This window comes from Luteibacter aegosomatissinici (assembly GCF_023078495.1).
Classification (GTDB): Bacteria; Pseudomonadota; Gammaproteobacteria; order Xanthomonadales; family Rhodanobacteraceae; genus Luteibacter; species Luteibacter aegosomatissinici.
This window is the reverse complement of the sequence record NZ_CP095742.1, coordinates 3,896,548-3,950,812: the sequence shown is the minus strand read 5'-3', so window position 1 is coordinate 3,950,812 and position 54,265 is coordinate 3,896,548. Positions and strand designations below refer to the sequence as shown.

57 protein-coding genes and 1 riboswitch (2 of these 58 running past the window's edge) are annotated in these 54,265 nt (G+C 65.4%); of the genes, 37 read left to right on the top strand and 20 right to left on the bottom strand.

Annotated elements, in window-relative coordinates; genetic code table 11:
- On the top strand, positions 1-66 hold the 3' end of the coding sequence (locus tag L2Y97_RS17815; RefSeq protein WP_247429280.1) for a DMT family transporter. The gene continues 840 nt to the left of window position 1, outside the view; 66 of the gene's 906 nt are visible here — the last part of the coding sequence; its start codon lies beyond the left edge, outside the window; it ends in the stop codon at positions 64-66.
- A 4-nt stretch (positions 67-70) separates the two neighbouring features.
- On the opposite strand, the gene L2Y97_RS17810 is transcribed toward L2Y97_RS17815, so the two are convergent.
- Positions 71-1,204 (bottom strand): aldose epimerase family protein, encoded by a 1,134-nt coding sequence (locus L2Y97_RS17810; protein WP_247429277.1) that lies wholly within the window; start codon positions 1,202-1,204, stop codon positions 71-73.
- A 142-nt stretch (positions 1,205-1,346) separates the two neighbouring features.
- On the opposite strand from L2Y97_RS17810, the gene L2Y97_RS17805 reads away from it, so the two are divergent.
- Complete coding sequence (locus tag L2Y97_RS17805) at positions 1,347-2,039, top strand: FadR/GntR family transcriptional regulator (RefSeq protein ID WP_247429274.1); 693 nt, start codon at positions 1,347-1,349, stop codon at positions 2,037-2,039.
- 48 nt (positions 2,040-2,087) lie between these two features.
- Here the strand turns inward: L2Y97_RS17805 and L2Y97_RS17800 are convergent, their stop codons facing one another.
- Together L2Y97_RS17800 and L2Y97_RS17795 are read right to left on the bottom strand one after the other, a co-directional pair.
- On the bottom strand, positions 2,088-2,294 hold the full coding sequence (locus L2Y97_RS17800; RefSeq protein ID WP_247429271.1) for a YbdD/YjiX family protein: 207 nt from the start codon (positions 2,292-2,294) through the stop codon (positions 2,088-2,090).
- Between the two features lie 11 nt (positions 2,295-2,305).
- Positions 2,306-4,381 carry a carbon starvation CstA family protein gene (locus L2Y97_RS17795; protein WP_247429268.1) on the bottom strand — a complete coding sequence of 692 codons (2,076 nt, stop codon included), beginning with the start codon at positions 4,379-4,381 and terminating at the stop codon, positions 2,306-2,308.
- A gap of 172 nt (positions 4,382-4,553) precedes the next feature.
- Between L2Y97_RS17795 and def the strand changes: the two genes are divergently transcribed.
- Entirely contained in the window at positions 4,554-5,090 is a 537-nt protein-coding gene (gene def / locus L2Y97_RS17790) for a peptide deformylase (RefSeq protein WP_247436875.1), read from the top strand.
- A gap of 127 nt (positions 5,091-5,217) precedes the next feature.
- Here def and L2Y97_RS17785 read toward each other — a convergent pair whose 3' ends face one another.
- From L2Y97_RS17785 to ettA, 3 genes are all read right to left on the bottom strand, one after another.
- The gene (locus L2Y97_RS17785; RefSeq protein ID WP_216159375.1) at positions 5,218-5,601 is read right to left on the bottom strand and encodes a helix-turn-helix domain-containing protein; all 384 of its coding nucleotides are present in this window, start codon (positions 5,599-5,601) and stop codon (positions 5,218-5,220) included.
- Between the two features lie 118 nt (positions 5,602-5,719).
- Positions 5,720-6,538 carry an orotidine-5'-phosphate decarboxylase gene (pyrF, locus tag L2Y97_RS17780; RefSeq protein WP_247429266.1) on the bottom strand — a complete coding sequence of 273 codons (819 nt, stop codon included), beginning with the start codon at positions 6,536-6,538 and terminating at the stop codon, positions 5,720-5,722.
- A 139-nt stretch (positions 6,539-6,677) separates the two neighbouring features.
- On the bottom strand, positions 6,678-8,336 hold the full coding sequence (gene ettA / locus L2Y97_RS17775) for an energy-dependent translational throttle protein EttA (RefSeq protein ID WP_247429263.1): 1,659 nt from the start codon (positions 8,334-8,336) through the stop codon (positions 6,678-6,680).
- A 213-nt stretch (positions 8,337-8,549) separates the two neighbouring features.
- Between ettA and L2Y97_RS17770 the strand changes: the two genes are divergently transcribed.
- On the top strand, positions 8,550-9,377 hold the full coding sequence (locus L2Y97_RS17770; protein WP_247429260.1) for a zinc-dependent metalloprotease: 828 nt from the start codon (positions 8,550-8,552) through the stop codon (positions 9,375-9,377).
- Between the two features lie 20 nt (positions 9,378-9,397).
- On the opposite strand, the gene L2Y97_RS17765 is transcribed toward L2Y97_RS17770, so the two are convergent.
- Positions 9,398-9,994, bottom strand: a complete 597-nt coding sequence (locus tag L2Y97_RS17765; RefSeq protein ID WP_247429257.1) for a zinc metalloprotease — start codon at positions 9,992-9,994, stop codon at positions 9,398-9,400.
- A 213-nt stretch (positions 9,995-10,207) separates the two neighbouring features.
- Here L2Y97_RS17765 and glyA point away from each other — a divergent pair, with 213 nt between their 5' ends.
- The 13 genes from glyA (at position 10,208) to L2Y97_RS17700 (ending at position 21,200) form a co-directional block, all read left to right on the top strand.
- A complete protein-coding gene (gene glyA, locus L2Y97_RS17760; RefSeq protein WP_247429255.1) occupies positions 10,208-11,464 on the top strand; it encodes a serine hydroxymethyltransferase in 1,257 nt (418 codons plus the stop codon).
- A 3-nt stretch (positions 11,465-11,467) separates the two neighbouring features.
- On the top strand, positions 11,468-11,983 hold the full coding sequence (gene nrdR, locus L2Y97_RS17755; RefSeq protein ID WP_247429253.1) for a transcriptional regulator NrdR: 516 nt from the start codon (positions 11,468-11,470) through the stop codon (positions 11,981-11,983).
- A gap of 38 nt (positions 11,984-12,021) precedes the next feature.
- A complete protein-coding gene (gene ribD / locus L2Y97_RS17750; protein WP_425492863.1) occupies positions 12,022-13,086 on the top strand; it encodes a bifunctional diaminohydroxyphosphoribosylaminopyrimidine deaminase/5-amino-6-(5-phosphoribosylamino)uracil reductase RibD in 1,065 nt (354 codons plus the stop codon).
- Positions 13,083-14,048 (top strand): Gfo/Idh/MocA family protein, encoded by a 966-nt coding sequence (locus L2Y97_RS17745; RefSeq protein ID WP_247429249.1) that lies wholly within the window; start codon positions 13,083-13,085, stop codon positions 14,046-14,048. Before ribD ends, L2Y97_RS17745 begins: the two co-directional genes overlap by 4 nt.
- A 54-nt stretch (positions 14,049-14,102) precedes the next feature.
- Positions 14,103-14,253, top strand: a riboswitch (FMN riboswitch).
- 123 nt (positions 14,254-14,376) lie between these two features.
- Positions 14,377-15,018 (top strand): riboflavin synthase, encoded by a 642-nt coding sequence (locus tag L2Y97_RS17740; protein ID WP_247429247.1) that lies wholly within the window; start codon positions 14,377-14,379, stop codon positions 15,016-15,018.
- A 14-nt stretch (positions 15,019-15,032) separates the two neighbouring features.
- On the top strand, positions 15,033-16,124 hold the full coding sequence (gene ribBA, locus L2Y97_RS17735) for a bifunctional 3,4-dihydroxy-2-butanone-4-phosphate synthase/GTP cyclohydrolase II (RefSeq protein ID WP_247429245.1): 1,092 nt from the start codon (positions 15,033-15,035) through the stop codon (positions 16,122-16,124).
- Positions 16,125-16,134: 10 nt separating this feature from the next.
- Complete coding sequence (gene ldcA / locus L2Y97_RS17730) at positions 16,135-17,067, top strand: muramoyltetrapeptide carboxypeptidase (RefSeq protein WP_247429243.1); 933 nt, start codon at positions 16,135-16,137, stop codon at positions 17,065-17,067.
- Positions 17,068-17,113: 46 nt separating this feature from the next.
- Positions 17,114-17,581 (top strand): 6,7-dimethyl-8-ribityllumazine synthase, encoded by a 468-nt coding sequence (gene ribH / locus L2Y97_RS17725; RefSeq protein WP_247328783.1) that lies wholly within the window; start codon positions 17,114-17,116, stop codon positions 17,579-17,581.
- On the top strand, positions 17,578-18,027 hold the full coding sequence (nusB, locus tag L2Y97_RS17720) for a transcription antitermination factor NusB (RefSeq protein WP_247429241.1): 450 nt from the start codon (positions 17,578-17,580) through the stop codon (positions 18,025-18,027). The genes ribH and nusB overlap by 4 nt, the downstream gene beginning before the upstream one ends.
- Positions 18,028-18,064: 37 nt before the next feature.
- Positions 18,065-19,015: a thiamine-phosphate kinase gene (gene thiL / locus L2Y97_RS17715; RefSeq protein WP_247429239.1), complete on the top strand. Its 951-nt coding sequence runs from the start codon at positions 18,065-18,067 to the stop codon at positions 19,013-19,015.
- Positions 19,012-19,515, top strand: a complete 504-nt coding sequence (locus L2Y97_RS17710; protein ID WP_247429237.1) for a phosphatidylglycerophosphatase A family protein — start codon at positions 19,012-19,014, stop codon at positions 19,513-19,515. The genes thiL and L2Y97_RS17710 overlap by 4 nt, the downstream gene beginning before the upstream one ends.
- Positions 19,516-19,524: 9 nt before the next feature.
- The gene (locus tag L2Y97_RS17705) at positions 19,525-20,490 is read left to right on the top strand and encodes a potassium channel beta subunit family protein (RefSeq protein ID WP_247429234.1); all 966 of its coding nucleotides are present in this window, start codon (positions 19,525-19,527) and stop codon (positions 20,488-20,490) included.
- A gap of 137 nt (positions 20,491-20,627) precedes the next feature.
- Positions 20,628-21,200, top strand: a complete 573-nt coding sequence (locus L2Y97_RS17700; RefSeq protein WP_247429231.1) for a hypothetical protein — start codon at positions 20,628-20,630, stop codon at positions 21,198-21,200.
- A 45-nt stretch (positions 21,201-21,245) separates the two neighbouring features.
- Here L2Y97_RS17700 and L2Y97_RS17695 read toward each other — a convergent pair whose 3' ends face one another.
- Complete coding sequence (locus tag L2Y97_RS17695; RefSeq protein ID WP_247429229.1) at positions 21,246-21,980, bottom strand: 16S rRNA (uracil(1498)-N(3))-methyltransferase; 735 nt, start codon at positions 21,978-21,980, stop codon at positions 21,246-21,248.
- 80 nt (positions 21,981-22,060) lie between these two features.
- Between L2Y97_RS17695 and L2Y97_RS17690 the strand changes: the two genes are divergently transcribed.
- Entirely contained in the window at positions 22,061-22,687 is a 627-nt protein-coding gene (locus L2Y97_RS17690; protein ID WP_247429226.1) for a 2-hydroxychromene-2-carboxylate isomerase, read from the top strand.
- Here the strand turns inward: L2Y97_RS17690 and L2Y97_RS17685 are convergent.
- Positions 22,684-24,054: an adenosylmethionine--8-amino-7-oxononanoate transaminase gene (locus L2Y97_RS17685; RefSeq protein ID WP_247429223.1), complete on the bottom strand. Its 1,371-nt coding sequence runs from the start codon at positions 24,052-24,054 to the stop codon at positions 22,684-22,686. The genes L2Y97_RS17690 and L2Y97_RS17685 overlap by 4 nt on opposite strands.
- Before the next feature lie 56 nt (positions 24,055-24,110).
- Here L2Y97_RS17685 and gspN point away from each other — a divergent pair, with 56 nt between their 5' ends.
- Genes gspN through mazG form a run of 5 tightly spaced genes read left to right on the top strand, consistent with a single transcriptional unit; the run spans position 24,111 to position 27,833 of the window.
- Positions 24,111-24,884 carry a type II secretion system protein N gene (gspN, locus tag L2Y97_RS17680; RefSeq protein WP_247429221.1) on the top strand — a complete coding sequence of 258 codons (774 nt, stop codon included), beginning with the start codon at positions 24,111-24,113 and terminating at the stop codon, positions 24,882-24,884.
- Positions 24,881-25,666 carry an inositol monophosphatase family protein gene (locus L2Y97_RS17675; protein WP_247429218.1) on the top strand — a complete coding sequence of 262 codons (786 nt, stop codon included), beginning with the start codon at positions 24,881-24,883 and terminating at the stop codon, positions 25,664-25,666. Before gspN ends, L2Y97_RS17675 begins: the two co-directional genes overlap by 4 nt.
- Positions 25,666-26,223: an ADP compounds hydrolase NudE gene (gene nudE, locus L2Y97_RS17670; protein ID WP_247429216.1), complete on the top strand. Its 558-nt coding sequence runs from the start codon at positions 25,666-25,668 to the stop codon at positions 26,221-26,223. The genes L2Y97_RS17675 and nudE overlap by 1 nt, the downstream gene beginning before the upstream one ends.
- Positions 26,220-27,035 carry a 3'(2'),5'-bisphosphate nucleotidase CysQ gene (cysQ, locus tag L2Y97_RS17665; RefSeq protein ID WP_247429213.1) on the top strand — a complete coding sequence of 272 codons (816 nt, stop codon included), beginning with the start codon at positions 26,220-26,222 and terminating at the stop codon, positions 27,033-27,035. Before nudE ends, cysQ begins: the two co-directional genes overlap by 4 nt.
- Positions 27,036-27,038: 3 nt before the next feature.
- Entirely contained in the window at positions 27,039-27,833 is a 795-nt protein-coding gene (gene mazG / locus L2Y97_RS17660; RefSeq protein ID WP_247429210.1) for a nucleoside triphosphate pyrophosphohydrolase, read from the top strand.
- A gap of 123 nt (positions 27,834-27,956) precedes the next feature.
- On the opposite strand, the gene L2Y97_RS17655 is transcribed toward mazG, so the two are convergent.
- Positions 27,957-28,481: a hypothetical protein gene (locus L2Y97_RS17655; protein WP_247429207.1), complete on the bottom strand. Its 525-nt coding sequence runs from the start codon at positions 28,479-28,481 to the stop codon at positions 27,957-27,959.
- A gap of 170 nt (positions 28,482-28,651) precedes the next feature.
- On the opposite strand from L2Y97_RS17655, the gene L2Y97_RS17650 reads away from it, so the two are divergent.
- Entirely contained in the window at positions 28,652-29,428 is a 777-nt protein-coding gene (locus tag L2Y97_RS17650) for a DUF4097 family beta strand repeat-containing protein (protein WP_247429204.1), read from the top strand.
- A gap of 111 nt (positions 29,429-29,539) precedes the next feature.
- Positions 29,540-30,643 (top strand): SLC13 family permease, encoded by a 1,104-nt coding sequence (locus L2Y97_RS17645; protein ID WP_247429202.1) that lies wholly within the window; start codon positions 29,540-29,542, stop codon positions 30,641-30,643.
- Positions 30,644-30,754: 111 nt separating this feature from the next.
- Here L2Y97_RS17645 and L2Y97_RS17640 read toward each other — a convergent pair whose 3' ends face one another.
- The 5 genes from L2Y97_RS17640 to L2Y97_RS17620 all read right to left on the bottom strand — a co-directional run bounded on the left by L2Y97_RS17640 (position 30,755) and on the right by L2Y97_RS17620 (position 37,100).
- Complete coding sequence (locus L2Y97_RS17640; protein WP_247429199.1) at positions 30,755-32,038, bottom strand: polyhydroxyalkanoate depolymerase; 1,284 nt, start codon at positions 32,036-32,038, stop codon at positions 30,755-30,757.
- 84 nt (positions 32,039-32,122) lie between these two features.
- Positions 32,123-32,887 (bottom strand): class I SAM-dependent methyltransferase, encoded by a 765-nt coding sequence (locus L2Y97_RS17635; RefSeq protein ID WP_247429196.1) that lies wholly within the window; start codon positions 32,885-32,887, stop codon positions 32,123-32,125.
- A 27-nt stretch (positions 32,888-32,914) separates the two neighbouring features.
- A complete protein-coding gene (locus tag L2Y97_RS17630; protein WP_247429193.1) occupies positions 32,915-35,191 on the bottom strand; it encodes a xanthine dehydrogenase family protein molybdopterin-binding subunit in 2,277 nt (758 codons plus the stop codon).
- Positions 35,188-35,739 (bottom strand): (2Fe-2S)-binding protein, encoded by a 552-nt coding sequence (locus tag L2Y97_RS17625; RefSeq protein WP_283248290.1) that lies wholly within the window; start codon positions 35,737-35,739, stop codon positions 35,188-35,190. The genes L2Y97_RS17630 and L2Y97_RS17625 overlap by 4 nt, the downstream gene beginning before the upstream one ends.
- A gap of 47 nt (positions 35,740-35,786) precedes the next feature.
- A complete protein-coding gene (locus tag L2Y97_RS17620) occupies positions 35,787-37,100 on the bottom strand; it encodes an APC family permease (RefSeq protein ID WP_247429190.1) in 1,314 nt (437 codons plus the stop codon).
- A 213-nt stretch (positions 37,101-37,313) separates the two neighbouring features.
- Between L2Y97_RS17620 and L2Y97_RS17615 the strand changes: the two genes are divergently transcribed.
- From L2Y97_RS17615 to murD, 3 genes are read left to right on the top strand one after another with little or no spacing between them, the layout of a single operon-like run.
- Positions 37,314-39,875 carry a bifunctional aspartate kinase/diaminopimelate decarboxylase gene (locus L2Y97_RS17615; RefSeq protein ID WP_247436869.1) on the top strand — a complete coding sequence of 854 codons (2,562 nt, stop codon included), beginning with the start codon at positions 37,314-37,316 and terminating at the stop codon, positions 39,873-39,875.
- 5 nt (positions 39,876-39,880) lie between these two features.
- Positions 39,881-41,221: a UDP-N-acetyl-alpha-D-muramoyl-L-alanyl-L-glutamate epimerase gene (gene murL, locus L2Y97_RS17610; RefSeq protein WP_484497488.1), complete on the top strand. Its 1,341-nt coding sequence runs from the start codon at positions 39,881-39,883 to the stop codon at positions 41,219-41,221.
- A complete protein-coding gene (gene murD, locus L2Y97_RS17605) occupies positions 41,208-42,560 on the top strand; it encodes a UDP-N-acetylmuramoyl-L-alanine--D-glutamate ligase (RefSeq protein ID WP_247429185.1) in 1,353 nt (450 codons plus the stop codon). Before murL ends, murD begins: the two co-directional genes overlap by 14 nt.
- Here the strand turns inward: murD and L2Y97_RS17600 are convergent.
- Together L2Y97_RS17600 and fliK are read right to left on the bottom strand one after the other, a co-directional pair.
- A complete protein-coding gene (locus L2Y97_RS17600) occupies positions 42,557-42,820 on the bottom strand; it encodes a flagellar biosynthesis protein (protein WP_247429182.1) in 264 nt (87 codons plus the stop codon). The two genes, murD and L2Y97_RS17600, sit on opposite strands and share 4 nt — an antisense overlap.
- Positions 42,817-43,980, bottom strand: coding sequence for a flagellar hook-length control protein FliK (gene fliK / locus L2Y97_RS17595; protein WP_247429179.1), 1,164 nt, complete (start codon positions 43,978-43,980; stop codon positions 42,817-42,819). The genes L2Y97_RS17600 and fliK overlap by 4 nt, the downstream gene beginning before the upstream one ends.
- 127 nt (positions 43,981-44,107) lie before the next feature.
- On the opposite strand from fliK, the gene tgt reads away from it, so the two are divergent.
- The 4 genes from tgt (at position 44,108) to secF (ending at position 48,699) form a co-directional block, all read left to right on the top strand.
- A complete protein-coding gene (tgt, locus tag L2Y97_RS17590) occupies positions 44,108-45,244 on the top strand; it encodes a tRNA guanosine(34) transglycosylase Tgt (protein WP_247429176.1) in 1,137 nt (378 codons plus the stop codon).
- A 205-nt stretch (positions 45,245-45,449) separates the two neighbouring features.
- Positions 45,450-45,788: a preprotein translocase subunit YajC gene (yajC, locus tag L2Y97_RS17585; protein WP_247429173.1), complete on the top strand. Its 339-nt coding sequence runs from the start codon at positions 45,450-45,452 to the stop codon at positions 45,786-45,788.
- Positions 45,789-45,848: 60 nt separating this feature from the next.
- Positions 45,849-47,723 carry a protein translocase subunit SecD gene (gene secD, locus L2Y97_RS17580; RefSeq protein WP_247429170.1) on the top strand — a complete coding sequence of 625 codons (1,875 nt, stop codon included), beginning with the start codon at positions 45,849-45,851 and terminating at the stop codon, positions 47,721-47,723.
- 13 nt (positions 47,724-47,736) lie between these two features.
- Complete coding sequence (secF, locus tag L2Y97_RS17575; RefSeq protein WP_247429167.1) at positions 47,737-48,699, top strand: protein translocase subunit SecF; 963 nt, start codon at positions 47,737-47,739, stop codon at positions 48,697-48,699.
- 78 nt (positions 48,700-48,777) lie between these two features.
- Here secF and L2Y97_RS17570 read toward each other — a convergent pair whose 3' ends face one another.
- Positions 48,778-49,017, bottom strand: a complete 240-nt coding sequence (locus tag L2Y97_RS17570) for a hypothetical protein (protein WP_247429164.1) — start codon at positions 49,015-49,017, stop codon at positions 48,778-48,780.
- Positions 49,018-49,224: 207 nt separating this feature from the next.
- Between L2Y97_RS17570 and L2Y97_RS17565 the strand changes: the two genes are divergently transcribed.
- A complete protein-coding gene (locus L2Y97_RS17565; RefSeq protein ID WP_247429162.1) occupies positions 49,225-49,500 on the top strand; it encodes a hypothetical protein in 276 nt (91 codons plus the stop codon).
- A gap of 77 nt (positions 49,501-49,577) precedes the next feature.
- On the opposite strand, the gene L2Y97_RS17560 is transcribed toward L2Y97_RS17565, so the two are convergent.
- On the bottom strand, positions 49,578-49,964 hold the full coding sequence (locus L2Y97_RS17560; protein WP_247429159.1) for a response regulator: 387 nt from the start codon (positions 49,962-49,964) through the stop codon (positions 49,578-49,580).
- A gap of 173 nt (positions 49,965-50,137) precedes the next feature.
- On the opposite strand from L2Y97_RS17560, the gene L2Y97_RS17555 reads away from it, so the two are divergent.
- The 4 genes from L2Y97_RS17555 to L2Y97_RS17540 all read left to right on the top strand — a co-directional run bounded on the left by L2Y97_RS17555 (position 50,138) and on the right by L2Y97_RS17540 (position 53,637).
- Complete coding sequence (locus L2Y97_RS17555) at positions 50,138-51,397, top strand: ATP-binding protein (protein ID WP_247429157.1); 1,260 nt, start codon at positions 50,138-50,140, stop codon at positions 51,395-51,397.
- 81 nt (positions 51,398-51,478) lie between these two features.
- The gene (gene motA / locus L2Y97_RS17550) at positions 51,479-52,333 is read left to right on the top strand and encodes a flagellar motor stator protein MotA (protein WP_247429155.1); all 855 of its coding nucleotides are present in this window, start codon (positions 51,479-51,481) and stop codon (positions 52,331-52,333) included.
- A 6-nt stretch (positions 52,334-52,339) separates the two neighbouring features.
- Positions 52,340-53,236 (top strand): flagellar motor protein MotB, encoded by an 897-nt coding sequence (motB, locus tag L2Y97_RS17545; RefSeq protein WP_247429153.1) that lies wholly within the window; start codon positions 52,340-52,342, stop codon positions 53,234-53,236.
- A gap of 173 nt (positions 53,237-53,409) precedes the next feature.
- Positions 53,410-53,637, top strand: a complete 228-nt coding sequence (locus L2Y97_RS17540) for a hypothetical protein (RefSeq protein WP_247429151.1) — start codon at positions 53,410-53,412, stop codon at positions 53,635-53,637.
- 123 nt (positions 53,638-53,760) lie between these two features.
- Here the strand turns inward: L2Y97_RS17540 and murU are convergent, their stop codons facing one another.
- Positions 53,761-54,265, bottom strand: partial view of an N-acetylmuramate alpha-1-phosphate uridylyltransferase MurU gene (gene murU, locus L2Y97_RS17535; RefSeq protein WP_247429150.1) — the 3' portion only. Its footprint extends 170 nt past the window's final position; 505 of the gene's 675 nt are visible here — the last part of the coding sequence; the start codon falls outside the window, past its right edge — the gene reads right to left on this strand; the stop codon is at positions 53,761-53,763.

The window sequence follows — 54,265 nt, the reverse complement described above, 5'->3', positions numbered from 1 at the left end:
GTCGAGCTCGCCCCCCGGTTCCGCCGCAAGAAGCCCGCTGAAGCGCTGCACCACGAAGCAGGCTAAACCCCTATTTCGTGACCGTGAACTTGTAGGTCATGACGTTCTTGTATGTCTGGCCGGGCTCGAGCCTGGCCGAGCCGAAGTCCGGCTGGTTCGGCGTATCCGGGAAGATCTGCGGTTCCAGCGCGAACGCATCGCCCTCGCGGTAAATGCCGCCGGACTTGCCGGACGTGGTGCCGTCGAGGAAGTTGCCGGAGTAGAACTGCAGGCCCGGCTGCGCCGACCAGAGCGACAGCACGCGGCCGCTTTTGGGATCGGACACACGGGCGACCTCGCGGGGTGCCGGGGCCTCCTTCCGCGAGATCACCCAGTTGTGATCGTAGCCACGTCCAAACACGAGCTGCTGCTCGCTGGCATGGCGCAGGTCACGACCGATGGGCTTGGCCTTGCGGAAGTCGAAATACGTGCCCGCCACGCTGCGCACTTCGCCGGTAGGAATGGCGGTGGCATCGGTTGGCAGATAGGAATCACCGGCGATCATCAGCTTCTGGTCTTCCACGCTACCCGAGCCTTCACCGGCCAGGTTCCAGTAGGTGTGGTTCGTGATGTTGACGATCGTGGGTTTGTCAGTCGTTGCGGTGTACTCGATCGTCAGTTCGTTCTTGTCGTTGATCGAGTACTTCGCGGTGGCCGTGAGCTGGCCGGGGTAACCCTGGTCCCCGTCGGGGCTGACATAGGTCATCGTCACGCTGGGATTGGCGCCTGACTCCACCTTGTCGACGGTCCATACGACCTTATCGAAGCCCAGCTTGCCGCCATGCAGCGAGTTCGGGCCGTCGTTCACCGGGACGGTGTAGTCCTTGCCATCGAGTTTGAACTTGCCCTTCGCGATGCGGTTGGCATAACGGCCCACCGTATCGCCGAAATACTGTGGCTTGGCGAAGGTGCCTTTGAGATCCGGGTAGCCAAGCACGATATCGCCCGGCTTGCCGTTGCGGTCGGGCACGTCCAGCGCATAAAGGGCCGCGCCAAGCGAGATCACTTTCGCCGTCATGCCCTTGCCGTTGGTGAGCGTAACGATGGTGACATCCTTTCCGTCCGGCGTATTGCCGAAGGAGGCCTTCGTCGCATCGCCGGCCGAGGCCGCCGCCGCGCTACCAAGCAGAATCGCCGCTATCGAAACGGCCAGAACCTTGCCCATCTTCCGCTCCCACTGTGATGACCTGTAGACGAGAGCATATTTGTCCGACAATTGACAAGCTGCGCTGCGTCAATGCTGTCGACGGGAATATCGCTAGCATGGCGAGCCTGTGGCGGCGGGGGAAGGGGCGATGGCACCGAAGATGGCAAATTCACGAAGCCTGCACGGGCGGGTCGTCGAAGAGATCGGCAGCGCCATCGTGAGTGGCGAGCTTGGTCCAGGCGATTCGCTGCCAGGCGAGGCACAGTTGGCCCAGCAGATGGACGTCAGCCGCACGATCCTGCGTGAGGCGCTGAAGGTACTCGCCGCGAAGGGCCTGATCGAAACGCGCCAGAAGACCGGCATGCGTGTGCGCGATTCGCGCTTCTGGAATCATCTCGATCCCGATGTACTTACCTGGCGCTGCGACGCCATGCCCACGGACGATTTCGTCGGCAAGCTGGTCGAGATGCGCGAGATCATCGAGCCCGCCGCGTGTATGTCGGCCGCCCGCCGGCGTGATAGCGCGCAGCTGCAGGCCATTGGCGAAGCGCTGGATGCGATGGAGGATGCGGTCGACCTGGACGCCTGGGCCGAGGCCGACCTGCGTTTCCACGAAGCGGTCCTGGCTGCCACGAATAACGAGTTACTGAGTTCGCTGTTTTCGGTGATCGAAACGGCGCTCGCGACATTCTTCGTCATGTCGGCGCGCACCGCCAAGAACTTCAAGTATTCGCTGCCCAACCATCGCGCGGTGTACGAAGCCATCCGCCGCCGACGCCCCAATGAGGCCGCCGCCGCGATGCGCGGGATGATCGAGGATTCGCGCAGCAATATGCGCAAGGGCCGCCGATAAAGAAAGGGCCGGCGTTCGCCGGCCCTCGTTGGTTTGTGCAGGACCGCCTCAGCAACAACGGCCACCGGTGCCACGGTAACGCGCTTCCTGGCGCTCCCTGAAGAACTCACCGTAACTGGGCACCGGGCGTTCGGGGTGGTGTTCGCGCAGGTGCTTTACGTACACATCGTAATCGGGCACGCCGCAGCAGAGGCGGGCGGTCTGAACCGCCCACTTCCACAGCGAACGCGGCGACGAGGGGGTATACGTCTCCATTGCCGTGCTCCTTACTGGGTCACGCTGGAAAGCGCGACATAGGGTTCTTCATGGGCCGTCGCGTGGTTGGCACGCCATGCTCTGGCGATGGCGCGCAGCGAGAAGAACAGCATCGTGAGCACCAGCAGCATGAACAGGGCGGTGAGGGCCATGTCCACGCGGTTGTTGGTGATGATCCGCTGCATCTCGTCCACGGTCTTCGCGGGGGGCAACAGCTTGCCGGCGGCAGCTGCTTCGGCGTACTTGTTCGCGGCAGCCGTGAAGCTGATCTTCGCATCGAACAACTTCTGCCAGCCGGCGGTCAGCGTACAGATGACCAGCCACGCGGCGGGTACCGCTGGCACCAGGACATAGCGTTCGCGCTTGAGCTTCACCACCACGACGGTAGCGAGCATGAGGGCGATGGCGGCCAGCATCTGGTTGGCGATGCCAAACAGTGGCCACAGCGTGTTGATGCCACCCAGCGGATCGACGGCGCCCTGGTACAGGAAGTAACCCCACAGGCCCACGCAGATCACGGTTGCCAGGACATTACTGACCCAGGAGTCGGTGTGCTTGAGCGGCGCATACGCCATGCCCGCGAGTTCCTGGATCATGAAGCGGCCGACACGCGTGCCCGCATCGACCGTGGTCAGGATGAAGAGTGCTTCGAACAGGATGGCGTAGTGGTACCACAGGGCCATCATGCCTTCGCCCGGCATGATGCCGTGCAGGAGCTGGGCCATGCCGACCGCAAGGGTGGGGGCACCACCGGCGCGCCCCAGGATGGTCGATTCACCGATGTTCCTGGCGGTATCGGTCAGCTCGGCCGGGGTAACGATAAAGCCCCAGTTGCTGATGGCGGCTGCCGCATCCTGCACCGTGGTGCCCACCAGGGCGCCCGGCGAATTCATGGCGAAATACACGCCCGGGTGCAGCGAGGAGGCCGCGATCAGCGCCATGATGGCGACGAATGCCTCCATCAGCATGCCGCCGTAGCCGACCATGCGGGCCTCGCCTTCGTTGGCCAGCAGTTTCGGCGTGGTACCCGAGGCGATGATCGAGTGCCAGCCGGAGACGGCGCCGCAGGCGATCGTGATGAACAGGAAGGGGAACAGGTTGCCCTGGAAGACCGGGCCCGACCCATCGATGAAGCGCGTGACGGCAGGCATCTGCAGCGTCGGTGCGGCCAGGAAGATGGCCAGGGCGAGCAGGGCGATGGTGCCGATCTTCAGGAACGTGGACAGGTAATCGCGCGGCGCCAGCAACAGCCACACCGGCAACACGGAGGCAAAGAAGCCGTAGCCGATCAGCCACCAGGCCAGGGCCTTCGCGTCGTAATCGAACAGCGCCGCGAGTGCGGGCGTATCGTTCACCGTCTTGCCGTACCAGATCGACGCGAGCAGCAGGATGAGGCCGATGATGGAGACCTCGAGGATGCGGCCAGGGCGGATGTAGCGCAGGTATACGCCCATGAGCAGGGCGATGGGGATGGTCGCGGCCACGGTGAAGGTGCCCCATGGGCTGTGGGTGAGCGCCTTGACCACCACCAGCGCCAGGACGGCGAGCACGATCATCATCAGCACGAGTACGCCGACCATGGCGATGACGCCGGGCACTTCGCCCAGCTCCTCACGGAGCATGTGGCCAAGCGAGCGGCCATCGCGGCGAAGGGAGAGGCCCAGGATCATGAAATCCTGCACCGCACCGGCGAACACCACGCCCACCAGGATCCACAGCATGCCGGGCAGGTAGCCCATCTGCGCCGCGAGGACCGGGCCAACCAGGGGGCCGGCACCAGCGATGGCGGCGAAGTGGTGGCCGAACACGACCCACTTGTCGGTCGGCACATAGTCGAGGCCGTCGTTACGGAGCACCGAGGGGGTCGCCCGGCTCGGGTCGAGCTGGAGCACCCGGTTGGCGATGAGCCGGCTGTAGAACCGGTAGCCAATAAGGAATACCGCAATGGAGGCGGTCACGAGCCAGATGGCGTTGATGGGTTCGCCGCGGCGCAGGGCGATGACGCCCAGGCACCAGGCACCGACGATGGCGATGGCGGCCCACAGGATCTTTCCTGCGGGACTGGGTTTGGGAATGGCGCTATGCATGGTCTTCTTGGCTCCCCTTGCGGTTGCCACAAGGGTCACCCCCAAGCCGTTGGGGGTCAATGCGTGACGGCACCCGTACGTATTAGCCATTGGTCGAATGGTTTTGCGCCGCTTGAGCCAGCGGCCCGCTCACGCCATGCTGGGGGCCCACCCCACTCCCTGCGGCCCGCCGATGATTCGCGAGATCCTGAAAATGGGCGATGAGCGCCTGTTGCGCATCGCCCCCCCGGTTCCCGACACCATGGTCGGTTCGGAGGAGCTTGAGGAGCTGATCGCCGACATGTTCGACACCATGCACCATGCCGGTGGCGTGGGCCTGGCTGCGCCGCAGATCGGCGTGGATCTGCAATTGGTGATCTTCGGGTTCGACAGCAGCGAGCGCTACCCGGACGCACCCCCCGTGCCGCAGACCATCCTGCTCAATCCGGTGATCACGCCGTTGTCGCAGGATATGGAAGAGGGGTGGGAGGGCTGCCTTTCGGTCCCGGGCTTGCGTGGCGCCGTCAATCGCTACTCATTGATCCGCTACCAGGGCATTGACCCGAAGGGCGGCCCCATCGATCGGACCGCCGAGGGGTTCCATGCGCGGGTGGTGCAGCACGAATGCGATCATCTGATTGGGCGGCTATACCCGTCGCGGATCACGGACTTCACGAAGTTCGGGTTTACCGAGGTGCTGTTCCCGGGGATGGATATCGGGGACGACTGAGGTTTACGTCCGCGATCGCGGTTGGCGCCCGACTTGCGGGAGCTGCTGTTCGCAAAAAACCGATCAGGTCCTGTTGCGGTTGCTGCGAAAGATGTCGCCCACAGGGTGGGCTCCTACGACGCGCTGGTTATTCGGCTTCGGCGAGCGCTTCGACGAGCACCAGGAGGGCCTTGCGGCGTTCCTTGGGCAGGCGGCTCACTAGGCCAACCAGGCGAAGCTGCTCGCGCGAATCGGCGCGATACAGTGCCGGGCTTTCCTTGACGCCGGTCGCGCCGCTCGGCGAACCACGGCCTGTGGCGAGCCATTCGAAGTTCACGCCGAAGCGGACGGCCATATCGATCTGGCGTTCGAGCTCGGGCAAGCCGAGATCGCTGAGCCACTTACGTGCCGTTTCCCGGCTGACATCGAACAGATCGGCCAGCTGGGTAATGCGGCCGCGGCCTTTCTTTACGCCAGCCATGTCCAGCGCGACATGCAGACGTTGAGAAAAACCTCGGTTGGTGAGTGGCATAACAACTCCGGAGGAACGCTTTTACGGCGCAAATGACCCGGTATTGTTGATAGCCCGAGCCGGGAGCGTAAGCCCTTGACAGTTGCCAAGTCGTGCAATTTACGACTGCTTTTCGTTTTTAAGCCTTTCGGCGAAACGAGTTGACCGATTTTCTCATTTCATCGGCCGTCCGATGTGCTACGTCCGCGAAGTCCTTTCCACTGCTAGCGTAGAGGATGGCGCGAGACGAAGAAATCATCAGGCCCGTGCCGTCGTCCGTCTGGCCATGCTGCATGACCGCCCCGACGTCACCGCCCTGGGCGCCGATGCCGGGGACCAGCAATGGCATGTTACCCACAATGGAACGCACGCGACCTAGTTCTTCTGGCCAGGTGGCGCCCGTTACCAGGGCGCAATTGCCGTTTCCGTTCCAATCCCTGGCGATGGTCTCCGCGACGCGCAGGTAAAGCGGCAGGCCGCCGCAATCCAGTGCCTGGAAATCCGCCCCGCCGGGGTTGGAGGTGCGGCAGAGGAGGATCACGCCTTTGTCGGCGCGCTCAAGGAAAGGATCGATTGAATCCTTGCCCAGGTACGGGTTGAGGGTGACCGCATCCGCGTCGTAGCGATCAAACGCCTCGGTACGGTAGTGCTGGGCCGTCGATCCGATGTCGCCACGCTTGGCGTCAAGGATGACCGGGATCCCCGGATGCCTGTCGTGGATATGCTTGATCAGCCGTTCGAGCGCCCCTTCCGCGCGTTGCGCCGCGAAGTGGGCAATCTGCGGCTTGAATGCACAGACCAGGCCCGCGGTGGCATCGACGATGTCACGACAGAAGGCAAAGATGCCTTCCTCGCCCACCAGCCCGGCGGGCAGCCGGCCCGGCTCCGGATCCAGGCCCACGCATACGAGGGAGTCGTTGCGGCGCCAGGCGTCCTTCAGCGAGGTCATGAAGTTCACAGGAGGGCTCCAATAAGCAAATGTAGGAGCGCGCTTGCGCGCGATGCTTTTTTTTGTCCCGCCCAACGGCAGGCCCCATCGCGCGCAAGCGCGCTCCTACAGGATACGGCCGGCCCACCCAGGCGGGGCCGGCACAGGGTCAGACCAGCTTCTTGTACTTAACGCGCTTCGGGCCGGCATCGTCGCCAAGGCGGCGCTTCTTGTCGGCTTCGTACTCGTTGTAGTTACCCGGGAAGAACTCGACGTGCGAATCGCCTTCGAACGCGATGATGTGCGTGGCGATGCGGTCCAGGAACCAGCGGTCATGCGAGATGACCACGGCGCAGCCGGGGAATTCGAGCAGCGCGTCTTCGAGGGCGCGCAGCGTTTCGACGTCAAGATCGTTCGAGGGTTCGTCGAGAAGCAGCACGTTGCCACCCTGGAGCAGGGTCTTGGCCATGTGCAGGCGACCGCGCTCACCACCGGACAACGAACCGACGATCTTCTGCTGGTCGGTGCCCTTGAAGTTGAAGCGGCCGATGTAGGCACGCGACTGGATCTCGAAGTTGCCGATGGTAAGGATGTCCGAACCGCCCGACACTTCCTGCCACACGTTGTTGGCCGGATCGAGCGCATCGCGGGACTGGTCGACGTAGGCCAGCTTGACCGTGTGGCCCAGCTTCACTTCACCCGAATCCGGCGTTTCCTTGCCCATGATCATCTTCATGAGCGTGGACTTGCCGGCACCGTTCGGACCGATGACGCCAACGATGGCGCCGCCCGGGATCTTGAACGACAGGTCTTCGATCAGCACGCGGTCACCGAACGACTTGGTGACGTTCTTGAACTCGATCACTTCCTGGCCCAGGCGCTCGCCCGGCGGAATGAAGATTTCATTCGTTTCGTTGCGGCGCTGGTACTCGACCGAGTTCAGCTCTTCAAAGCGATTGAGGCGTGCCTTGCCCTTCGACTGGCGGCCCTTGGCGGCCGAACGCACCCACTCCAGTTCCTTCTGGATAGCCTTCTGGCGCGACTTTTCCTGGTTGGCTTCCTGCTTCAGGCGCTCGTCCTTCTGCTCCAGCCACTCGGTGTAATTGCCCTTCCAGGGAATGCCGCGGCCGCGATCGAGCTCGAGGATCCACTCCGCGGCGTTGTCGAGGAAGTAGCGATCATGGGTGACCGCCACGACGGTGCCCGGGTAGTCGTGCAGGAACGTTTCCAGCCAGTCGACCGATTCGGCATCGAGATGGTTGGTGGGCTCGTCGAGCAGGAGCATGTCTGGCTTGGAAAGCAGCAGGCGGCACAGCGCCACGCGGCGCTTTTCACCACCGGAGAGGGGGCCGATCTTTGCGTCCCACGGCGGCAGGCGCAGCGCATCGGCGGCCACTTCAAGCTGGCGCTCCAGGGCGTGCGCGTCGTTGGCGGCCAGGATGCCTTCCAGCTTTTCCTGTTCCTTGGCGAGCGCGTCGAAATCGGCACCGTCCTCGGCGTAGGCAGCATAGACCTCTTCCAGGCGCTTCTGGGCGTCCAGCACCTCGGAAACACCTTCTTCCACCGCCTCGCGGACGGTCTTCTCCGGGTCGAGATCCGGCTCCTGGGCCAGGTAGCCGATCTTCGTCCCCGGGTTGGCGCGGGCTTCGCCCTGGAAGTCCTTGTCGACGCCGGCCATGATCTTCAGCACCGTGGACTTACCCGCGCCATTCAGGCCCAGCAGGCCGATCTTGGCGCCCGGGAAGAACGACAGCGAGATGTCCTTGATGATCTGGCGCTTCGGGGGGACGATCTTGCTCACCCCGTTCATGGTGTAGATGTATTGCATGGACGCTCCGTAAGGAAAGCCGGGCCCCGGAAGCCGAAGGGCTGCCGCTGGGCAAACCCCTATTATAGCGGGCATCGGTGACGAAGGCCGTGCCTCCCTCGGGATATGGCGCGAATCGCTGTAGGCGAAGGGCGCCAACGCTGTCAGGGTTCGGTCCAGGGGTGCCCCGGGTGGCTATAGTCGGCGCCCCTTCCGCACGAAAGGATTCGTGACATGGCTATCCGCCACCGCGCCGCAACCACCCTCCTTGCCTTCCTGGCCACCTGCCCCGGGGCGCTTGCCACGCCACCGCCCGATCCCGGATCGCCGTTCATCCATGTGACCGGCGAGGACGAGATCGCCCTGGACGATACGGGCGATGTTTCGCCCTTGCGCGTGTTCATCTTCCTGCACGATGGCCTGGTGCGGCCCGAGCTGAACAGTGATGGGGACGACCCGCTGCTGTTTCATGAGTGGCTGGACGATGACCGGCCGCCGGCGCGCGAAGGCCTGGCGGCCCGTATCCATGAGGGGTATGTCGCGTGGTGGCTCGATGAACTTCGCCAGGTGTTGCCGGGCGAGCCGATTCGCATCACCTACCTTTCGGCGTTGCCCGGCATTACCGATATTCCCCAGGGTCATGCAGGGGTACTCACTGATTTCGTGTTCGCCCTGCGCGTGCACGCCCGCCGCTACGGCTTGCCGCTGAACGGCAACTACCGCAACAAGTTCATCCTGCTGGTGCCCGATAACCTCGGGCCGTTCGCCGCGGGCAAGGCCTATCACGAGGGTGCCGAGGCGGTCGCTTCGGTCGGCGGCCCGTGGAGCGTGGTGGCCCATGAACTGGGCCACCTGCTGGGCGCGCGCCACGAGGATGCCGAGGTGCGCTACACAGGCTGGTGGTGGTGCCATACCAACATGGCGGCCGTGCCTTCTCCCTTCCTTGGGAACTGCTATGCGTATTCCGCGGCGAACCGCCGCCGGATCCAGGAGGCTTACCACCTGGGCCCGGGGCGGCCGCGCGCGGAGCGGCGCGTGGCGGGCGAGCCGGTCGTCGACTGATTCACCCGCGCAGGGCCTGGTTACCAGAACAGGCCTGTCTCCATGTAACGGCGGATTCGTTTCTGGTTGGCCGACGAATACACCTCACATGGCCAGCGCCCAAACTGGGGGTCGGCCATGTTGGTATCGCAGAATGCCCAGCTTTCCTTGTCCTCGTGGGTGGCGCCCAGGGTGTGGCCCAGTTCATGGGCCACGGTAGTCGACGCACGTACGCTGGCCACCGCGAACCGCCCGCCCTGGTTGGAGATGCCGAGCGCACTGCCGCCGTCCGGGGAGCCCTGGGTCACGAGTACAAGGCGGACCGCCCGCGTATCCTCGCCAAAGCGATCGGCCACCGGGCCTGCCAGGCGCTTCCACTCCGCCAGGACCCCGGTAAAGCCGTAGGGCGTGAGCTCAAGCCCCTCCAGCTCGCGATGCACGTGGATCTGGATGTCCTGGCCCGGCAGCACGTCGGTACGCATGTGGCCCAGCCACGCGCTCACATGCTCGGACACGAAATCGCGGGCGTTCATCTGCACGTCCCTGTGCAGCACGAAGTGGATATCCAGGGTCGGCGGCGGTGCGGCCAGGGCAGCCAGGGGCAAAGCGGCGGCTAGCGCCAATAGAACGCGTTTCATGGCAAATCCTTTTGCAATTCATGGGGATGGGCGGGGTGCCCGTGGCCGAGTCTAGGGCAGTCAGGTCCGGGTAGGGGGCTGCGGATGAAATTCGAGGTATTCGCCTACACGTTTTGTCGGTAAACCCTTGAGTCTGCGCGGCCTAGTGGCCTGCCCACCCCCCGGGCGTTACACTTTCAAGTCTCCGTCCCCCATCCCTACAACGAGGTTGAGATGTTCCCGAAGGATGCAACGATCGCCGGCTACGACGACGAACTCGCCCAGGCCATCGCCAACGAGTCGCGCCGCCAGGAAGATCACGTCGAACTGATCGCCTCCGAGAACTACGCCAGCCCGCGCGTGATGGAAGCCCAGGGCTCCACGCTCACCAACAAGTACGCCGAGGGTTACCCCGGCAAGCGTTACTACGGTGGCTGCGAGTACGTGGACGTGGCCGAAAAGCTGGCCATCGAGCGCCTCAAGAAGCTGTTCGGGGCGGATTACGCCAACGTGCAGCCGCACTCGGGTTCGCAGGCCAACCAGGCCGTGTACTTCGCGCTGCTGAATCCGGGCGACACGATCCTGGGCATGAGCCTGGCCCACGGCGGCCACCTTACCCACGGCGCCAAGGTCAACCTCTCGGGCAAGATCTTCAACGCCGTGCAGTACGGCATCGATCCGGACACCGGCCTGGTCAACTACGACGAGATCGAGAAGCTCGCCGTGGAGCACAAGCCGAAGATGATCGTCGCCGGTTTCTCGGCCTACTCGCAGGTCCTCGACTGGGCGAAGTTCCGTGAGATCGCCGACAAGGTCGGTGCGTACCTGTTCGTCGACATGGCCCACATCGCAGGCCTCGTCGCCGCGGGTGTCTACCCGAACCCGGTGCCGCACGCCCACGTCGTGACCTCCACCACGCACAAGACCCTGCGCGGCCCGCGTGGCGGCATCATCGTGGCCAAGGGCCTCGGCGAAGAACTCGAGAAGAAGCTGCAATCGGTGGTGTTCCCGGGTATCCAGGGCGGCCCGCTCATGCACGTGATCGCCGCCAAGGCGGTCGCCTTCAAGGAAGCCCTCGAACCGTCGTTCACCGAGTACCAGAAGCAGGTCGTGGCCAACGCCAAGGCCATGGCGAAGACGCTGATCTCCCGCGGTTACAAGGTGGTTTCTGGCGGTACCGAAAACCACCTGATGCTGATCGACCTGATCGGCCGCGACGCCACCGGCAAGGACGCGGAAGCGGCGCTGGGCAAGGCGCACATCACCGTGAACAAGAACGCCGTGCCGAACGACCCGCGTTCGCCGTTCATCACGTCGGGCCTGCGCGTGGGTACGCCGGCGATCACCACCCGTGGCTACAAGGAAGCGGAAACGATCGACCTGGCCAACTGGATCTGCGACGTACTCGATGCGCCGAACGATGACGCGGTCATCAAGGCCGTGCGCGAAAAGGTCACGGCGCAGTGCAAGCAGTTCCCGGTGTACGGCTGATCCATGCATTGTCCGTTCTGCCAGCATGAAGACACCCGCGTCATCGATTCCCGTCTCACCGAAGACGGTGGCACGGTGCGTCGGCGGCGCGAGTGTCCGCAGTGCGGTGAGCGCTTCAATACCTTTGAAACGGCGGAGCTGAAGCTCCCGGCGATCGTGAAATCCGGCGATCGCCGTGAGCCTTTCGACGAGCACAAGTTGCGTGTCAGTTTCGAGCGCGCGCTGCAGAAGCGCCCGGTGGCGAGCGATGCGGTGGATGCCGCGACGCGCGCCGTCATCAATGACCTGCGCCGCAGCGGCGAACGCGAAGTGCCTTCGCGCCAGGTCGGCGAACTGGTCATGCGCGAGCTCAAGGCCCTGGACCAGGTCGCCTACGTGCGCTTCGCGTCGGTATATCGCCGGTTCGAGGACGTGCATGCGTTCCGCGAGGAGATCGAGAAGCTCGAACGCGATCTCCCTTCGCTGGAAGGCCTGCAGCTGCCGCTGCTTGAAGCTGCCCGGCGCGGACGCAAGAGCTGATGACCCGTCCGTTCTTTCCGGCCATGGACCATGTCCACATGGCCCATGCGCTGCGTCTCGCCGAGCGCGGCATGTACACCACCCAGCCCAACCCGCGCGTCGGCTGCGTCATCGCGCGCGGCGAGACGGTACTGGGTACCGGCTGGCATCCCAAGGCCGGTGAGCCGCACGCGGAAGTGTTCGCCCTGCGCGAGGCCGGTGAAGCCGCGCGCGGTGCGACCGCCTACGTCACCCTCGAGCCCTGTGCCCATCATGGCCGCACGCCGCCGTGCGCGGATGCATTGATCGCCGCGGGCGTCGGTCGCGTCGTCATCGCCCATGAGGATCCGTTCACCCAGGTGGATGGCAAGGGCATCGAGAAGATTCGCGCGGCCGGGATCGGCGTGCAGATCGGCCTGATGCGCGATGCGGCGCATGAACTCAATATTGGTTTTTTCAGCCGTATCCAGCGCGGCCGCCCGTGGGTACGCGTGAAACTGGCGATGAGCCTGGATGGGCGTACGGCGCTCGCCGATGGTTCGTCGAAGTGGATTACCGGCGAGGCCGCGCGCGCCGATGTTCAGCGCTGGCGCGCCCGTGCCTCGGCCATCCTTTCCGGCAGCGGTACCGTGCTTGCCGATGATCCGCGGCTGACCGCGCGCCTGCCGGAAGGCGAAGCGTTCGTGCCACCGTTGCGCGCCGTGCTCGATACGCACCTGCGCACGCCGGCGGGGTTCAACGTGCTCGACGGCAACGCGCCCACGGTGCTGCTGCATGCGGAGGGTGCCAGCGTGCCAGCACACCTGCAGGATGTGCGCCGCGCGGCGATCCGTACGGACGAAGGCAAGGGCCTCGACCTGCGTGCCGCGTTGCACTGGCTGGCGCAGCATGATGTGAACGAGGTGCACGTAGAGGCAGGCCCCGTGCTTTGTGGCGCGTTGCTGGCCGAAGGCCTGGCTGATGAACTGCTGGTCTACATCGCACCTGTGTTGCTCGGCCACACCGCGCGGCCCATGTTGCACCTGCCACCGCTGGACGACATGGCCTCGCGCTGGAAGCTGGATACGATCGACCGCCGCCAGGTGGGCGATGACACCCGCCTGCTGATGCGCCCCGCCGCATGAACACCGTGCGCTGGGGCATCATTGGCTGCGGCGCGGTCACCGAAATGAAAAGCGGGCCGGCCTTTTCGAAGGTGCCTGGTTCGTCGCTTGTCGCGGTCATGCGCCGTGATGGAGCGAAGGCGCGTGATTACGCAGAGCGCCATGGCGTCCCCCGCTGGTACGACGATGCCGGCCAGCTCATCGCCGATGCCGAAGTCGATGCCGTGTACATCGCGACACCGCCATCGACCCATCGTGCGTATGCCCTGCAAGCCATGGCCGCGGGCAAGCCGGTGTACATCGAAAAGCCCATGGCGATGAACCACCGTGAGTGCCTTGATATCGTCGAAGCGGGCAGGGCGGCCAACGTACCGGTGTTCGTCGCCTACTACCGCCGCGCCCTGCCTCGTTTCACCACCATTGCCCAGCTGCTGCGCGATGGTGTGATCGGGACGCCGCGCTTCGTCAACGTCGTGTTGCACCATCCTTTCGAAGCGCAGTACCAGGACCCGGCGAACCTGCCCTGGCGGGTGCGCCCCGAACTGTCCGGGGGCGGCATTTTTGTCGACATAGGCAGCCACACGCTGGATATCCTGGATTTCCTGCTTGGCCCGATGACCGACGTGCGCGGCATGGCGCGCAACCAGCTTGGCGCTTACCCCGCCGAGGATGCCGTGGCCATGGCCTTTGCTTTCGGCAACGGTGTGGTGGGTACCGGCCTTTGGAATTTCGCGGCCGATCGCCGCGAGGATCGCGTGGAAATCACCGGCGACCGTGGCCGGTTGGTGTTCGCCACCTTCGGCGACGGCCCCATCCGCGTGGAAACCGATGGCAAGGTCGACAACCTTTCCATCGAAAACCCGGCACACATCCAGCAGCCGCTGATCGCCACGGTGGTCGGTGCCTTGCTGGGGCGGGGCGAATGCCCCTCGACGGGAGAGACCGCCGCCCGCACCAGCTGGGTCATGGACCAGGTCCTGTAGGAACGGGCTTGCATGGGCCATGGCGGCCCCCATGTTATGCTCCGCACCATATTCAAGCGTCTTCAGGGCGGGGTGAAACTCCCCACCGGCGGTAGGTTTCCTTCGGGAAACGAGCCCGCGAGCGCTCCCGGCACCCGCCGGGAGGTCAGCAGATCCGGTCAGATGCCGGAGCCGACGGTCATAGTCCGGATGAAAGAAGACGGCACCGCGCGCCCGCTCACGGGCGCGTGGCGCCATGCGCCTTGGGGCGTTTTTCGCCAACCTAGCGGGAAACGTTTCATGAAAACCCAGCGTTCCGTCGCGGCAACCCTCGCAGGGGGCCACTGACATGTTCACCGGCATCATCCAGGCCGTTGGCCGCATCGCGCGGATCGAGCCGCGTGGCGGTGACGTGCGCCTCGTGGTCGATACCACCACCCTCGACATGGCCGATGTCGCCCTGGGCGACAGCATTGCCGTGTCCGGCGTATGCCTCACCGTCATCGAGTTCGACAGCCACAGTTTCGCCGCGGATGTCTCGAATGAGACCCTGGCCATGACCTCGCTCGGCAAGCACAAGGCCGGCGACAAGGTGAACCTGGAAAAGGCGCTTCGCCTGGCGGATCGCCTGGGCGGCCACCTGGTCTCCGGCCACGTCGATGGTACCGGCAAGGTGGTGTCGGTCGTACCCGATGGCCGTTCGCTGCGCTGGACGTTCGAAGTGCCACGCGATCTTGCCCGCTACATCGCCCACAAGGGCTCGGTGTGCATCGATGGCACCAGCCTGACCGTGAACGAAGTGGACGGCACGCGCTTCGGGGTGAACCTGATCCCCCACACGGTGGAACACACGACGTTCTCGGCCCGCCGCCCCGGCGATACCGTGAACATCGAGGTCGACGTCGTGGCGCGTTACGTGGAGCGCCTGCTCTCCAGCGGTGGCGCACCTCGTCTCGACGAAGGCTTCCTCAAAGAACACGGCTTCGCCTGACCGGACGCATACGCATGGCATTCCATACCATCCCCGAGATCCTCGAGGACCTGCGCAACGGCCGCATGGTCATCATCCTGGATGACGAAGACCGCGAAAACGAAGGCGATATCGTCATGGCCGCCGAGAAGGTGCGGCCCGAAGACGTGAACTTCATGGTCCGCGAAGCGCGCGGCCTGATGTGCCTGACGCTTACGGAGCAGCGCACGCGGCAGCTCGGCCTGAAGCCGATGGTCACGGACAACAACTCGCCTTACCACACCAACTTCACGGTCTCGATCGAAGCCGCGGAAGGCGTCACCACCGGCATTTCCGCCCACGATCGCGCCCGTACGGTGCAGGCGGCCGTAGCGAAGGATGCCAAGCCGGCGGATATCACCATGCCCGGGCACGTCTTTCCGCTGACCGCCCAGCCGGGTGGCGTGCTCACCCGCGCGGGGCATACCGAGGCGGGCTGTGACCTGGCTGCCATGGCAGGGCTCGATCCGTCCGCGGTGATCATCGAAGTGCTGCACGACGATGGTTCGATGGCACGTCGCCCCGAGCTGGAAGTTTTCGCGGCAAAGCACGGGCTCAAGATCGGTACGATCGCCGACCTGATCCGTTACCGCCTGGAAACGGAGAAAACGGTGGAGCGCGTCTTCGAGGACGACGTCGAGACGGAATTTGGCCCATTCCACCTGGTGGCGTATCGCGATGCCATTCGCAGTGGCCTGCACTTCGCCCTGTCGCGCGGCACCATCGCCGATGGTGACCCGGTGCTGACGCGTGTGCATGTGCGCAACACGCTTTCCGATGTGCTGCACCTCAAGCGCGATGATCTTGGCCAGACCGTGACCGAAGCCCTGCGCCGCATCGCCGATGAGGACCGTGGCGTGATGCTGGTGCTCTCCGGCGCGGATACGCCCGAAGCCTTGCTGGCGCGTTTGCGCGGCGATGCCGTGCCGATGCCTGCGCCGAAGGATGACCAGGAATGGCGCCAGCTTGGCTTGGGCGCGCAGATCCTGGCCGACCTGGGTGTAAAGCGGCTGCGCGTCATCGGTACACCGCGCAGGTTCGTGGGCATTTCAGGCTTCGGCCTTGAAGTGGTGGAGCAGGACAGCTAAACCTGAGCCCATGCCTGATACCTACGATATCCGCCTGATCGCCCCCGCCGGTTACCCCCACAACCCTGAAGCCATGCGCATCGGCATCGAACGCCTCGAGGCGGCGGGCCACCGCGTGCACGCCAAGGATGTGCTGAAGCGCCGGGAGCTGCGCTTCGCCGGAACCGACGCCCAGCGCGCCGCCGACATCAATGCACTGGCCGATCCGGGCCAGCCGCTGCCCGATATCGCTCTGGCGATCCGCGGCGGTTACGGGGCACACCCGATCCTGCCGTTGCTGGATTACGACGCGCTGCGCGCCCGGCTGGGCGGCACGCCGCTGCCGCTGGTGGGCCATAGCGATTTCACGGCCCTGCAGTGTGCCTTGCTGGCCCGCAGTGGCCTGCCGACGCTGGGCGGCCCCATGCTGGGCCCGGACTTTGGAGCCCCCGAGCTGGACGCGCTGACCTGGGATCACTTCTGGGCAACGCTGGCAAGCGGCGAGGGCAGGGCCTCCTGGGATACCCCCGATACCGCTGAGCTGGCCGTGGAAGGCACGATCTGGGGCGGCAACCTGGCCATGCTTTCGGGTCTGGTCGGTTCTGAATACTTCCCGCGGATCGAGGGCGGCATCCTGTTCATCGAGGACATCGCCGAGCCCCCGTACCGAGTGGAGCGCATGCTGTACCACCTTCTCCACGCCGGGGTGCTTGGCAGGCAAAAGGCCCTGCTGATCGGTGACTTCACCAGCTGCCGCGTGGCCGAGTACGACAATGGCTACGACCTCCCGGTGGCCTTCGAACGGATTGGCGCGGCGGCGGGAATTCCGCTGGTTCGCGGCCTGCCGTTCGGCCATGGCCCTGCCAAGTTCACCCTGCCTTTCGGCATCCACGGGCAGCTCGATGTGGCAGGCGGCCGTGCCCGCCTGGCTTTCAGCGGCCACCCGCGCCCCAAAACCCCGTAAAATATCCGGCCGCCCGGCGGCCACCCGCCTACAGGACACCCTACCCATGAAGATCATCGAAGGCGATTTCGCCACCCCCAAGGGCCGTTTCGCCATCGTCGCCGGCCGTTTCAACGCGTTTGTCGTCGAACCGCTGGTGGAAGGCGCCCGTGATGCGCTGGTTCGCCATGGCGTGAAGGACGATGCGATCGACCTGATCCGCGTGCCTGGCGCATGGGAAATCGCCCAGGCCGCTTACAAGGTTGCCGCCTCGGGCAAGTACGCCGCCGTGATCGGCCTCGGCGCGGTCATCCGCGGTTCCACCCCGCATTTCGATTACGTGGCCGGCGAAGCCGCCAAGGGCCTGGGCCAGGCCGCCTACGCTTCGGGCGTGCCGGTGTCGTTCGGCGTGCTCACCACCGATAGCATCGAGCAGGCCATCGAGCGTGCCGGTACCAAGGCGGGCAACAAGGGCGCCGACGCGGCCATGGTCGCGATCGAAATGGTCAACCTCTACACGAAGCTCGGCAAATGAATAACACACCTCCGCACGGCATCGACCTGGCCGCGCGTTCGCGCGCCCGCCGCCGTGCCCTGCAGGCGCTTTACGCCTGGCAGGTGGGCGGTGCCAAGATGGGCAACGTCATCGAACAGTTCCGCCACGAGCAGGATATGCAGGTGGCTGACCTTGAGTACTTCGAAGACCTGCTCCGTGGCGTGGACCAGCACGTGAAGGAACTCGACGAAGGGATTCGTCCGTTCGTGGATCGTGACGTGGCGCAGATCGATCCGATCGAGCTTTCCGCGCTGCGCATGGGCGCTTACGAGCTGAAGTACCGCCCGGATGTGCCGTACCGCGTCGTCATCAACGAGGCCGTGGAAGCCACGAAGCGTTTTGGTGCCGATCACGGCCACAGCTATGTGAACGGCGTTCTCGACAAACTCGCGACGCACTGGCGTACGGCCGAGAAGCGATCCTGATTGCCTTGCGCGAATCTTGCGCGCTGAGGGAGCACGCATGGAATTCGACCTGATTGAACGGATCCGCCGGCACACCGATGTCCACCGCGATGATGTCGCCGTGGGCATCGGCGATGATGCCGCGGTGGTTTCCGTGCCGGCCGGTCGCGAACTGGCGATCGCCGTGGATACCCTGGTCGAGGGTATCCATTTCCCCGTGGGCACCGCACCTGCAGACATCGGTTGGAAGGCCCTCGCGGTCAACCTTTCCGACCTGGCGTCGATGAGCGCCACGCCCGCCTGGGCGTTGCTGGCGCTGACGCTTCCATCGCCCGATGCGGCGTTCATCGATGGGCTGGCGCGTGGCTTTGCCGAACTTGCCACGCCGTACCGGCTGGCATTGATCGGTGGCGACACGACGCGCGGGCCGCTTACCGTGACCGTGACCGTGCATGGCTTCACCACGCCTGGGCAGGCCTTGCTGCGCTCCGGTGCGCGGGTGGGTGATGTGGTGATGGTGACCGGCACGCTGGGTGATGCCGCCGCCGGCCTGCGTTGCCTGGCCGAAGCGGACGCCACGCCATATGCGCCGCTGATCGAACGGCTGAATCGCCCGACCCCTCGCGTCGCGGCCGGCTTGGCGCTGCGTGGTATCGCCACCGCCTGTATCGACGTATCCGACGGGCTCGTCGCCGACCTGGGGCATATATGCAAGCAGAGCCGCGTGGGCGCGGAAATCGATCCCGCGTTGCTGCCGCGCTCGTCCGCCATGATGACGCACTTCCACGATGCGGACGCCATCGACTTCGCGCTTTCCGGCGGCGATGATTACGAGTTGTGTTTCACCGTGCCCGCCGACAAGGCGGGTGAGGTCTCCGCTGACCTGGCGCGCCTGGGCTGCGGTGCGACGCGCATAGGTCGCATCGTGGAAGGCGAGGCCGTACGTGTCGTCGATGCCGCCGGGCAGGCGCACAAGCCCGCGCGCGCGGGCTGGAACCACTTCGCATGAGCACGAAGTACGTGCTGGATGCCGAACACCGCCGCCAATTGCTGGCCACGCCGGCCGGCTGGCTAGCCACGGGCTTCGGTTCCGGGCTCACACCGAAGGCGCAGGGCACCTTCGGGTCGCTTGCCGCGATACTTCCCTGGCTTGTGCTGCATTCGCTGCCGGCGTGGATCTGGCTGCTCATCATCGCCGTGTCGTTCGCCGTTGGTGTGTGGGCGTGCAACGTGGCGGGCCGCATCATTGGCGTCTCCGATCACCGCAGCATCGTGTGGGATGAATTCGTCGGCCAGTGGATCGCGTTACTGCCCGCGCTCGTTATCCCCGCGTGGTGGTGCGTCGTGCTCGGCTTCGCACTGTTTCGTCTGTTCGACGTGTGGAAGCCCTGGCCCATCAGCTGGTTCGACCGGCGGGTGAAGGGCGGCCTCGGTGTCATGCTCGATGACCTGATCGCGGGTATCTTTGCCGCCATTGTCCTGCACGTCATCCAGTTCCTCGTCCTTTAGGAGACCACCATGGAATACCGTCGCCTCGGCGCCACCGGCCTCAAGCTGTCGGCGCTGTCGTATGGTGCGTGGGTCACGTTCGGCCGCCAGGTTGGCCGTTCGGATGCGCGTGAATTGATCGCGCTGGCCTACGACAACGGCATTAACTTCTTCGACAACGCTGAGACGTACAACGCCGGTGACGCCGAACGCCTGATGGGCGACGTGATCGCCGACCTGCGCCTGCCGCGTGATGCGTATTGCGTATCGAGCAAGGTGTATTTCGGTGCGGTCACCGATCCGAAACCCACCCAGCGAGGCCTTTCCCGTAAGCACGTGTTCGATGCCTGTCACCAGGCGCTCGAGCGGCTGCGCGTGGATTATCTTGATCTGTACTTCTGCCACCGGCCCGATCCGGATACTCCGGTGGTCGAAACGGTGTGGGCCATGGATGCGCTGGTGCGCCAGGGCAAGGTGCTCTACTGGGGTACGAGCGAGTGGCCCGCCGAGTTGATCGAAGAAGCCCGCCGCGTCGCGCGCGACCACCATCTCGTCGCACCCTCGATGGAACAGCCGCAGTACAACCTGCTGCACCGTGATCGCGTGGAAAAGGAGTACGCGCCGCTGTATCGTGACCACGGCATGGGTACGACCATCTGGTCGCCGCTGGCATCCGGGCTGCTCACCGGCAAGTACAACGATGGCGTGCCCGATGATTCGCGCCTGGGCCACCCGGATTACGCGTGGCTGCGCGATGCGTTGCTCGAGAACGGCGGCGCACAGTTAAAGACCGTGCGTGCACTCGCACCGATCGCTGATGAACTCGGCATCCCGCTCGCCCGCCTGGCGCTGGCGTGGTGCCTGAAGAACCCGCACGTGTCGACGGTAATCCTTGGCGCGAGCAAGAAGCACCAGCTGGAAGAGAACCTGAAGGCACTCGATGCCGTCCCGTTGTTGACCGATGCAGTGATGGCGAAAATCGCGGCGGTGCTTTAACGCTCAGCGTGCGAGCGCGCTTATTGAGGGGCGCGAATGTCGCGCGTGCGCAGGACGGGTTTGCTTAGTCGCATCACGATACATGTAGGGGCGCGCTTTCGCGCGATGGGCCGTCATTCACACGGAAGGAACAGGATATGCGAAGACTGAAATGGAACGGGCTGCTTTTCTCGCTCGCATGCATGGTTACGCCATGCGCCGTACTTGCCGCGACGATCACGTCCAATGCCACGCTTGCCCAACTCGAAGCCGACGACCAGGCTGACCGGACGCCAGGATCAGGTTCCATCGATTGGGCGGTGGTCGCGCAGCGAGACGCTGGGCGACGGGAGAAAGTAATGGGCTTGCTTCGCGCCGGCGAGATACGCACGGCGTCTGACTACTTCAACGCCGCGCTGATTTTCCAGCACGGTGATGCCGTGGAAGACACGCAGCTGGCGTTCGCGTGGGCGACGACAGCGTCACGCCTGGACCCCACCAATGCAGACGCGCGCGTTCTCACGGCGCAGGCTTGGGACCGCATCCTGGTAAAGGCTGGCAAGCCGCAGTGGTATGGAACCCAGTTCAGCCGGGACAAGGCGACTGGGAAGTGGGCTATCGCACCGACGGATCCGAATGCGGTGACGGAAGCGCAACGCGAGGCGATGGGCCTTCCCACGCTGGCCCAGACACGGGCGCACCTCGACGCAATGAACGCTAAGCAAAAATAAGTACGGCGCTGGCGTCATCAGCGTCGATGATGACCGCTCGGCGACTTAGACGTCCCCGTACAACGCCTGCAACATCGCGATCGCCGCAAGGCCGGCGGTCTCGGTGCGCAGGATGCGCGGTCCCAGCTTCAGGCCGGTGAACGCTGCACCGGCCAGCGCCGCGCGGTCGCGTTCGCCGAAGCCGCCTTCCGGGCCGATCGCGATAACCGCCGCGCCGCTCAGTGCCAGTTCGCCGGGGCGCTTGTCGCCCTCGGGTAGCAATGCCAGGCGCACGGGGCCACCTTCACCCAGGGACCCTAGCCACGCATTGAGTGGCACCGCCGGTTCGATCACAGGAACGACAGCGCGGCCCGACTGCTCACACGCACTGGCCGCCACGGCGCGCCAGTGCAGCAGGCGCTTTTCGGCACGGGCCGCATCCAGCTTCACTTCCGAGCGTTCGGTGATGATCGGTACGATGCGCGCGATGCCCAGTTCGGTGGCCTTCTGCACGATCAGGTCCATCTTCTCGCCGCGCGCCACGCCCTGGGCCAAGGTGAGTGCGAGTGGCGATTCGTTATCGAGCGCGCGTGCCTCGCCCACGAGCGCTACCACCTCGCGCTTACCTACGCTGGCCAGCGTGGCATCGAACTCCACGGCGGCATCGCCCGCGAAGAGCACCACCGGGTCGCCCGCCTGCATGCGCAGGACGCGGGCCACGTGCTCGCCGGCCTGGGAAGGAAGCAGCAGCTCCTGGCCGGTGGCCAGTGGTTGGTCGACATGGATTCGGATGGTGCGCATGCTGGGGCCTGTGTCACGGAACGTGCATTGTACCGGTCGGCGCGGGGGGCTATCGTCAGCGCGTTGCGAAGGAGCTACGCATGCCAATCGCTTGGTACTTCGATTTCGTGTCGCCATTCTGTTGGTTGCAGTGGCCCGCTATTCGCGAGCTGGCGGCCACCCGTGAGGTATCGCTGCGGCCCATGCTGTTCGGGGCCCTGCTGAAGCAGATGAACCACCTGGGGCCGGCGGAAATCCCGTGCAAACGGGAGTTTACGTACCGTTACGCGCTCTGGCGCGCCCGCCAGCAGGGCATGCCGCTGCGATTCCCACCCAGCCACCCGTTCAACCCGCTGCCGGCGCTGCGCCTGTGCGTGGCGGCAGGGAACACGGTGGACGTGGTTGGCGCCATCTACGAGTGGATCTGGGCGCACGGGCGCGCGGCGGATACCGCCGAGGCGCTGGCGCCACTGGCCGCCTCGTTTGGCATCACCGACCTGCGCGAGGCGCTGTCGGCACCGGCGGTGAAGGTCGCGCTGCAGGCCAATTTCGAGCTGGCCATGCAGGACAAACTGTTCGGCGTGCCCACCCTCGCCATCAACGGCGAGTTGTTCTGGGGCGCCGATGCCCACGATTTCGCCCTGGCTTACCTCGAGAACCCCGGCATGTTCGCCGAGGGCGAAATGGCACGGCTGGGTGACTTGCCCGTGGGCCTTTCCCGGATCTAGGCGACCGCCTTGCCGATGCCCGCGATGGCCGTATCGATCATGAAATCGATCTCGTCTTCGCGGATGACGTAAGGCGGCATGAAATACACGATGTTGCCGAGCGGACGCAGCAACGCGCCGTTCTCGAGCCCGTGCCGATACACGCGCAGGCCACGGCGCTCATGCGCCGCGAACGGTGTGCGCGTGGCCTTGTCCGCCACCAGTTCGATGGCGGCGATCATGCCGGTCTGGCGTACGTCCGCAACATGCGGGTGATCGCGTAGCGGTGCGATGCGCGAGGCCATGTGCGCGGCCAGCTCGCGGTTTCGCGCCAGCACGGGGTCGTCACGGAAGATCTTCAGCGTGGCCGTCGCCGCGCGGCAGGCCAGGGGGTTGCCGGTGTAGCTGTGCGAATGCAGGAAGGCCTTGCCTGCGCTGTATTCCGCATAGAACGCCTTGTACACATCCTGGGTGGTGACCACGGCCGAGAGAGGCAGGAAGCCACCGGTAAGGCCCTTGGACAGGCACATGAAATCGGGCGAGATGCCGGCCTGCTCGCACGCGAACAACGTGCCGGTGCGGCCAAAGCCCACGGCGATTTCATCCGCGATGAAATGCACGTTGAACTCATCGCACAACGCGCGCAGGCCGGTGAGGTACGACGGGTGGTACATGCGCATGCCGCCGGCACATTGCACCAGCGGCTCGACGATCACCGCGCAGGTCTCGTGGGCATGCCGTTCGAGCAGGGCGCGCATGTCGCCGAGGCGGCGCGTGGCGATCTGCTCGGGCGTTTCGCCCGGCTCGCCTTCATACGTATCGGGCGAGGGCGCCAGTTCTGGTGTGAGCAGCAATGGCGCATACGTCTTGCGGTAGAGCGCCACATCGCTGACCGAGAGCGCGCCCAGGGTTTCGCCGTGGTAACTGCCGGTGAGCGCGATGAAGCGGGTCTTCTCGCCGTGGCCGCGATTCAGCCAGTAGTGAAAGCTCATCTTCAACGCCACCTCGATGGCGGCCGAGCCGTTATCCGCCAGGAACACGCGCTCCAGGCCGGGCGGGGTGATCCGCACCAGTTCCTCCGCCAGCTCCAGGGCGGGCTGGTGAGTGAACCCGGCGAAGATCACGTGTTCCAAGGTATCCAGCTGGTCTTTCAGGGCGCTGGCGATACGGGGTTCCGCGTGGCCGAACAGGTTGGTCCACCAGGAACTCACGGCATCGAGGTAACGGCGCCCGTCCGTGCCCACCAGCCATGCCCCTTCGCCGCGCGCGACGGGTACCATGGGGAGGGTTTCGTGGTCGTGCATCTGGGTGCACGGGTGCCAGAGGACGGAAAGGTCGCGTGCTACCAGCGCATCGGTGGCCTGGTTGGCGAAAAGGGCATCAGTCATCCGCCCATGATCGCCCCCTGGCCGCCTGTCCTCAAGCTTTGCCAAGAGGTGATGGATTGAAGTGGTTCCGCCGGATCGGCCTGCTTGTCCTTGTGCTGGCGCTCGCCGCCGGCGTTTTCTACTGGTTCCTGCCCGCCAGCGTGGCCGTGCCCTTCGTGGCCCGGCGCGCCCACGGCCTCGTGCTCGATGATCTCTCGGGTACGGTCTGGGATGGGCGCGCAGGGCGGGTCATGACCCGCGAAGGCCTCGAACTGGGTGCGGTCACCTGGCGCCTGGGGCGCGAGGTGATCCTGGGCCGTACCCACCTGGATATCCACCTGGACGGCCGCGCCGGCCGTTTTGATGGCCATATGGACCGCACCGAGGCGGACCGCGTGCAATGGCGCGACGTGGCATTCCGTCTGGATGCTGCGGCGTTGTCGGGGCCGGGCCTGCCGCGCGAGCTCGTCCCGGTCGGTGTCGTCGAGGGCAAGGTGGCCCAGGCGGACCTGCAGGGGAACTGGCCGGTCGTGCTCGATGCCGATATGAACTGGCGCGGTGCGGCGGTGAAAACCCCCGAGGGACACGTCATCCTGGGGGGCATCGCATTCAAGGCGCATTCGGCGGCGGGCGTGCTGCGTGCCACACTGGCCGATGACGGTGATGGATCGCTCGCGGTGGATGCCCGCGTGGCGGCGTCGCCGCTGGGGTGGCGCCTGGATGGCACACTGGTGCCGCGCATTCGCGATACCGCTCTCACCCACCTTATCGCCCGCTTTGGCCCCGTGCGGCCGGACGGGTCCGTTTCCCTGGCCCGCAAGGCCGGGCTCGCACCGGCAGTTTCCCCATGACCGATACGCTCGACAAAGCCCTCGCCGCCGCTCGTGATGCGGCGGGCGCCGCGGCTGACATCATCCTGCACTATTGGCGCAACGGCGTGGATGTGATCACCAAGGGCGATGACACGCCGGTGACCGTGGCCGATCGCGAAAGCGAACTGGCCATCCGCGAGATCCTGTCCCGCGCGTTGCCCGAGGCGGGCATCTATGGCGAGGAATACGGCGCCGATGACACGAGCCGTGAATGGTTGTGGCTGGTCGATCCGCTCGATGGCACCAAGAGCTTCGTACGCCGCACGCCGTTCTTCGCTACCGAGATCGCCCTCATGCATCGCGGTGAACTGGTGCTTGGCGTTTCATCCGCGCCGGTATACGGCGAGCGCATGTGGGCCGTGAAAGGCCGCGGCGCATACCTCGACGGAGAACAGGTGCACGTGGCCGACACCGCGGCCCTGTCGCAGGCGGTGATTTCCACGGGCAACGTCAAGACGCTGACCACCGATGCCCGCTGGGGCGTGCTGGGGGAACTCATCCGCGAGAGCAACCGTATCCGCGGCTATGGCGATTTCTGCCACTACCACCTGCTGGCGCGTGGTGGCGTCGATCTGGTGATCGAATCGGATGTGAACATCCTCGATATCGCCGCGCTGGCCGTGATCGTGCGCGAGGCCGGTGGTGTGTTCACCCAGCTCGATGGTGGCCCGATCGGCCTGGAGAGCCGTGGCGTTCTTGCCGGCACCCCGGCCATCCACGCCGCGGCGCTGGCCCGGCTCCACGGCGCTACAATGGCCTGATGAACAAGCGCCCCACGATCCTCGCCACGCGCGACGCGCCCGATAGTCCCCTCCGCCGAGCAGAGCAGGTGGACCTGGAATTCTCCAACGGCGAGCGCCGTACGTACGAACGCCTGAAGGGCAGTGGCTTCGGGGCGGTGCTGATCGTCGCCATGCGCGATCCGGACACGGTATTGCTTGTGCGCGAATACGGGGTAGGCGTGGATCGTTACGAACTGGGCGTGCCCAAGGGCAGGCTGGATCGCGACGAAACGACCGAGCAGGGTGCCAACCGCGAATTGAAGGAAGAAGTCGGCTACGGGGCGCGCAAGCTGAAGATCCTGGGCACGCTCTCACTCTCGCCGTCGTACATGACCCACCTGGCCCACGTCGTGCTGGCCGAGGATCTGTACCCGGAGCGCTTGCAGGGCGATGAGCCCGAAGAGCTGGAAGTAGTGCCGTGGCGCATGGATAAATTGCACGAGCTGCTGGCCCGCGATGACGTCACCGAAGGGCGTTCCATCGCCGCCCTGTTCATGGCCCGCGAGTACCTCGCCGGCCGCTACCAGCCCGCGTGACCGCGCCGCGCCCGCAAGCGTGCCTGGATGAGGTCTGCGCCATCGCGCGCGAGGCGGGCGACGCCATCCTCACCATCTACGCGCACGATTTCGAAGTCATCCAGAAGGCCGATGCCTCGCCGGTCACCACGGCCGATCTCGCGGCGCAGGCGGTGATTGCGCACCGGCTTGAGGATATCGCCCCGGGTATCCCGGTGATCTCCGAGGAGGCCCTGGCGGCGCCCTGGGCGGAGCGACGGACGTGGCGCCGCTACTGGCTGGTCGATCCGCTCGATGGCACGCGCGAGTTCATCAAGCGCAATGGCGAGTTCACGGTGAACATCGCGCTGATCGAGGACCACCGCAGCGTGTTGGGCGTGGTGCTTGCGCCGGTGACGGGTGATCTTTATGCCGCCGCGCACGGGCAGGGCGCATGGCGCCAGCAGGCCCCCGGCGCACCGCGCAACCCGATCCGCACCCGTGCAGCGGGTGACTCGCTGCGCGTCACGGGTAGCCGTTCCCACGGCGGTCCCCGCGGCGCGGCCTTGCTTGAACGCCTTGGCAAGCACGAGACGTTTGCACTCGGCTCCTCACTGAAATTTTGCGTCATTGCCCGCGGTGATGCCGACATCTACCTGCGCCTGGGCGCCACATCCGAGTGGGATACGGCCGCCGCGCAGTGTGTGCTCGAAGAAGCCGGTGGTGCCGTGCTCGACCTGGCCGGGCGGCCGTTCCGCTACAACACGCGCGATTCACTGATTAATCCCGAATTCATTGCCTGTGGCGATACCAGCATCGACTGGGCCGCACGGCTTGTCGACCCGGACCACTGACGCATGACACGACCCATCGATGACCTTATCGCGATCATGGCGCGCCTGCGCGATCCGGAGAACGGTTGCCCCTGGGACGTGAAGCAGACCTTCGCCACGATCGCGCCGTACACGATCGAGGAAGCCTACGAAGTCGCCGACGCGATCGACCGCCACGACATGCATGACCTGCGTGATGAACTGGGCGACCTGCTGTTGCAGGTCATCTTTCACTCGCGCATGGCGGAGGAAGCCGGCGACTTTGCGTTTGGTGACGTCGTTGCCGCCATCTGCGAGAAGATGGAGCGCCGCCACCCGCATGTGTTCGGCGACGTGACCCATGAGAGCGATTCGGCGCGCTCGCGTGACTGGGACCGGCTGAAGGCAGAGGAGCGCAAGGCAAAGGGTGGCGAAGACCACAGCGCGCTCGCCGGCATCTCACGCGGCCTGCCGGAATGGCAGCGCGCGATCAAACTGCAAAAGCGTGCTGCGAATACGGGCTTCGACTGGCCGGATCACCGGCCCGTACTGGATAAGCTCGCTGAAGAACTCGACGAAGTGCGCCATGAGTTCGAGAACGGTGCGGACGAAGAGCGCCTGGCCGACGAGATCGGCGATGTGCTGTTTGTCGCCGCCAACGTGGCGCGCCACGCGAAGGTCGATGTGTCGCGTGCCTTGCGCGGGGCGAACCAGAAATTCGAACGACGCTTTCGCGGCATGGAAGCCCTGGCCGAGAGCGAAGGGCGCACGCTCACTTCGTACTCCCTGGAAGAACAAGAACAACTCTGGCGCCGGGTAAAACAGGCAGAAAAACTGTAGGAGCGCGCTTGCGCGCGATTCACGGGTGCCTCACGTCACGGCGTCCCCGCTTCATTGGCTTTTCGCGCGTATGCGCGCTCCTACACAAACGAAAGCGGGGCCCGGAGGCCCCGCCGTGTTTCCTTATTTCGAATCGCCGCTCTTCGCAGCCGCACGCTGTTCCATGCGGGCCTTGAAGGCTTCCATTTCCTGGTGGCGCTTCTGGTCGTTAGCCAGGCTCTCGTCCAGGCTCTTCTTCATCGTGGCGATGGCGGCATCGACATTGGTCGGGGCCATCTGCGCGCGGGCCAGGTGACGGTAGGCGTAATCACGCACCATCGGGTTCTGCGACTTGGCGAGCACATCGTTATACAGCGCCGGCAGTTCCTTCTGGCGGCCGCTCATGATGTACAGGCGCTCAAGGCCGCGCAGGTCGCCGATGACGCCGCCTTCGGGGCCATGGCCCCAGTGGCCGCGGCCACCGTGCTCACCGCCACGCGGGCCACCGTGACCCCACTTCGGGCCGCCATCGCGCTGCGGGCCCTGCTGGGCGGACTTGGCCGCGGGGGCGGCGGAAGCCTTGGGGGCGGCGTCCTGCGCGTAAGCGAAGGCGGCCGAACCGGCAAGGAGGAGGGAAGCGGCGCTGACGAGCAGGGTCTTGCGTTGCATAGGGTGTCTCTCCGGGTTGGACTTGCAGGGTGAAAAACGTGGCTGCCCGCTCCCGGTTGACGGCCTCGTTGCCGTCCGCTCAGTTTCGTGTGAAAACACGAACTGCAACCTTTTGCCGCCCGGGCGCATCCATGACCGGCATACCGCACTACCACCGGAGGGCACTACCCATGCGTCACCTTATTTTTGCCGCGCTGCTGCTCGCGCCTGCGGCCGCCATGGCGGCGGATGAACCGCAGTGCAAGTTCCACGCGGACCGTAACCTGGACCTGGACCTGGCCGGCGTGCGGAACATCGAATTCATCACGAACTCGCACGACCTGAAGGTGGATGGCGCGGCGGGTGGCAAGCCTGGCGTGCATGGTCGTGCCTGCGCCTCCACGCAGGAAATGGCCGATAGCCTCGTGGTGGAGCAGTCGAAGCACGGCAGCACCCTTGTCGTGGAACTGAAGGATACCCACGAAGGTGGGTGGCACATTTTCGGCAGTAGCTACAGCTACCTGAAGGTCAACGCCAGCGTGCCGGGCAACCTGCCGATCAAGGTCGATGTCGGTTCGGGCGATGCCGATGTCCGCAACGTGGCGTCGCTGGATGCCTCGGCGGGCTCGGGTGATCTGGACGTGGATGGCGTGAAGGGCGAAGTCACTGCCAACGTGGGCTCCGGCGACGTCAAGCTGGCGAATACCGGCCCGGTCAAGATCGAGAGCGTCGGCTCGGGCGATCTCACCGCACGCAATGTCACGGGTGGGGTCACCATCGGGACCGTGGGTTCCGGCGACGCCAAGCTCCGCGATATCACCGGCAACGTCGATGTCGGCACCATCGGCTCGGGCGATCTCGACGTGGACGGCGTGAAAGGTAACCTCACCGTGCGCACCGCCGGCAGTGGCGACGTGGACCACAAGGGCGTGACCGGCAAGGTCGACCTGCCCAAGAAGTTCGACTGAGCTTTACGTTCAGGGCGGATGTCGCCCTTGTAGGAGCGCGCTCGCGCGCTCCTACAGTTTCAGCACATGTGGAACCGATATGATCCGCGCATCTCCTGCTGGATCGTCCGGATGGCCTGGTTCCCCGAGTCGCTGCGCAACTTGCGCCGCGATGTATTTTTCCTCGTGTTGCTCAGCGTGGCCCTCGTGTTCGCGGTGGCCATGCCCTCGCGCCTGGCCAGCTGGCCGTCGCTCGTCGATTGGCCGACCATCGCCGCGCTGACTGGCCTGCTCATCCTTACCAAGGCCGTGGAGGAAAGTGGCGCGCTCGCGCACGCCGGGCGCTGGCTGATCGATCGCACCTCGACGCGCCGGGTGGCCGCGCTTGGCCTCGTCGCCGGTACCGCCCTGCTATCGATGCTGCTGACCAACGATGTCTCGTTGTTCGTCATGGTGCCGCTTACGCTGAGCATCTGCCGCATCGCGCGAATGCCGGCCACGCGCCTGGTTGTCTTCGAGGCGCTGGCCGTCAATGCCGGCTCCATGCTCACACCGATCGGCAACCCGCAGAACCTTTTCCTGTGGCAGCAGTGGGGGATCGGGTTCGGTGGGTTCGTATGGGCCATGCTGCCCGTCGTCGCCATCGCGCTGGCGCTTTTGCTGGCGCTTACCGCAGTGGCGTTCCCGGCTGCGCGGCTGGAGGTCCACGAGCACATCGATAACGGCCTGGACCGCACCATGCTCATCGTGGCAGCGGTGCTCTATGTGCCGTTCCTGTTCCTCGCCGACATGCACCACGCGGCATGGGGCCTGGCCGGTGTGTTCATCGTCTTTGCGGCATTCCGGCGCAAGATCCTGGCGGCCATCGACTGGGGCCTGCTGCTCACCTTCGTGCTGATGTTCATCGACCTGCGCATGCTGGCTGGCCTGGGTGCCGTGAAGGGCTGGCTGGGGGCGCTGGACCTGCACCAGCCGCGCCACCTGTTCGCGACCGGTGCGCTGGCCTCCCAGGTGGTGAGCAATGTGCCGGCGGCGATCCTGCTGGCGGAGTACTCGCACGATTGGCGCACGCTCGCGTGGGGCGTGAACATCGGCGGCTTCGGCTTCATCCTGGGGTCGCTGGCGAACCTGATCGCGCTCCGCCTGTTGGGCGAGAAGAGCGCGTGGGGCACGTTCCACGTGTGGTCAGTGCCGTTTTTCCTGGTGATGGGCGCCGTAGGCTGGTTGCTGTTGTAGGAGCCCACCCTGTGGGCGACATCGTTGCCGATGCCGCCGCTGGGTTTGCTGCACTGTCGCGAAGAGCGTCGCCCACAGGGTGGGCTCCTACAAAGAGCATCGCAGGGTGAATCAGGCTTTGCGCGTGCCTTTTTCACCGGTGTTGCTGTTGCCCTTGTCGTACTTCTTGATGAAGTCGCGCACATCGGGGTACACCACATCACGCCAGCGGCGGCCGCTGAAGATGCCGTAGTGGCCGGCGCCTTCCACCGTGATGTGCTTCTTGTGCTTTTTCGCGATGCCCTTGCACAGGCCATGCGCCGCTTCGGTCTGGCCCGGGCCCGAGATATCGTCCAGCTCGCCCTCGATGGTGAGCAGGGCGGTGTCCTTGATCTTCGCGGGTTGCACGAGCTCGCCGTGTACTTCCCACGTACCCTTCGGCAGGCGGTGCTCCTGGAACACCGTCTCGATCGTGTCCAGGTAGTACTCGGCCGGCATATCGAGCACGGCGTTGTATTCGTCGTAGAACTTGCGGTGCGCCTCGGCGTCGTCCAGGTCACCCTTGCGCAGGTTCTCGTAGAAATCCCAGTGCGACATGACATGGCGGCTGGGGTTCATGGCGAGGAACCCGGCGTGCTGCAGGAAGCCCGGGTACACATCGCGGCCCGCACCCGGGTACTGGTAAGGCACCTTGTGGATCAGTTGGTTGCGGAACCACGACAGCGGCCGCGTCGTGGCCAGGTTATCCACACTGGTCGGGCTCTTGCGGGTATCGATCGGCCCGCCCATCAGGGTGAGCGTGGCCGGCGTGGCTTCGCCGCGGGCCGCCATGAGCGATACCGCCGCAAGCACCGGTACGGTGGGCTGGCATACCGACACGACGTGCGCGCGGTGCACGCCCATGTGGCGGATGAAATCCTCGATGTACGACACGTAGTCGGCGAGGGAGAACGAGCCTTCCTCGACCGGGATCATGCGCGCATCGACCCAATCGGTGATGTACACCTTGTGATCGCGCAGCAGCGTGCGCACGGTATCGCGCAGCAGGGTGCTGTGGTGGCCCGAGAGCGGGGCGACGACGAGCACGGCCGGATCATGCTTCATCTTGTCCACGGTGGCCTGGTCATCGCTGAAGCGCTTGAAGCGCTTGAGCGTGCAGAACGGCTTGCTCATGGCCACCTGCTCCACGATAGCCACGTCGTGGCCATGCGCGTGCACGCTGTGGATATCGAATTCCGGCTTCTCGTACGCCTTGCCAAGGCGGTACATCAGTTCGTAACCCGCCGCGGCGCGGTCGGCACCCGGCATGCGGGCAAACGGGCTGGCAAGGTCGCCAAACATCTTGGCGCCTGCTTCAGCCCAGTACGACAGCGGGCTGAGCATGGAGCGCTGCCATTCGTGCATCAAATAGAGCATGCCGCTTCAATCCGGGGACGGGGAGGGTGGCGCATCATAACCAGTTGCGCCGCGCCATGTGTAAAGCCCCTGTTTTTGCTCGATTTAAAGCCCTGCCTTGCGGCAGACCAGCAGGACTTCGTCCACGCCAGGGGCCGGGTCGAACCCCGGTTTGAAGTCCAGCGGCTTCTGGAAACGCATGCCCAGCGGCATGAATACCCGGTTGTACCACCACATGGCGCGGGCCCGCTGGTGGGTCAGGAACCACTGGCCAAGGTCCAGCAGCTTCGAGGATTTGGGCTGCATGCCGTAGACGGCGCTGCGCTCGATGGTGAACCCGTGGCGGGCGAGCAGGGCGCGAATCCCTTCGGGCTCGTAACGCCGGTAATGGCCGACGAAATCGTCGAAGGCGGTCCAGGCGTCAGGATGGAGCGGCGTCGATAGCAGCAGGCTGGCGCCCGGTGCCGCCACCCGGGCCAGCTCGCCCAGGGCGCCCTCGTCATCGACCACATGTTCCAGGATGTCGAAGGCGCAGACGAAATCGAAGCTGGCATCGGCAAACGGCAGGGCGCCGATCATGGCGTTGGCGACGCGGGCACCATGCCGGCGCAGCTCAGCCAGGGCCGGGCGCGACAGGTCGACGAACTGCGTATCGGCCAGCGGCAGGCGCGGGCGCAGGCCGGGGGCGACTTCGAGCCGGCGCGTGGTGCTGGCTGCCAGTTCGGCCACGAGCGGCCAGGTGTTGAAGCGTTCCGGTGCGCACAGGTGCGCATCTGACCACAGCGCATCGTAAAAGCGCTTGTTGCCAGCGATGAGATCGGCATCCGTACGTCGCGGTGCGGCTCCCGAGGTGAACGATGCGGTGGACATGCGGTACCTCGAAAGCCGTGATGGGGTTTAGCGCAGGCGGGCCAGTTCGCGGAGCAGGGGCAGCCTGCGCACGCGAACGGCCGTGGCCCGGAACACCGCATTGGCCAATGCCGGGGCGGCCGAGGGCACGCCGATGACGCTGGCGCCCGTGGGCTCGGCCGTGGAGGGAACGATCACCGTTTCCACCTCGTAGGGCATCGGCTGCGTGGGCGCGATGGGATAATCCTTGAACCCGGTCTGCTGCACCTTACCGTCCTTCACCGTGATGGCGAGGTTGAGGGCGGTCGAGAGCGCATCGATGGTGGCGCCCTCCAGCTGGGCGGCGAGACCCAGCGGGTTGATCGCGCGGCCTACATCGGCAACGCACACGACCCTCTGGATATCGATGCCATCGCTGGTGGGCGATACTTCGATCGCGTGGGCCACGTAAGCGCCGAACACGTACGCACAGGCGATGCCCAGGCCATTTTCACTGCGCAGCCAGCGGCTCCAGTCGAGCTTTTCGGCCGCCAGCTTCAGCACATTGACCATGCGGGCGGTATCGATCGGGCCGCCCCGGCTGTTGTACGGCAGCTGGCGCGCATCGCCGAGCAATTGCAGGCGGAAGTCGAGTGGGTTGGCGTTCACCGCGTGCGCAAGCTCATCGATAAAACTTTCGCTCGCGAAGGTGGGCGTGACGTGGGGTGAGCCACGCCATTCGCCCCGGGCCAGCTGCGAATCCAGTGCGAAGTAATCGCTGCGGAAATGCGGTACGAGGCCGGCGGGCAGGGCATCGGCCACCAGCTCGGATTGCCAGAGGCGATCTGTAGGCGTCGCGCGGCCGACCAACGCAGAGGGGCTCGCCATGCGCTGATGCCAGCCAACGATGGCCTTCTTGCGATCCAGCGATGCGTTCAGGCGGTGCACGGCCAGCGGACGGTAGAAATCGCGGGCAAGGTCGTCGTCGCGGGTCCAGAGTACGCGTACGGCGCGGTTCTGGATGTCCTGCGGCTTCTTCGCCATGGCGATGGCCACGGCCTCGGCGATGTAATCCTGCTCCAGGCGGCGGCCAAAACCACCGCCACCACGCGGCACACGAATATCGATCTGGTCGGGGCGGAAGCCGGTCATCCGTTGCACCACGGTGTAAGCCTGTCGCGGCGCCTGCGAGGCGGCGATGATCGTGATGCGGGTGTCGGGATCGAGCCTTACCAGGCAGTTGGGCGTCTCGGCCGTGGCGTGTGCCACCCAGGGCTGCACATACGTTGCCTCGAGCGCGCGAGCGGCTTTTTTCCGGGCGGCCGCGATATCGCCATCGTTGCGCACCGTGGTGGTTGCCGGGGCATCGGTGTCGAACAGTTCGAGCGCTTTCTTTTCCAGTTCGGCGCTGGTGGGCTCAATGGCCTGCCCCGGTTTCCACGTGGCCTTGAGTGCCTCGCGGCCCTTCAGTGCGGCCCAGGTATCGGCGGCGATAATGGCCAGCGCAGGCGCCTGTGCGGCCATGCCTGCAATCTGGCCCTGTTCGGGCGTGATATCGATGACGGCATACACGCCCGGGACCTTCGAGGCCGCTTCACGGTCGGCCGTATCCAGCGCGCCGCCTGGATACGGGCAGCGCGCGAGTACCGCGATCACGGGATCGCCGATGTTCTCATCCGCGGCGTAGCGCAGCGTGCCCGTCACGGCGGCGCGTGCATCGATATCGCCCGCGGGCTGGCCAATAAGCTTGTAGCGTTCGGCGGCTTTCAGCGGCGGCGGGTTGGCCGGTGCATCGATGCTGGCGGCCGCACTGGCGAGATCGCCATAAGCGATGCGGCGGCCATCGGCTGCGACGGCCATGCCCGCTTCGCCGCGCAGCTGCTCGGCGGGTACGCCCAGGCGGCGCGCTGCAGCTTGCAGTAGCAGCCAGCGAGCGAGCGCGCCAGCCTGGCGCAGGTCGGCCCATGCGGCAGGGATGCTGGTGGCGTCACCGCTGCGCTGGCGCCCATAAGTGAACTTCGGTTCGCCGTTGCCAGGCTCAACACCGAGGCCCAGGTATTCCACGACGACGTGGTTCCAGTCGGCGTCGAGCTCGTCGGCGATGATGCGGGCGAGCGACGTGGCGGTACCTTCCCCGTTATCCGGATCGCGCACGCCAATAAAGATGCGCCCATCCTGCGCCACGCGCAGGTACGGGCCTACCTGGGACCACGCATCGCCGAGCAGGCTGACGGGCACAGGGCGGTCGGCCGCTTCCGCGGTACCGATACCAATGACCAGGGCGCCCGCCGCACCCGCGGCGTACTTCAGGAAACGGCGGCGCGAAAGGCGGATTTCGCCACTCATGCCTTCTTGTCCTTCATGCTGACTGCGGCGCGCTTGATGGCCTTGCGGATCCGGCCGTAGCTGCCGCAACGGCACAGGTTGCCGATCTTGTCGATATCGGCATCGGATGGATTCTTCTGGTGGTTCAGCAGATCCACCGCGGCCATGATCTGGCCGGGCTGGCAGAAGCCGCACATGATCGCGTCTTCATCGATCCATGCCTGCTGGACGGGGTGCAGGCTGCCATCCTTGCCGGAGAGCCCTTCGATGGTGGTGACGCGCTTGCCGGCCATCCCTTCCATCTTGGTCTGGCAACTGGCGATCGCCTTGCCATCGACAATGACCGTGCAGAAACCGCAGTTACCCTGGTCGCAACCGTACTTGGCGCCCGTGAGGCGCAACACGTCGCGCAGGTACCACAGCAACGGCATGGCCTTGTCGCCGGTGTGGCGAAAGCGCTCATCGTTGACGATCAGGTCGATGCCTTCGCGTACGGGCTTGGGCGGCACATCCGTGGCGCCTTGCGGTGTGGGTACGGGTACGGGAGACGTCGGGCCTTGCTGTGCCATCTGCTTTCCTCAGCTGAACCGGGCCATTGTGGCATCCGGGCCTCCGTTCAGCGAGCGCCTTTACTGAACAGCCGTTGCCATACGGCATAGACGGGCAGGCCGGCCACCACCACGGCGCAGACCACCGCCGCGCTGAGCGGCTTGGACCACGAGTAGGCGATGACCACGCCGATGACCGTGGCGAGGAACAGCAGCGGGAGCAGGGGATAAGCCGGTGTGACGAAGCTCGGGCGTTCCTTCACATGGCGGCGATACCAGAACAGGGTGGCGATCGTGACCGCATACGCGGCCCAGTCGCCAAAGGCCGCGAAATCGAGCAACTGGCCGTAATTGGCGACCAGCACCAGCACGATCGCCCAGGCTGAAAGTGCCGCGAGCGCGATGTTGGGCGTACGGTGCTTCGGGTGCAGCCGGGCCACGCTGGCGAAGAACAGGCCATCCTCGCCCATGACCTGGAGGACGCGGGCGCCTGCCACGAGCGTGATATTGCAGAAGCCCAGGGTGGAAATGGCGATGCCGATGGCGATCAGCTTCGCGCCGGCGGCGCCGAATACCCGGCTCATCACATCGGCGGCGGGGGCCTGGCTGGCGGCGAGCCCGTCGTGGCCCAGCACGGCCAGGTAAGCGTAGTTGGTGAGGACGTACGCGGCGATCACGATCAGCATGCCCAGCACCAGCGCGCGGGGCAGCGTGCGCTGGGGGTCGCGAACCTCACCGGCCAGGTTGTTGAGGTAGCTGAAGCCGGAGAAGGCGAACAGCACCGGTAGCAGGGCCCCGGCCAGGCCGCCCGTGACGGCGGTGGGGCTGGGCGCCATGGCCTGGCTGGTACCCGCGCCGGCGAAAGCGAGGCCCGTGATGACCAGCACCGCGATGGCGGCCAGCTTGAGGATGGCGAATACGTTCTGCACCTGCGCGCCGAGGCGGATGCCAAACAGGTTGATGCCGGTGACGAAGACCAGGGCCCCCACGGCCAGCGGTTTCACCAGGGTGGGGGACAGCCCGAATACCGATGTCGCGTAGCTGCCAAAAATGGTCGCCACGGCCGCGCTGCTGCCGCTGTAGATCACCAGCAGCATCGTCCAGCCGAACAGGAACCCAGCCAGCTTGCCGAAGGCCTCGCGCAGGTAGACGTAGCTGCCGCCCGCCTGCGGCCGGCGCGCGCCAAGCTCGGCGTAGCAGAGGCAGCCGACGAGGGTGAGCAGGCCACCCGCGACCCACAGGGCGAGCAACACCCAGCCGGAGCTGGTGCGCTGGGCGGCGATACCCGGATTAAGGAAGATGCCGCCGCCGATGATGCCGCCGACCACGATGAGCGCAGCGTCCATGAGATTGATGCGGCGGGCGTATCCGGGGGAATCCATGGGCGGCGCTTTGCAGGGGAAAGCGAGAGGATGGCGTGGGTAGGGACGTATGTGAAGGGGCTCGTTGCCTTTTTCTCGTTGCGGCGCAACACTCCGGGGGATGTATCGGGGCCCTGGTGGCCCCTGGTGCGCCTCATTTCCCAACCGATGCAAAAGAGAACCGTGAGCGAAAACGCAAACGCGCCGTTGCCTGCCAACGCGCCCTGGATCGTCATGAAGTTCGGCGGCACCTCCGTTGCCACCGCCGCACGCTGGCGCAATATCCTCGAGCTGGCCGCCAGCCGTCGCGCCGAAGGCGCGCGCGTGCTGATCGTGGTCTCGGCCCTGTCCGGTATTACGGATGGCCTGAAACAGCTTTGCACGCACACGGAACCCAAACGCCGCTCGGATGCGGCCTCCGCACTGGCCGATCGCCACCATGCCCTGCTGGGCGAGATGTCGCTGGCACTCCCCGAGACCCTCGGCGCGCGACTGGCCGATCTCGCCAGCCTTGCCGACACCGGCCCCGCCGAACTCGGCGAGCTGGCCTGGCAGGCGGCCGTGCAGGCGCACGGCGAGCTGATGTCCAGCGCCCTGGGCGCGGCATTCCTCAGTGCCAACGGCCTGCCCACGGCATGGCTGGATGCGCGCGAGTGCCTGAACGCGGTGGCGTTGCCCAACCAGAACGAACGCACGCGCCTGCTCTCGGCCATGGTCGAGCCGCATCCCGATCCGGCGCTGTCGGCGGCGCTCGCCGCGCGCGGCGATGTCTTCATTACCCAGGGCTTTATCGCCAGGGATGAGGAGGGCCGCACCGTGTTGCTGGGGCGTGGTGGTTCGGATACCTCGGCAGCGTACTTCGGCGCGTTGCTGGCCGCGGCGCGTGTCGAGATCTGGACCGACGTGGCGGGCATGTTCAGCGCGAATCCGCGCCAGGTCGCTGGCGCGCGGCTACTCCAGCGCCTCGACTACGAAGAAGCCCAGGAAATCGCTTCCACGGGAGCCAAGGTGCTGCACCCGCGCTGCCTTTCGCCGCTGCGCGAACCCCGTGTGCCGCTGCTGGTGAAGGACACCAACCGTCCGGAACTGGAAGGCACGGTCATCGGGCCCGAGGTGCGCGAGCATGCGCCGAGCATCAAGGCGATCAGCGCACGCAAGGGCATCACGCTGGTGTCCATGGAATCGGTGGGCATGTGGCAGCAGGTCGGTTTTCTTGCCGATGTGTTCGATGCATTCAAGCGCCATGGCCTGTCGGTGGACCTGATTGGTTCGGCGGAAACCAACGTCACGGTTTCGCTGGATCCCACGGAAAACCTGCTGGACTCGGACGCCATCGCGGCGCTTGCCGCCGACCTGGCCCGGGTGTGCCGGGTGAAGGTGATCGCCCCGTGCGCCGCGATCACGCTGGTGGGCCGCGGCATGCGCTCCATGCTGCACAAACTTTCCGGTGTGCTGGCCGAGTTTGGCCAGTTGCGCGTGCATCTCATCTCGCAGTCATCGAACAACCTCAACCTCACCTTCGTGGTGGACGAGGATGTCGTTGACGAGATGCTGCCGCGCCTGCACGAACTGCTCATCGGCGCCGGTGCGCTGCGCACCGACGACAGCATGGTGTTCGGCCCCGCTTGGCAATCGCTGTACGGCAGTGGCGAGGCCCCGTTGCCCGCCGCCGCATGGTGGCAGGGTGAGCGCCCGCGCCTGCTGCAGCTCGCCCAGGAGCGCACGCCCCGCTACGCCTACCATCTGCCCACCGTGCGTGCGCAGGCGCGGAAGGTGAAATCGCTGCAGGCCGTGGACCGGGCGCATTACGCGGTGAAGGCGAACACGCACCCGGGCATCCTCAAGGTGCTCGCGGAAGAGGGCTTTGCGTTCGAATGCGTTTCGCCGGGCGAACTCGAGGCGGTCTCGGCCGTGGTCCCGGAAAGCGCGCCGCTGCTGTTCACGCCCAACTTCGCCGCGCGCCGCGATTTCGAGGCCGCGCTGAAAACCCGCGCCACCATCACCATCGATGCGCTGCACCCGATCGAACACTGGGGTGACCTGTTCCGCGGCCGCGACATCGTGCTGCGCGTGGACCTGGGCCGCGGCCTGGGCCATCACCAGAAGGTGAAGACGGGCGGCACCGGCAGCAAGTTCGGCGTGCCCATCGAGCAGGTCGATCGCTTCCTGCGCCTGGCCGACGACGCCGGCGCACGGGTGATCGGCCTGCACGCCCACCTCGGCTCCGGCATCCTGGATGCCGCGCACTGGGGCGAGGTGTATTCGCAGCTGGCGGCGCTTGCCGAGCGTATCGGCACCATCACGGTGCTGAACATCGGTGGCGGCCTGGGCGTGCCCTCGCATCCGGGTGAAACCGCGCTGGATATCGTGGCGCTGGATCGCGTGCTGATGGCCGTGCGCCAGGCCTACCCGCAGTTCCAGGTGTGGATGGAGCCCGGTCGCTTCCTCGTGGCCGATGCCGGCGTCTTGCTGGCCAGGGTCACGCAGGAAAAGGAAAAGGGCAGCAACATCCGTTACCTGGGCCTGGATACCGGCATGAACAGCCTGATCCGCCCCGCCCTGTACGATGCATGGCACGAGATCGCCAACCTCTCCCGGTTTGGCGAGCCCGCCACCACGATGTACCAGGTGGTCGGCCCGATCTGCGAATCAGGCGATATCCTTGGTTCCGACCGGCGTTTGCCCGAATCGTTCGAGGATGACGTGATACTTATTGCACAAGGAGGCGCCTATGGCGCCGTGATGGCATCGCGCTACAACTTGCGTGATGCAGCCGATGAGGTGCTTTTGCCGTGACCACCGTGCTCGCCGATCCGCGCGAAAGCCAGCGCTTCCGTTTTGTCCGCCACGGCTATGCCGATGGCGTGGCTGAACTGGCTTATGCGTTCGATGAGGGCCCGGAGCTGGTGGAGCGCATCACGTTCCCCGGTGCGCCGGCCGTACCGGCGGGGCGCGAGGCGGCTTTGGCGGCCGCGTTGCGCCTGCTCCACCTGGTGGCCGGCGTCAGCTATTACAAAGCGGGCATTCCACCGTCGATCGTGGTGGAAGGCGAGCCATTGGATGCGGAGGGCGCGTCGATGTTCGACGCGCTCTACCTGCATGGCCTGGCTGAGTTCGCTTACCGGAACCGGCTGGATTTGCGAAGCCGCATACGGTTCCCGCACAACGGCACGGCACCTGCCTCCGCACCGGCGATCGGTTTGCCGCAGCGGTCGCTGCTGCCCATCGGTGGCGGCAAGGATTCGGTGGTGGCGGTCGAGGCTGTGAAATCGATCGGCGCCGACGCCACGGCGACCTGGGTGGGTAATTCGCCCCTCATCGCCGAGTGCGCCGCACGCACGGGCCTCTCTACGCTGAACATCTCGCGCGAACTGGCACCCGGCCTGTTCGAGCTGAACCGGCTCGGCGCGTGGAACGGACACATCCCCGTCACCGCGATCAACTCGGCGATCCTCGTCGTGGCTGCGGTGCTCTACGGTTACGATTCCATCGTCTTCGCCAACGAGCGCTCGGCGTCAGTCGCCACGCTCGAATACGAAGGCCAGGAAGTGAATCACCAGTGGAGCAAGGGCTTCGGTTTCGAGAAGACCTTCCACGATTACGTGCACTCGCACGTCGCCGCCGACCTGGACTACTGCTCGCTGCTGCGCCCATGGTCCGAGCTGGCGGTGACCAGCGCGTTCGCGCGGCTGGGTGGCGAGTACTTCAACGTGTTTTCAAGCTGCAACCGCAATTTCCGTATCCTCGGCCCCAAGCCGGCGGATCGCTGGTGCGGTCAGTGCCCGAAGTGCCACTTCGTATTCCTGGCGCTGGCGCCGTTCATGCCCAAGCCGCGGCTGCTGCAGATCTTTGGCCGCAACCTGCTGGATGATCCGGACCTGGCCGACGCGTTCGATGCGTTGCTCGAATACCACGACCACAAGCCGTTCGAATGCGTGGGCGAAGGTGCTGAGGCGCGCGCTGCGCTATATGCCCTGTCGACGCGGCCGGAGTGGCAGGAGGACGCCCTCGTGGCGCGCTTCCGCCGCGAGATCCTGCCGCAGCTCGATGCATCGGAGCTGGCGCTTGAGCCCTGGCTGAAGCCGGGCGCATCGCACCTGGTGCCGGCGCGCTTGCTTGGAGCACTGGATGCGCTGGGCTGACCTGGCCGGCAAGCGCATTGCCGTCTGGGGGTTTGGCCGGGAAGGGCGGGCGGCGCTTGATGCGCTTGCCCGGCGCCTGCCGGGAACGCCCGTCGATCTCTACGTGGGTGCCGACGAAGGGGATGTCGCCGCGGCGGCCTACCCGCGTGCGGGCGTTATTGCGACGCCGCCGGATGCCCAGGCGCTTTCGCGCTATGACGTGGTGATCAAATCGCCGGGCATTTCAGCGTACAAACCCGAGTTGCTGGAGGCGCAGGCCGCAGGTACGCACTTTACGTCGGGCACGGCGCTCTGGTTTGGTGGCCACCCCGGCGCGCGAACCATTGCGGTGACCGGCACCAAGGGCAAGAGCACCACCTCGGCGCTTATCGCGCACCTAGCTCGTTCACTCGGCGTGCGTACGGCGCTGGCCGGCAATATCGGCTTGCCATTGCTGGAACTGGATGAAGGGGATGCCGATCTCTGGGTGATCGAGCTTTCCAGTTTCCAGACCGGCGAAGCGATGGGTGTCGATCTGGGTGTCGTGACCAGCCTGTACGAGGAGCACCTCGACTGGCATGGCTCGCGCGAACGCTACGTGGATGACAAGCTGAAACTGCTCGCGGCGTCCGCGCGCGTGCTGGTCAACGGCATGCAGCCGTCGCTCCTCGACCGTGCGCTCGATCATCCCGGCCTGAATACGTTCGGCGGCACGGCCGGCTGGCACGTGGCCGAGGGGTGGATCCGGCGTGGTGATGAGCGCGTGCTCGCGGCGGGTAAGGTGGCAGCGCCTGGCCTGCACAACGCGATCAACGCCTGTGCTGCCCTGGCGGCCCTGGAATTGATGGGGCTGGACGCACGCGCCGCGGCACCCGCGCTTGCGACCTTCCTGCCGTTGCCGCACCGCTTGCAACCGCTGGGCGAGCGGGATGGGCTGCGCTGGATCAACGATTCGATCAGCACCACGCCGCTGGCGAGCCTTGCCGCGTTGGAAAGTGTGCACGACGGGCACGTTGCGCTCATCGTCGGCGGGCATGACCGTGGGCTGGATTGGTCGGTGTTCGTCGACGCCATGCGCAAGCACGCGCCCGACGCCATCATCTGCCAGGGCCGGAATGGCCCGCGCATTGCCGATGCGCTCGAGGTCGCAGGCGTCGCCAACGTATTCCGTGCCACCGACCTGGCCGCTGCCGTCGGCGCCGCGCGCAATGCGTTGCATGGGAGGGGTACGGTCGTGCTGTCGCCGGGCGCGCCCAGCTTTGATCAATTCAAGGACTACGCGGACCGCGGCAAGCGCTTTGCGGAGATGGCCGGGTTCGAGGCAAAGGCCGCCAGCATCCAGGGCCTCGGCATCGCTTAATCGTGCGTCGCGTTCAATAGCGTGCCGACGACGGCCGCCAGCGCGGCGTACAACTCCGACGGCACGTCATCGCGCAGCCGAACTGCAGCCAGCAGCGTCGCAATCTGCGGATCCAGGTGCGGCGCCAGGCCAAGCAGCTGTGCGCGGTCCAGCAGCGCCTTCACGCCATCGGCATCGATGCGTTGGGTATTGCCGTTGCTGGTAGGGGTGGCCATCCGCAGCGTGACGCTGCGGCGCGGTGAAGGGAGCGACTGGGTCATGCGCGTGCTTCGAGAAGGACGGCGCTGTACGCGCCCGTCGGTACGGGTAGCCCGTGCATGCAGGCAAAGTGGTCAAGCTGCAGCTTGCTCTTCTCGAGCACGCGGCGCAGCGTGGTGAATTCGTTCTCCAGGCGCGACACGGTCTCGGGATACTGAGCCCACAGGCGCACCGACACGCGCGATCCCCGCAGCTGCACTTCGCCCTGCACGGCGCCTAGGGTCGGCGGATCGATAGCGAAGCCCACGGTCCACATACCTTCGGGCTCGCCTTGCGAGGGCTTGCCTTCCTCGATGCGAAGCTGCAGCACGTCGTAGCCGCGAACGCCGGTCAACGGGATTTCAACCATCCACAAACCGGCATGTGGCTGCGATTCCAGCTGGCCGATTTCCACGCGCGACAGCGCGGCGCGCACATCGGTGCGCAGGTGCGAAACGAGGCCGTCGGCGGTTTCTTCATCCGCCAACAGTTCCTCCGCACGCGGCTGCGCCACGAGCGCGCGCTGGGCAAGAGGGGGTGGTGTATCGGTGAACTGGCGCGACGGCGCCTGGATCATGGCCTGGCGTGTCTGCGGGATGTCCGCCAGGGCACGGCGCAGGTTCAGCAGCGCCGCCTTGAAATCGTCAGCCGCCGGCGCTTCGTTATGTGGCTCGGCCAGGTGGGCTTCCAGGAACGCACCGCTCTTGGCGATGGCCTGCTTCATGCCCTCGGGCGTGCTTACGTCATCGGGCTTGCTGATCGATGCCTCGAGCGTGGCCAGCGCGGTGCGCAGCGGCTCGGGGAGCACGCGAGCGACCGGCCGACGGGCGAGGGCAGAAAGCACGCTGAGCAACTGCGAGTAACCATTCTGCAGGGGTAGCCGCTCGCGCAGGCCCTGCATGGCGATGCGCTCATCCGTGTTCCCGACCACGATCTCCAGCTGCGGCTGGGGACCCTGGGTCATCACGCGCACCTGGAACTGCTGCGGCAGCGACGTGCCCGCCGCATCCGCTTCCACCGCCATGCCGCCAATATCGAGGAGGACCTTGCCCACGTCGGTCTGGCCGAGCAGGCGGGCGGCAAGCAGCGTGCCCACCGCCCATGACTGGGTGGTGGCCGCTGTGGTACCCGCGGCCGCACCGGCCCAAAGCTGGGCGGCGAGGCTGGTCGGCTGGATGATCAAGGGCAGGTCCTCCGGGGGCCTGGGCGTTATCCGTGGTGGATGCGCTCCTGTGTGCTCGTAAGAATCGGCTGATTCTCTGGAACCTTTAGGTGACGGGTGGCCTGGCCGGACGGGGTAGAATGGGCGGATGAGCAATCTCCCTTTCGAACTCCTCGCCACCGATGGCGCGGCGCGGCGCGGCCGACTGCGCTTTGGCCGGGGCACCGTTGAGACCCCGGCCTTCATGCCCGTGGGCACCTATGGCTCGGTGAAGGCCATGACCCCGCGCGATGTCCGCGATACGGGTGCCGAGATCATCCTGGGCAACACGTTTCATCTTTTCCTGCGCCCGGGCCTGGATATCGTCGGCGCATTCGGCGGCCTGCATAAGTTCATCGGCTGGGACCGGCCGATCCTGACCGACTCTGGCGGCTTCCAGGTCTTCTCCCTGGCCCATAAGCGCAAGATCACCGAAGAAGGCGTCACGTTCGCTTCGCCGGTCGATGGCTCGAAGGTGTTCCTGTCGCCCGAAGTCTCGATGAAGATCCAGACCGTGCTGGATTCCGACGTGGCCATGATCTTCGATGAGTGCACGCCGTACCCGGCCACGGAGAAGGTGGCCTCGGATTCGATGGAGCTGAGCCTGCGCTGGGCGGAGCGGTCCCGGCGGGCGTTCAACGACCTGGGGAACCCGAACAACCTGTTCGGCATCGTCCAGGGCAGCACCTATGAGAACCTGCGCCGCCGCTCGGTCGATCAACTGGTCGACATCGGTTTCGACGGCTATGCCGTGGGCGGCCTGGCCGTTGGCGAGCCCGAGGCCGAGCGCAACCATACGCTGGACTTCACCCTGCCGCTGCTGCCCCAGGACCGCCCGCGCTACCTGATGGGCGTCGGCCGCCCGGAGGACATCGTCGAGGCGGTGCGCCGTGGCATCGACATGTTCGATTGCGTGATGCCTACCCGCAACGCCCGGAACGGCTTCCTGTTCACGGCGGAAGGCACGTTGCGTATCCGAAACGCGAAGTTCGCCACCGATACGCGCGTGATCGAGGAAGGTTGCGACTGCTACGCCTGCGCCAATGGCTTCAGCCGTGCCTACCTGCGCCATCTGGATCGCTGCAACGAGATCCTGGGCAGCCAGCTGGCCACCATGCATAACCTCCGCCATTACCAGCGGCTGATGGCAGGCCTGCGTGGCGCGATCGAGGCGGGCACGCTCGACGACTTCGTGGCCGCGTTCTATGCGGCGCGTACGAAGGCCACCGTCGACGGCACGCTGTGACCCGGCGCATGTGAGCAGCCCGACGGGGTTCCCTCGGATGCACCTGCTTCACACTTTGTGCCAGTGGCCTTGCGGGGCGCCTGCCGCGCCCCCAAAGCCTTGTGCTGGCGCGGTACACCGCCGCCGGGGGGCGTGGCATAATCCACGATCTTTTTACGTGATCGGCCGCTTTTTCTTGGCCGATCCATGACTTGCGAGAAACCCGATGAGCCCCATGACGTACGCCGCCATTGCCCAGGCCGCCCCGGCCGCCGCCCCGCAGGGCGCGCTTGGCCTTTCTCCGCTCATCATGATGGCGGTGCTGTTCGGCATCTTCTATTTCATGATGATCCGCCCGCAGATGAAGCGTCAGAAGGAGCACCGCGCGCTCCTGGCCGCGCTCGCCAAGGGCGATGAGGTCGTGATGAACGGCGGTCTCGCCGGTCGCATCGAAGAAGTGGGCGATGCCTTCGTCAAGGTCGAAATCGCCCCGGGCGTGGTCGTCCAGATGCAGAAGGGTGCCGTCACCCAGGTGCTGCCGAAGGGCAGCCTCAAGAAGAACTGAGTTTTCTCTCAGACGCGTCAGCCGCGGCCGCCGGGCGGCCGCACCCATGGAATGTAAGGCATGAGTGATTTTCCACGCTGGAAGTACGCGCTGGTCGTAATCGTGTTGCTGGTCGGCATCGTGTACGCGCTGCCGAACGTCTTCCCGCCCCAGCCGGCGGTGCAGGTTTCGGGCAACCGCGGTGCGGCGGTCGACGCGTCACTGAAGAGCAAGGTCGAAGGGCTGCTGGCTACCGCCAAGGTGCCGGCCGTCGCGGTCGATGTGAATGAAAAGGATGGCCGCCTGCTCGCCCGCTTCGGCAATGCCGACCAGCAGGCCAAGGCGTCCGACGCGCTGCGCGTCGGCCTGGGCGATAACTACACGGTGGCGCTGAACCTCGCCTCCACCGTGCCGTCCTGGCTGCGTTCGATCAACGCCAATTCCATGCCGCTGGGTCTCGACCTGCAGGGTGGCGTGCACTTCCTCATGGAAGTGGACCAGAACGCGATGATCGATGCGCAGGAAACGCGCTACACCGACGATATCCGCTCGCTTCTGCACGACAAGGGCGTGCAGTACGACTCGGTCACGCGCAATGCGCGCGGCCAGGGCGTCAACATCGTGCTGCGTACCGATGCCGAGCGCCAGAAGGCGGCCGGCCTGATCGGCTCCGACTACCCGGATCTGCTCGTCAATGACGCGGCCGCCGCCGGCAACGGCTTTGCGCTGAATGCCGTGGTCAAGCCGACCAAGCTGCGTGAACTGAGCCAGAGCGTCATCACCCAGAACGTCACCACGCTGCGCCAGCGCGTCAACCAGCTTGGCGTGTCCGAACCGCTGATCCAGCAGCAGGGTGCCAACCAGATCATCGTCGACCTGGCCGGCGTGCAGGATACGGCCGAGGCCAAGAAGATCATCGGTGCCGTGGCGTCGCTGCAGTACCGCGCCGGCCTGTACACGCCGCAGCAGGCGATGGAAGCCGCCCGCTCGGGTAGCGTCCCGCCGGATGCCAAGCTGTACTTCGGTCGCGATCACCAGCCGTACCTCCTGAGCAAGAAGGTCATCGCCAGCGGCGATGAACTGGTCACCGCCACCTCGGGCCGCGACCAGCAGAACGGCACGCCGAACGTCAGCGTCACGCTGAACGCAGCCGGTGCGCGCAAGATGCAGGAGTTCACCAACGATAACGTCGGCAAGCCGATGGCGGTGCTCTACATCACGCGTACGCTCGAGACCAAGATGGTCGACGGCAAGGAAGTGAAGACGCCGAAGATCACCGAAGAGGTGATCAACTACGCCAACATCAGCGGTCCGTTCGGCAAGCAGTTCCAGACCAATGGCCTGCCTTCCGATGCCGAAGCCGCCGAGCTGGCGCTGCTGCTGCGTGGCGGTTCGTTCGCGGTGCCGGTGGATATCGTCAGCGAGAGCGTGATCGGCCCCAGCCTGGGCGCCGATAACATCGACAAGGGCTTCAAGGCCGTGATGCTGGGCCTTGGCCTGGTGCTGCTCGCCGCAGCCATCTACTACAAGCTGTTCGGCCTGGTGGCCGACGTCGCGCTGTTCTTCAACCTGGTGCTGCTCGTGGCGGTGATGTCCGCGATCGGCGTGACGCTGACCATGCCTGGCATCGCGGGTATCGTGCTGACGCTGGGTATGGCGATCGACGCCAACGTGCTGATCTGCGAACGCATCCGCGAAGAACTGCGCAACGGCTCGTCGCCGCTGGCCTCCATCCGTACCGGTTACGACAAGGCATGGGCCACCATCCTTGACGCCAACGTGACCCACCTGCTCGCTGCGCTGGGCCTGATGACCATGGGCTCGGGTCCGATCAAGGGCTTCGGCGTCACGCTGTTCATCGGTATCCTCACCTCGATGTTCACTTCGGTGACCGTCACCCATGCCATCACGGCGCTGATCCACGGCGGCCGCAAGCTCAAGACCCTGTCGGTCTGAGGGGACATACGCCATGGAAATTTTCAACCACAACGCTAATTTCAACTTCCTCGGCCTGCGCAAGTACAGCATTGGCCTTGCCATCCTGTTGATGCTCGGCTCGATTGGCCTGATCGTCACCAAGGGCTTCAACTACGGTCAGGATTTCGTCGGTGGTGTGGCCGTCAACGTCGCCTACCAGAACGCGGTGGATACCAATGACGTCCGCCAGGCCCTGACCAGCGCTGGCATGGAAAACCCGCTGGTGCAGGCCGTGGGTGGCACGCGCGAGGTGACCGTACGCCTGCAGCCAAAGGATGACCACGGGTCCTCGGGCCTGACGGGTGACGAGGCGGCGGCCAAGGTCTCGGCTGACATCATGGCGGCCCTGCAGAAGGTGCGCCCGGATGCGGTCATGAAGAGCAAATCCTTCGTCGGCCCGCAGGTCGGTGAAGAGCTGCGCTCGGATGGCATCTACGCGGTCATCTTCGTCATCGTCGGCATCATGGGCTACCTGTGGATCCGCTTCGAAAAGCGCTTCGCCATCGCGGCGCTTGCGACCGAAGTCCACGACGTGCTGGTGACCCTGGGCATCTTCGCGCTGACCCAGCGTGAGTTCGACCTGACTGTGCTGGCCTCGGTGCTCGCGGTGGTCGGTTACTCGATCAACGATAAGGTGGTGGTGTTCGACCGCGTCCGTGAACTGTTCCGTTCCAGCCGCAATGCCACGCCGGAAGAGGTGCTGAACCGTTCGATCAACAGCACGCTGTCGCGAACCATCATCACCTCGCTGTTCACCGGCATCACCATGGCGGCGCTGTTCTTCTTCGGTGGCACGGCGGTGCACGGCTTCGCCATCACCATGCTGATCGGCATCCTGGTGGGTACGCTGTCCTCGATCTTCGTGGCCAGCCCCATCCTGCTGTGGCTGGGCGTGTCCAAGCAGGACCTGATGCCCCGCTCGAAGGAAGACCCGGCGCTGGAGCGTCGCCCGTAAGGGTGGCGCTACCGCTGGAAACGAAAAACCCGCCTTTCGGCGGGTTTTTTTGTTTCGATGTACGTCCCAGCCCTGGGATCAGAAATCTTCGCTGTCCTCAATGGCGCCCTCGGCATCGTTCGCAAGCGTAACGACGACGTAGGCCGAACCCACTAGCGAGCAACAGAGCCAGGCGTAGACCATCTGGATAGCCGTCCTCGGGATGGCGGCCGCGACGCGCGGTGCCAATACCAGGCCAACAATGCCGGCCAGGGCGAGTACGGTTGCGACGGTCCACGCAAGGCGCCGCGACGGTGCCGTGGTGGTGATGACGTTCATGATGATGTTGCCCCTGCTTTCCCCTGTTTCACGGCCTTCGTGAATGCTTTGTGAGGCCGCTTGCTTGTAGGAAATACCCTACAAGAATCTTCGAGGCAAGTGCCGGAATCCTGAACGGATTCCTTGACGTGGTAAGGGGTTGCATGCAAGAACGCCCCCAAGCCCCCGCGTAAGCTAGACTTTCCCGCCCAGTAAAGACCGACGGCCATGGCAGAACGCGAGTTCCCGAATTTCACCCTGCGCAGTGGCGCGAGCCGGGAAGGCTCCCGTTACACCGCGTGGCTATCGTCTCACCCGGCCGATGGCAGCTTCCCCTCGTACTATGCGGTCTATGAAAACCGCAGCTTCCGCGACGAGGCGAGCGCCGCCGCCGGGGCCGAAAAAGCCCTGGGCCTGGTGATGGGCGTGGAAGAGGATGGCGCCCCCGTATTCGCCGAAGGTGAAACCGGCTTCGACGACGACAAGCCCGAATCCGACGCCTGACCGAGGCCCCTGTAGGAGCGCGCTTGCGCGTGACCGCCCTTGCGACACGGCCCCAGCGGGCCCGTGCCGGTGGTCGTTCATCCGGTCCCCAGCGCGGCCCCCACCGCTTGCAACAATGACCGACGGTCATACGGCTTGGCCAGGAAGGGCGCCGCCCCGTCGAGCCGCTCGGCCGCGTGCAGGGCATCCCCTGACACCACCACGCAACGGACCGATGTGCCCGAGCGCCGCACCGCGTGGACCAGGTCGATCCCGTCCATCCTGCCGGGCATATTCACATCGGTAAGGACCAGCCCGACTTCAGGATGCAGGGCCAGCACGGCCAGCGCCTCGTCCGCATTCATCGCGGTGAGCACGGGGTAGCCGGCTGTCTCCAGCACGAAGCTGGTGATGTCGAGGACTGTCCGGTCGTCCTCGACGATCAGGATCGAGGCATGGTGCGGGGGCGCGGGGGAATCCGTCATGGCCCCAATGTCGCGCTGCTTTCGTCGTGGTCGCGTGACAGATTCGCCTTGACATGAGCCGCCCGTACGGCGCGTGATAGTGGTGTTCAACGCCAACCGACGGGTCAGGGGCAGCGGCGATGAGTGAAGGGGAGGGGCGGTACCGGCAATTTGTCGAAGCATCCGCCGATTGCATGAAGGAACTCGACCGCGACGGCGTCATTCGTTTCGTCGCGGGTCTGGGCTGCATGTCGCTTGCACCGGGAGGTGTGGAGCGGCTGTTGGGCGTTCGCTGGCTGGACCTGTGGCCGCCCGAGGCTCGCGATATGGTGGCGCGCGTCCTTGATCGTGCAGCGGCCGGTGAACGCGTGGAGTTTGTCAGCCCGCGGCGCACCGCGCTGGGGACCTCGCGCTGGTGGGAGGTCATGGTCGCGCCGGTCGTCGCCGATGACTGCCTGGACCACTTCATCGTGATCAGCCGCGATGTCACCGAGCGCGTCGAGCTTCAGGCCGCGCTGGAATCCATCAATGAGCTGTTACAGGAGCGGCTGAACGAGACCGTGGCTCGCTCCGCCAGCGCCACTACCCAGTACGGCACGCTGCTGGAACGGTTCGAGAGCGAGAACTGGGCACGCAAGGATGCGGAGAGCCGCCTGGCCTCCCTGAAGGAGCAACTGGACATGGCCAGCCGCGCGCGCGAACTCGCGGAAGCCTCCGCCAGCCAGGCCCAGAAGCAGCAGGCCGTGGGGCAACTGGTCAGTGGCATCGCGCACGACTTCAACAACATGCTGCAGACGGTCATAGTGAGCCTCTCCGGGCTCCAGGACGAGGCCGATGATCTCACCCCGCACCAGCGTCGCATGCTCACGTACGCGGTGGAGGGGGCTCGCCATGCGACGGCGCTGACCCGCCGGCTGTTGGCCTTCGCCCGTAACCAGCCTCTGAATCCCGAGCCGATCGACCTGGGTGACCTGGTCGAAAGCTTTGCCGACTTTGCCCGCCATGGCATGGGTGGCCGCGTGGGTATCGAGGTTCTGCGCCAGCCCGGTGCGCTCCCCATCTGGGTGGATCGCCACGGCATCGAGCAGGCGCTTATGAATGTGTGCCTCAATGCGCGTGATGCCATGGGCAGCATGGGCACGATCGTCCTGCAGGTGGGCGACCGGCTGGTGGATGACGCCATGGCCGAGGCCCGGCGTGAGCCCGTGCCGGCGCGCCAGGTTTTTGTCTGCGTGGCCGATACAGGGGGTGGCATGTCGGACGAGGTGCGCGAGCGCCTGTTCGAGCCGTACTTCACGACCAAGCAGGGCGGTTCGGGGCTTGGCCTTGCGCAGGTATACGGTACGGTCGCCCAGGCCGGGGGCGGTGTGGAAATCGAAAGCGACGCCGGCATCGGTACGCGGATTCGGCTGGTTTTCCCACGCTATGCGGGAGCGCTTACCAACGCCTTTTGAATCGTGTAGAAAACGTGACAGAAACCCTCAACTTCGCGCCCCAGCGGCCGATAAGTCATCCGACTGGGAGGAAGTGAAGTCATGTTGGTCATTATCGGTTCGATCATCGTCCTGGTCTCGGTGCTGGGCGGCTATGTGCTCTCGCACGGCACGATTGGTGCCCTGTGGCAACCCTATGAGCTCCTGATCATCTTCGGCGCGGCCGTGGGTGCGTTCATCAGTGCCAATTCGATGGACATCGTGAAGGGCGCCGCGCGCGATGCCCTGGGCCTGTTCAAGGGCCCGAAATACAAGAAACAGGATTACGTGGACCTGTTGTCGCTGCTCTACGACATCTTCGTGAAGATGCGTAAGGACGGCCAGCTGGCCATGGAAGAACATATTGAGAACCCGGAGAACAGTTCGCTGTTCACGGCGTACCCGCGCCTGGTCGCGGAGCACCACCTCATCGACTTCATCACGGACTGCCTGCGCCTGATCGTCGGCGGCAGCATGGATCCGCACGAGCTGGAAGCGCTGCTCGACGTGGAGCTGGAAACCCACCACCACGAAGCGCTCGCGCCCGCCCTGGCCGTGCAGAAGATGGCTGACGCCCTGCCGGGCTTCGGCATCGTGGCGGCGGTGCTCGGCATCGTGATCACCATGAAATCCATCGATGGCGATGCCGCCGTGATCGGTGAGCACATCGCAGGTGCCCTCGTCGGCACCTTCCTGGGCATCCTGCTGTCGTACGGCTTCATCGGCCCGCTCTCGGCGGCCATGGAAGCCCGCGTGAACGCCGATGGCAGGGCGTTCGAATGCGTGAAGGTGGGCCTGCTGGCGAACCTGCGTGGCTACAACCCGATGGTCGCGGTGGAGTTCGCCCGCAAGTCCCTCACCTCGTCCAGCCGCCCCAGCTTCCAGGACCTGGAAGGCCACCTGAAGGCTGCCCGGTAATCAGCGATGACCGAGCTCAAGCAAGTCATCATCGTCCGCCGCAAGAAGAAGGGCGGCCACGGCCACCACGGTGGCGCGTGGAAGGTGGCCTACGCCGACTTCGTCACGGCGATGATGGCGTTCTTCCTCGTCATGTGGCTGGTGGGCGCAGGCACCAAGCAGCAGCGCGCCGCCATCTCCGAGTACTTCAAGAACCCCAGCATGACCCAGGGCCAGTCCACCATGGCGCCCTCGGGAAAGATGGGGCCCGGTGGTGCCAGTACCAGCATGATCAAGCTGGGCGGCGCGATGGATTTGCCGAAGGGCCCGGGCGATCAGCAGCAGTTCGCCAAGCCGGCCACGTCGGCCGAGGCTGAAAAGCTCGCGAAGGAGCAGGAGAAGAAGCGCCTCGAGCAGCTGATGAAGGACCTGCAGGAGGCGATTGCGCAGAGCCAGGCGATGGCGCCGTACAAGGATCAGCTGCTGATCGACATCACCTCGGAAGGCCTGCGCATCCAGATCGTCGACAAGCAGAACCGCCCCATGTTCGATACGGGTAGCGGTGCGCTGAAGCCGTATACGGTGCAGATCCTTCACGAGCTGGCGGGTTTCATCAACCAGGTGCCGAACCAGATCAGCATCTCGGGCCACACCGATAGTGCGCCGTATATTCGCGCCGATAGTCAGTACGGTAACTGGGAACTCTCCGCCGATCGCGCCAATGCCGCGCGCCGCACGCTTACCGATGGGGGCATGCAGCCGAACAAGGTGGCACGCGTCGTGGGCCTGGCGGCCTCGGTGCCGTTCGACAAGAACGATCCGTCTGCACCCACCAATCGCCGCATCAGTATCGTGGTCATGACCAACGAGGCCGCGAAGGCTGCGCTGAACGAAGCGACCGCCATGGCCGGCGGGGCCAACTAAATCGATCACGCGTTTCATCGCCCGGCACCTGCCCCGAACCCATCCGTCCTTCAGGGTTCCCGGTAGTGGCCGGGCGATGTTCTTCGCGCGAAGTTGTCACCTTGAAGTGGAAATCACTTGAAACGGTCACGATACCCCGGCAGTATCGGAGACTCCCAGGGGGGAGGAACACCGTGGAAAATAACAGCAAGTTCAGAGTCGTCGGCCGGGCGGTAAAGCACAGCGGCGAAGCAGGCGAGCAGTTCTACCGGTCGAGCTATCGCATCCTTGATCATATCGGCGAAGAAATAGACGCCGGCATGGGCACCGTCGATTTCATCGACGTCACCAGTGCCTACAACGAAGCATTCGCACTAGGCCGCGAGCGGCTTCGCGAAATCACCGCCGAAACCATCCAGTAAACACAGCAGCTCCGTAGGAGCCCACCCTGTGGGCGACATCTTTTCGCGATACCGCTACAGGATCGGCGGCTCTATCGCGAACAGCGTCGCCCACAGGGCGGACTCCTACAGATCGCGCGCGGATCAGGTCGCCTGCGCCCGCAACTCATCCAGCTGCGCCGGGCTCCCCACATTTCGCCAGAACCCATTGAACTTCTCGCCGGTCAACTGCCCCTGCGCAATGGCCCGCCGGTACATCGGCGCCAGCTTGAATGTACCGGGCGCCTCACTCGCGACGATCCCGGGCCGATAGATGCCAACGTTTCCGAACGTCAGGCGCTCCGCGCCCGCTGGCGTCTCCTCGTCGTATAGCTTTCCATCGAGCAGCGCAAAGTCGCCCTTCGGATGGAAATCCGGATTCGGCACCATGACGAGATGCGCCACGCCTTCGGGTTCCCAAGGCAACGCCGCGTAATCGATATCGCTCCAGATATCCGCGCTCACCACGATGAAGGGCTCGCTACCGAGCAGCGGCAGGGCCTTCAGCATGCCGCCACCGGTTTCCAGTGGCGTGGGGCCTTCATACGAATAGCGGATGCGAACGCCCCAGCGCGAACCGTCCCCCAGCGCCTCGGGGAACTGATCGGCC

What these genes read in the sequence shown, in the direction of transcription:
- ldcA (WP_247429243.1), top strand. Translation starts at nt 16,135, where the DNA reads ATGCCTGATACCTACGATATCCGCCTGATCGCCCCCGCCGGTTACCCC.
- L2Y97_RS17710 (WP_247429237.1), top strand. Translation starts at nt 19,012, where the DNA reads ATGAGCACGAAGTACGTGCTGGATGCCGAACACCGCCGCCAATTGCTG.
- L2Y97_RS17785 (WP_216159375.1), bottom strand. Translation starts at nt 5,601, where the DNA reads ATGCCACTCACCAACCGAGGTTTTTCTCAACGTCTGCATGTCGCGCTG.
- yajC (WP_247429173.1), top strand. Translation starts at nt 45,450, where the DNA reads ATGAGCCCCATGACGTACGCCGCCATTGCCCAGGCCGCCCCGGCCGCC.
- L2Y97_RS17565 (WP_247429162.1), top strand. Translation starts at nt 49,225, where the DNA reads ATGGCAGAACGCGAGTTCCCGAATTTCACCCTGCGCAGTGGCGCGAGC.
- L2Y97_RS17655 (WP_247429207.1), bottom strand. Translation starts at nt 28,481, where the DNA reads ATGCAACGCAAGACCCTGCTCGTCAGCGCCGCTTCCCTCCTCCTTGCC.
- L2Y97_RS17770 (WP_247429260.1), top strand. Translation starts at nt 8,550, where the DNA reads ATGGCTATCCGCCACCGCGCCGCAACCACCCTCCTTGCCTTCCTGGCC.
- motB (WP_247429153.1), top strand. Translation starts at nt 52,340, where the DNA reads ATGACCGAGCTCAAGCAAGTCATCATCGTCCGCCGCAAGAAGAAGGGC.
- L2Y97_RS17650 (WP_247429204.1), top strand. Translation starts at nt 28,652, where the DNA reads ATGCGTCACCTTATTTTTGCCGCGCTGCTGCTCGCGCCTGCGGCCGCC.
- motA (WP_247429155.1), top strand. Translation starts at nt 51,479, where the DNA reads ATGTTGGTCATTATCGGTTCGATCATCGTCCTGGTCTCGGTGCTGGGC.
- nrdR (WP_247429253.1), top strand. Translation starts at nt 11,468, where the DNA reads ATGCATTGTCCGTTCTGCCAGCATGAAGACACCCGCGTCATCGATTCC.
- ribBA (WP_247429245.1), top strand. Translation starts at nt 15,033, where the DNA reads ATGGCATTCCATACCATCCCCGAGATCCTCGAGGACCTGCGCAACGGC.
- L2Y97_RS17635 (WP_247429196.1), bottom strand. Translation starts at nt 32,887, where the DNA reads ATGTCCACCGCATCGTTCACCTCGGGAGCCGCACCGCGACGTACGGAT.
- L2Y97_RS17675 (WP_247429218.1), top strand. Translation starts at nt 24,881, where the DNA reads ATGACCGATACGCTCGACAAAGCCCTCGCCGCCGCTCGTGATGCGGCG.
- thiL (WP_247429239.1), top strand. Translation starts at nt 18,065, where the DNA reads ATGGAATTCGACCTGATTGAACGGATCCGCCGGCACACCGATGTCCAC.
- secF (WP_247429167.1), top strand. Translation starts at nt 47,737, where the DNA reads ATGGAAATTTTCAACCACAACGCTAATTTCAACTTCCTCGGCCTGCGC.
- L2Y97_RS17695 (WP_247429229.1), bottom strand. Translation starts at nt 21,980, where the DNA reads ATGCGCACCATCCGAATCCATGTCGACCAACCACTGGCCACCGGCCAG.
- ribD (WP_425492863.1), top strand. Translation starts at nt 12,022, where the DNA reads ATGGCCCATGCGCTGCGTCTCGCCGAGCGCGGCATGTACACCACCCAG.
- L2Y97_RS17645 (WP_247429202.1), top strand. Translation starts at nt 29,540, where the DNA reads ATGGCCTGGTTCCCCGAGTCGCTGCGCAACTTGCGCCGCGATGTATTT.
- nusB (WP_247429241.1), top strand. Translation starts at nt 17,578, where the DNA reads ATGAATAACACACCTCCGCACGGCATCGACCTGGCCGCGCGTTCGCGC.
- L2Y97_RS17640 (WP_247429199.1), bottom strand. Translation starts at nt 32,038, where the DNA reads ATGCTCTATTTGATGCACGAATGGCAGCGCTCCATGCTCAGCCCGCTG.
- mazG (WP_247429210.1), top strand. Translation starts at nt 27,039, where the DNA reads ATGACACGACCCATCGATGACCTTATCGCGATCATGGCGCGCCTGCGC.
- L2Y97_RS17630 (WP_247429193.1), bottom strand. Translation starts at nt 35,191, where the DNA reads ATGAGTGGCGAAATCCGCCTTTCGCGCCGCCGTTTCCTGAAGTACGCC.
- def (WP_247436875.1), top strand. Translation starts at nt 4,554, where the DNA reads ATGATTCGCGAGATCCTGAAAATGGGCGATGAGCGCCTGTTGCGCATC.
- L2Y97_RS17705 (WP_247429234.1), top strand. Translation starts at nt 19,525, where the DNA reads ATGGAATACCGTCGCCTCGGCGCCACCGGCCTCAAGCTGTCGGCGCTG.
- L2Y97_RS17560 (WP_247429159.1), bottom strand. Translation starts at nt 49,964, where the DNA reads ATGACGGATTCCCCCGCGCCCCCGCACCATGCCTCGATCCTGATCGTC.
- L2Y97_RS17570 (WP_247429164.1), bottom strand. Translation starts at nt 49,017, where the DNA reads ATGAACGTCATCACCACCACGGCACCGTCGCGGCGCCTTGCGTGGACC.
- L2Y97_RS17765 (WP_247429257.1), bottom strand. Translation starts at nt 9,994, where the DNA reads ATGAAACGCGTTCTATTGGCGCTAGCCGCCGCTTTGCCCCTGGCTGCC.
- murD (WP_247429185.1), top strand. Translation starts at nt 41,208, where the DNA reads ATGCGCTGGGCTGACCTGGCCGGCAAGCGCATTGCCGTCTGGGGGTTT.
- L2Y97_RS17625 (WP_283248290.1), bottom strand. Translation starts at nt 35,739, where the DNA reads ATGGCACAGCAAGGCCCGACGTCTCCCGTACCCGTACCCACACCGCAA.
- L2Y97_RS17745 (WP_247429249.1), top strand. Translation starts at nt 13,083, where the DNA reads ATGAACACCGTGCGCTGGGGCATCATTGGCTGCGGCGCGGTCACCGAA.
- secD (WP_247429170.1), top strand. Translation starts at nt 45,849, where the DNA reads ATGAGTGATTTTCCACGCTGGAAGTACGCGCTGGTCGTAATCGTGTTG.
- L2Y97_RS17555 (WP_247429157.1), top strand. Translation starts at nt 50,138, where the DNA reads ATGAAGGAACTCGACCGCGACGGCGTCATTCGTTTCGTCGCGGGTCTG.
- ribH (WP_247328783.1), top strand. Translation starts at nt 17,114, where the DNA reads ATGAAGATCATCGAAGGCGATTTCGCCACCCCCAAGGGCCGTTTCGCC.
- L2Y97_RS17805 (WP_247429274.1), top strand. Translation starts at nt 1,347, where the DNA reads ATGGCAAATTCACGAAGCCTGCACGGGCGGGTCGTCGAAGAGATCGGC.
- L2Y97_RS17795 (WP_247429268.1), bottom strand. Translation starts at nt 4,381, where the DNA reads ATGCATAGCGCCATTCCCAAACCCAGTCCCGCAGGAAAGATCCTGTGG.
- L2Y97_RS17810 (WP_247429277.1), bottom strand. Translation starts at nt 1,204, where the DNA reads ATGGGCAAGGTTCTGGCCGTTTCGATAGCGGCGATTCTGCTTGGTAGC.
- L2Y97_RS17685 (WP_247429223.1), bottom strand. Translation starts at nt 24,054, where the DNA reads ATGACTGATGCCCTTTTCGCCAACCAGGCCACCGATGCGCTGGTAGCA.
- ettA (WP_247429263.1), bottom strand. Translation starts at nt 8,336, where the DNA reads ATGCAATACATCTACACCATGAACGGGGTGAGCAAGATCGTCCCCCCG.
- L2Y97_RS17620 (WP_247429190.1), bottom strand. Translation starts at nt 37,100, where the DNA reads ATGGATTCCCCCGGATACGCCCGCCGCATCAATCTCATGGACGCTGCG.
- nudE (WP_247429216.1), top strand. Translation starts at nt 25,666, where the DNA reads ATGAACAAGCGCCCCACGATCCTCGCCACGCGCGACGCGCCCGATAGT.
- glyA (WP_247429255.1), top strand. Translation starts at nt 10,208, where the DNA reads ATGTTCCCGAAGGATGCAACGATCGCCGGCTACGACGACGAACTCGCC.
- L2Y97_RS17800 (WP_247429271.1), bottom strand. Translation starts at nt 2,294, where the DNA reads ATGGAGACGTATACCCCCTCGTCGCCGCGTTCGCTGTGGAAGTGGGCG.
- L2Y97_RS17615 (WP_247436869.1), top strand. Translation starts at nt 37,314, where the DNA reads ATGAAGTTCGGCGGCACCTCCGTTGCCACCGCCGCACGCTGGCGCAAT.
- tgt (WP_247429176.1), top strand. Translation starts at nt 44,108, where the DNA reads ATGAGCAATCTCCCTTTCGAACTCCTCGCCACCGATGGCGCGGCGCGG.
- L2Y97_RS17700 (WP_247429231.1), top strand. Translation starts at nt 20,628, where the DNA reads ATGCGAAGACTGAAATGGAACGGGCTGCTTTTCTCGCTCGCATGCATG.
- L2Y97_RS17740 (WP_247429247.1), top strand. Translation starts at nt 14,377, where the DNA reads ATGTTCACCGGCATCATCCAGGCCGTTGGCCGCATCGCGCGGATCGAG.
- L2Y97_RS17690 (WP_247429226.1), top strand. Translation starts at nt 22,061, where the DNA reads ATGCCAATCGCTTGGTACTTCGATTTCGTGTCGCCATTCTGTTGGTTG.
- L2Y97_RS17600 (WP_247429182.1), bottom strand. Translation starts at nt 42,820, where the DNA reads ATGACCCAGTCGCTCCCTTCACCGCGCCGCAGCGTCACGCTGCGGATG.